The 57,671-nt window shown below is 60.3% G+C and carries 46 protein-coding genes (1 of these 46 running past the window's edge); 24 read left to right on the top strand and 22 right to left on the bottom strand.

The annotated features are described in order from the left end of the window. On the bottom strand, nucleotides 1-1,882 hold the 5' portion of the coding sequence (gene uvrD, locus BI292_RS13165; RefSeq protein WP_092275892.1) for a DNA helicase II. 302 nt of this gene lie to the left of the window's left edge; the window shows 1,882 of its 2,184 coding nt (coding positions 1-1,882); its start codon is at nucleotides 1,880-1,882; its stop codon lies off the left edge, out of view. Nucleotides 1,883-2,140: 258 nt separating this feature from the next. Between uvrD and BI292_RS13160 the strand changes: the two genes are divergently transcribed. From BI292_RS13160 to BI292_RS13150, 3 genes are all read left to right on the top strand, one after another. Beyond that, the gene (locus tag BI292_RS13160; protein WP_101208138.1) at nucleotides 2,141-5,014 is read left to right on the top strand and encodes an EAL domain-containing protein; all 2,874 of its coding nucleotides are present in this window, start codon (nucleotides 2,141-2,143) and stop codon (nucleotides 5,012-5,014) included. A gap of 177 nt (nucleotides 5,015-5,191) precedes the next feature. Continuing rightward, nucleotides 5,192-6,058: a transcriptional regulator HexR gene (gene hexR, locus BI292_RS13155; RefSeq protein ID WP_008027445.1), complete on the top strand. Its 867-nt coding sequence runs from the start codon at nucleotides 5,192-5,194 to the stop codon at nucleotides 6,056-6,058. A 195-nt stretch (nucleotides 6,059-6,253) separates the two neighbouring features. After that, nucleotides 6,254-6,466 (top strand): PA3496 family putative envelope integrity protein, encoded by a 213-nt coding sequence (locus BI292_RS13150; RefSeq protein ID WP_092275898.1) that lies wholly within the window; start codon nucleotides 6,254-6,256, stop codon nucleotides 6,464-6,466. Here BI292_RS13150 and BI292_RS13145 read toward each other — a convergent pair. Then, nucleotides 6,408-7,370, bottom strand: a complete 963-nt coding sequence (locus BI292_RS13145; RefSeq protein ID WP_101208137.1) for a LysR family transcriptional regulator — start codon at nucleotides 7,368-7,370, stop codon at nucleotides 6,408-6,410. The two genes, BI292_RS13150 and BI292_RS13145, sit on opposite strands and share 59 nt — an antisense overlap. A gap of 190 nt (nucleotides 7,371-7,560) precedes the next feature. Here BI292_RS13145 and BI292_RS13140 point away from each other — a divergent pair, with 190 nt between their 5' ends. Further along, a complete protein-coding gene (locus tag BI292_RS13140) occupies nucleotides 7,561-8,976 on the top strand; it encodes an acetyl-CoA carboxylase biotin carboxylase subunit (RefSeq protein ID WP_092275904.1) in 1,416 nt (471 codons plus the stop codon). A gap of 11 nt (nucleotides 8,977-8,987) precedes the next feature. Beyond that, a complete protein-coding gene (gene oadA, locus BI292_RS13135) occupies nucleotides 8,988-10,796 on the top strand; it encodes a sodium-extruding oxaloacetate decarboxylase subunit alpha (protein WP_101208136.1) in 1,809 nt (602 codons plus the stop codon). 207 nt (nucleotides 10,797-11,003) lie between these two features. On the opposite strand, the gene BI292_RS13130 is transcribed toward oadA, so the two are convergent. Beyond that, nucleotides 11,004-13,283: an autotransporter domain-containing protein gene (locus BI292_RS13130; RefSeq protein ID WP_256592654.1), complete on the bottom strand. Its 2,280-nt coding sequence runs from the start codon at nucleotides 13,281-13,283 to the stop codon at nucleotides 11,004-11,006. 428 nt (nucleotides 13,284-13,711) lie between these two features. Between BI292_RS13130 and BI292_RS13125 the strand changes: the two genes are divergently transcribed. Continuing rightward, complete coding sequence (locus BI292_RS13125; protein WP_101208134.1) at nucleotides 13,712-15,037, top strand: HipA domain-containing protein; 1,326 nt, start codon at nucleotides 13,712-13,714, stop codon at nucleotides 15,035-15,037. Next, nucleotides 15,034-15,312 carry a helix-turn-helix transcriptional regulator gene (locus tag BI292_RS13120; RefSeq protein WP_101208133.1) on the top strand — a complete coding sequence of 93 codons (279 nt, stop codon included), beginning with the start codon at nucleotides 15,034-15,036 and terminating at the stop codon, nucleotides 15,310-15,312. Before BI292_RS13125 ends, BI292_RS13120 begins: the two co-directional genes overlap by 4 nt. A gap of 15 nt (nucleotides 15,313-15,327) precedes the next feature. On the opposite strand, the gene BI292_RS13115 is transcribed toward BI292_RS13120, so the two are convergent. Next, a complete protein-coding gene (locus BI292_RS13115) occupies nucleotides 15,328-16,182 on the bottom strand; it encodes an amino acid ABC transporter permease (protein ID WP_101208132.1) in 855 nt (284 codons plus the stop codon). Further along, nucleotides 16,179-17,000 carry an ABC transporter substrate-binding protein gene (locus BI292_RS13110; RefSeq protein WP_092275916.1) on the bottom strand — a complete coding sequence of 274 codons (822 nt, stop codon included), beginning with the start codon at nucleotides 16,998-17,000 and terminating at the stop codon, nucleotides 16,179-16,181. Before BI292_RS13110 ends, BI292_RS13115 begins: the two co-directional genes overlap by 4 nt. A gap of 112 nt (nucleotides 17,001-17,112) precedes the next feature. On the opposite strand from BI292_RS13110, the gene BI292_RS13105 reads away from it, so the two are divergent. Beyond that, nucleotides 17,113-18,012, top strand: coding sequence for a homocysteine S-methyltransferase family protein (locus tag BI292_RS13105; RefSeq protein WP_101208131.1), 900 nt, complete (start codon nucleotides 17,113-17,115; stop codon nucleotides 18,010-18,012). A gap of 120 nt (nucleotides 18,013-18,132) precedes the next feature. On the opposite strand, the gene BI292_RS13100 is transcribed toward BI292_RS13105, so the two are convergent. The 3 genes from BI292_RS13100 to BI292_RS13090 are packed head-to-tail and all read right to left on the bottom strand — an operon-like array spanning nucleotide 18,133 to nucleotide 19,903. Next, complete coding sequence (locus BI292_RS13100) at nucleotides 18,133-18,804, bottom strand: GNAT family N-acetyltransferase (protein WP_101208130.1); 672 nt, start codon at nucleotides 18,802-18,804, stop codon at nucleotides 18,133-18,135. A gap of 19 nt (nucleotides 18,805-18,823) precedes the next feature. After that, nucleotides 18,824-19,270: a GNAT family N-acetyltransferase gene (locus tag BI292_RS13095; RefSeq protein ID WP_101208129.1), complete on the bottom strand. Its 447-nt coding sequence runs from the start codon at nucleotides 19,268-19,270 to the stop codon at nucleotides 18,824-18,826. Between the two features lie 9 nt (nucleotides 19,271-19,279). Beyond that, nucleotides 19,280-19,903 (bottom strand): FMN-binding negative transcriptional regulator, encoded by a 624-nt coding sequence (locus BI292_RS13090; protein WP_101208128.1) that lies wholly within the window; start codon nucleotides 19,901-19,903, stop codon nucleotides 19,280-19,282. 102 nt (nucleotides 19,904-20,005) lie between these two features. Between BI292_RS13090 and BI292_RS13085 the strand changes: the two genes are divergently transcribed. After that, a complete protein-coding gene (locus BI292_RS13085; protein WP_101208127.1) occupies nucleotides 20,006-21,559 on the top strand; it encodes a PLP-dependent aminotransferase family protein in 1,554 nt (517 codons plus the stop codon). 166 nt (nucleotides 21,560-21,725) lie between these two features. Here BI292_RS13085 and BI292_RS13080 read toward each other — a convergent pair whose 3' ends face one another. From BI292_RS13080 to BI292_RS13065, 4 genes are all read right to left on the bottom strand, one after another. Further along, nucleotides 21,726-26,309 carry a dermonecrotic toxin domain-containing protein gene (locus tag BI292_RS13080; RefSeq protein WP_101208126.1) on the bottom strand — a complete coding sequence of 1,528 codons (4,584 nt, stop codon included), beginning with the start codon at nucleotides 26,307-26,309 and terminating at the stop codon, nucleotides 21,726-21,728. A 132-nt stretch (nucleotides 26,310-26,441) separates the two neighbouring features. After that, nucleotides 26,442-27,557, bottom strand: a complete 1,116-nt coding sequence (locus BI292_RS13075) for a polyamine ABC transporter substrate-binding protein (RefSeq protein ID WP_101208125.1) — start codon at nucleotides 27,555-27,557, stop codon at nucleotides 26,442-26,444. Between the two features lie 12 nt (nucleotides 27,558-27,569). Beyond that, on the bottom strand, nucleotides 27,570-28,601 hold the full coding sequence (locus BI292_RS13070) for a histone deacetylase family protein (RefSeq protein ID WP_101208140.1): 1,032 nt from the start codon (nucleotides 28,599-28,601) through the stop codon (nucleotides 27,570-27,572). 260 nt (nucleotides 28,602-28,861) lie between these two features. After that, a complete protein-coding gene (locus tag BI292_RS13065) occupies nucleotides 28,862-29,854 on the bottom strand; it encodes an AraC family transcriptional regulator (RefSeq protein WP_101208124.1) in 993 nt (330 codons plus the stop codon). Nucleotides 29,855-30,000: 146 nt separating this feature from the next. Here BI292_RS13065 and BI292_RS13060 point away from each other — a divergent pair, with 146 nt between their 5' ends. Continuing rightward, on the top strand, nucleotides 30,001-30,546 hold the full coding sequence (locus BI292_RS13060) for a hypothetical protein (protein ID WP_101208123.1): 546 nt from the start codon (nucleotides 30,001-30,003) through the stop codon (nucleotides 30,544-30,546). A 55-nt stretch (nucleotides 30,547-30,601) separates the two neighbouring features. Here the strand turns inward: BI292_RS13060 and BI292_RS13055 are convergent, their stop codons facing one another. The 3 genes from BI292_RS13055 to aspA all read right to left on the bottom strand — a co-directional run bounded on the left by BI292_RS13055 (nucleotide 30,602) and on the right by aspA (nucleotide 35,135). Then, nucleotides 30,602-31,606 carry an asparaginase gene (locus tag BI292_RS13055; protein WP_101208122.1) on the bottom strand — a complete coding sequence of 335 codons (1,005 nt, stop codon included), beginning with the start codon at nucleotides 31,604-31,606 and terminating at the stop codon, nucleotides 30,602-30,604. A gap of 142 nt (nucleotides 31,607-31,748) precedes the next feature. After that, nucleotides 31,749-33,212, bottom strand: a complete 1,464-nt coding sequence (locus BI292_RS13050) for a sodium:alanine symporter family protein (protein ID WP_092275946.1) — start codon at nucleotides 33,210-33,212, stop codon at nucleotides 31,749-31,751. 498 nt (nucleotides 33,213-33,710) lie between these two features. Beyond that, nucleotides 33,711-35,135 carry an aspartate ammonia-lyase gene (gene aspA / locus BI292_RS13045; protein WP_008150027.1) on the bottom strand — a complete coding sequence of 475 codons (1,425 nt, stop codon included), beginning with the start codon at nucleotides 35,133-35,135 and terminating at the stop codon, nucleotides 33,711-33,713. Between the two features lie 180 nt (nucleotides 35,136-35,315). Between aspA and BI292_RS13040 the strand changes: the two genes are divergently transcribed. The 5 genes from BI292_RS13040 (at nucleotide 35,316) to BI292_RS13015 (ending at nucleotide 39,118) form a co-directional block, all read left to right on the top strand. After that, nucleotides 35,316-36,224 carry a LysR substrate-binding domain-containing protein gene (locus BI292_RS13040; RefSeq protein WP_092275949.1) on the top strand — a complete coding sequence of 303 codons (909 nt, stop codon included), beginning with the start codon at nucleotides 35,316-35,318 and terminating at the stop codon, nucleotides 36,222-36,224. A 332-nt stretch (nucleotides 36,225-36,556) separates the two neighbouring features. Continuing rightward, entirely contained in the window at nucleotides 36,557-37,048 is a 492-nt protein-coding gene (gene purE, locus BI292_RS13030; RefSeq protein ID WP_101208121.1) for a 5-(carboxyamino)imidazole ribonucleotide mutase, read from the top strand. 11 nt (nucleotides 37,049-37,059) lie between these two features. Continuing rightward, entirely contained in the window at nucleotides 37,060-38,142 is a 1,083-nt protein-coding gene (locus BI292_RS13025; protein ID WP_101208120.1) for a 5-(carboxyamino)imidazole ribonucleotide synthase, read from the top strand. 106 nt (nucleotides 38,143-38,248) lie between these two features. Further along, complete coding sequence (locus BI292_RS13020; protein ID WP_008030708.1) at nucleotides 38,249-38,494, top strand: GlsB/YeaQ/YmgE family stress response membrane protein; 246 nt, start codon at nucleotides 38,249-38,251, stop codon at nucleotides 38,492-38,494. Between the two features lie 87 nt (nucleotides 38,495-38,581). Further along, complete coding sequence (locus tag BI292_RS13015) at nucleotides 38,582-39,118, top strand: DUF3299 domain-containing protein (RefSeq protein WP_101208119.1); 537 nt, start codon at nucleotides 38,582-38,584, stop codon at nucleotides 39,116-39,118. A 110-nt stretch (nucleotides 39,119-39,228) separates the two neighbouring features. Here the strand turns inward: BI292_RS13015 and BI292_RS13010 are convergent, their stop codons facing one another. Both BI292_RS13010 and BI292_RS13005 read right to left on the bottom strand, forming a co-directional pair. Next, entirely contained in the window at nucleotides 39,229-40,128 is a 900-nt protein-coding gene (locus BI292_RS13010; protein WP_101208118.1) for a D-hexose-6-phosphate mutarotase, read from the bottom strand. Nucleotides 40,129-40,198: 70 nt separating this feature from the next. Next, entirely contained in the window at nucleotides 40,199-40,603 is a 405-nt protein-coding gene (locus BI292_RS13005; RefSeq protein ID WP_003176975.1) for an acyl-CoA thioesterase, read from the bottom strand. A 364-nt stretch (nucleotides 40,604-40,967) separates the two neighbouring features. On the opposite strand from BI292_RS13005, the gene BI292_RS13000 reads away from it, so the two are divergent. From BI292_RS13000 to BI292_RS12965, 8 genes are all read left to right on the top strand, one after another. Next, the gene (locus BI292_RS13000; protein ID WP_101208117.1) at nucleotides 40,968-42,266 is read left to right on the top strand and encodes an MFS transporter; all 1,299 of its coding nucleotides are present in this window, start codon (nucleotides 40,968-40,970) and stop codon (nucleotides 42,264-42,266) included. Nucleotides 42,267-42,497: 231 nt separating this feature from the next. Further along, nucleotides 42,498-43,499 (top strand): phosphate ABC transporter substrate-binding protein PstS, encoded by a 1,002-nt coding sequence (locus tag BI292_RS12995; protein ID WP_092275964.1) that lies wholly within the window; start codon nucleotides 42,498-42,500, stop codon nucleotides 43,497-43,499. A 238-nt stretch (nucleotides 43,500-43,737) separates the two neighbouring features. Next, complete coding sequence (locus BI292_RS12990) at nucleotides 43,738-46,020, top strand: ABC transporter permease subunit (protein WP_092275967.1); 2,283 nt, start codon at nucleotides 43,738-43,740, stop codon at nucleotides 46,018-46,020. Between the two features lie 16 nt (nucleotides 46,021-46,036). After that, nucleotides 46,037-47,707 carry a phosphate ABC transporter permease PstA gene (gene pstA / locus BI292_RS12985; protein WP_101208116.1) on the top strand — a complete coding sequence of 557 codons (1,671 nt, stop codon included), beginning with the start codon at nucleotides 46,037-46,039 and terminating at the stop codon, nucleotides 47,705-47,707. A gap of 158 nt (nucleotides 47,708-47,865) precedes the next feature. After that, entirely contained in the window at nucleotides 47,866-48,699 is an 834-nt protein-coding gene (pstB, locus tag BI292_RS12980) for a phosphate ABC transporter ATP-binding protein PstB (RefSeq protein ID WP_092275973.1), read from the top strand. A gap of 120 nt (nucleotides 48,700-48,819) precedes the next feature. Further along, complete coding sequence (phoU, locus tag BI292_RS12975; protein ID WP_092275976.1) at nucleotides 48,820-49,581, top strand: phosphate signaling complex protein PhoU; 762 nt, start codon at nucleotides 48,820-48,822, stop codon at nucleotides 49,579-49,581. A gap of 167 nt (nucleotides 49,582-49,748) precedes the next feature. Further along, complete coding sequence (locus BI292_RS12970; RefSeq protein WP_092275979.1) at nucleotides 49,749-50,696, top strand: response regulator; 948 nt, start codon at nucleotides 49,749-49,751, stop codon at nucleotides 50,694-50,696. A gap of 236 nt (nucleotides 50,697-50,932) precedes the next feature. Then, nucleotides 50,933-51,829 carry a peptidoglycan DD-metalloendopeptidase family protein gene (locus BI292_RS12965; RefSeq protein ID WP_101208115.1) on the top strand — a complete coding sequence of 299 codons (897 nt, stop codon included), beginning with the start codon at nucleotides 50,933-50,935 and terminating at the stop codon, nucleotides 51,827-51,829. A 169-nt stretch (nucleotides 51,830-51,998) separates the two neighbouring features. Here BI292_RS12965 and BI292_RS12960 read toward each other — a convergent pair whose 3' ends face one another. From BI292_RS12960 to phoB, 3 genes are all read right to left on the bottom strand, one after another. Then, entirely contained in the window at nucleotides 51,999-53,339 is a 1,341-nt protein-coding gene (locus BI292_RS12960; protein WP_092275986.1) for a hemolysin family protein, read from the bottom strand. A 123-nt stretch (nucleotides 53,340-53,462) separates the two neighbouring features. After that, nucleotides 53,463-54,785 (bottom strand): phosphate regulon sensor histidine kinase PhoR, encoded by a 1,323-nt coding sequence (gene phoR / locus BI292_RS12955; RefSeq protein ID WP_101208114.1) that lies wholly within the window; start codon nucleotides 54,783-54,785, stop codon nucleotides 53,463-53,465. A 45-nt stretch (nucleotides 54,786-54,830) separates the two neighbouring features. After that, nucleotides 54,831-55,520, bottom strand: a complete 690-nt coding sequence (gene phoB / locus BI292_RS12950; protein ID WP_008150066.1) for a phosphate regulon transcriptional regulator PhoB — start codon at nucleotides 55,518-55,520, stop codon at nucleotides 54,831-54,833. A gap of 151 nt (nucleotides 55,521-55,671) precedes the next feature. Between phoB and BI292_RS12945 the strand changes: the two genes are divergently transcribed. Further along, nucleotides 55,672-56,049 (top strand): hypothetical protein, encoded by a 378-nt coding sequence (locus BI292_RS12945; protein WP_092275992.1) that lies wholly within the window; start codon nucleotides 55,672-55,674, stop codon nucleotides 56,047-56,049. 159 nt (nucleotides 56,050-56,208) lie between these two features. Here BI292_RS12945 and ubiA read toward each other — a convergent pair whose 3' ends face one another. Beyond that, on the bottom strand, nucleotides 56,209-57,099 hold the full coding sequence (ubiA, locus tag BI292_RS12940; RefSeq protein WP_101208113.1) for a 4-hydroxybenzoate octaprenyltransferase: 891 nt from the start codon (nucleotides 57,097-57,099) through the stop codon (nucleotides 56,209-56,211). After that, a complete protein-coding gene (locus BI292_RS12935) occupies nucleotides 57,099-57,638 on the bottom strand; it encodes a chorismate lyase (RefSeq protein WP_101208112.1) in 540 nt (179 codons plus the stop codon). Before BI292_RS12935 ends, ubiA begins: the two co-directional genes overlap by 1 nt. Nucleotides 57,639-57,671 lie beyond the last annotated feature (33 nt).

Here is a 57,671-nt window from a genome sequence, read left to right as displayed (position 1 = left end):
AGGTTTCGCTGCCGTACAGGCGTCGGGTTTCAGCGTAAGTCATCACCAGATTCTGCATTGCCCGCGTAATCCCCACGTAGGCCAGACGCCGTTCCTCTTCGAGACGGCCGGGTTCTTCCAGGCTCATCTTGTGCGGGAACAGGCCTTCTTCCATGCCGACGAGGAACACGTAAGGGAATTCCAGGCCTTTGGCGCTGTGCAGGGTCATCAACTGAATGCTGTCTTCATGCTCGTCGGCCTGAGTGTCCCCGGCCTCCAGCGACGCATGCCCGAGGAACGCCGCCAGTGGCGTCAGGTCTTCCTCGTCCTCGGCGTTCTCGAACGCGCGCGCGGCGCTGACCAGTTCTTCAAGGTTTTCTACCCGTGCCTGGCCTTTCTCGCCTTTTTCCGCTTCGTGATATGCAATCAGCCCCGACTGCTCGATGACGGTCTGGGTCATCAGGTGCAGCGGCATTTCCATGCACTTGGCGGCGAGGTTTTCGATCAGCTCGATAAACCCGCCGAGCGCGCCGGCAGCACGCCCGGTCAGGCCTTTATTGGCCACGAGCAGGCGCATGGCTTCCCACATCGACACATCGCTGTGGCGGGCGTGATCGCGGATCGCTTCGACAGTTTTCTCGCCGATGCCACGGGCCGGAACGTTGATCACCCGTTCCAGCGCGGCATCGTTGCCACGACCTTCAAGCAAACGCAGGTAGGCCATGGCGTTTTTGATTTCCGCACGTTCGAAGAAGCGCTGGCCGCCATAGATGCGATATGGAATGCGCTCGCGCAGCAAAGCTTCTTCAAGAACGCGCGATTGGGCGTTGGAGCGGTACAAAATCGCGATATCGCTGCGGGCCAAGCCGGTTTTAAGCGCGCTTTCGATGGTTTCCACCACATAGCGTGCTTCATCGTGCTCGTTGAACGCGGCGTACAGGTTGATCGCCTCGCCTTCGCCGCCATCGGTCCACAGCTCTTTGCCCATGCGCCCGGTATTGTTGGCGATCAGCGCGTTGGCAGCCTTGAGGATGCCGGCGGTGGAGCGGTAATTCTGTTCCAGGCGAATGGTTTCAGCGTCCGGGAAGTCATCGGAATACTGGTAGATGTTCTCGATTTTCGCCCCGCGCCAGCCGTAGATCGACTGGTCGTCGTCGCCGACCACCATCAGGCTGTCGCCGCCCTTGGCCAGCAGGCGCAACCAGGCGTACTGCACGGCGTTGGTGTCCTGAAACTCGTCCACCAGAATGTGCCGGAAGCGCTTCTGATAATGCTCGAGCAAGCCTGGGTTATCGCGCCACAGGTCGAGGGCGCGCAGCAGCAGTTCGGAGAAGTCGATGACGCCGGCGCGCAGGCACGCGGCCTCGTAGGCTTCGTAAATGCTGCGCATGGTCGCGAGGAACAAATCGCCGCTGGCCTGAATGTGGTGCGGGCGCAGACCTTCATCTTTCTGCCCGTTGATGAACCACTGAGCCTGCCGGGCCGGCCAGCGTTGCTCGTCCAGGCCCAACTCGCGGATCACCCGCTTGACCAGACGTTGCTGGTCGTCGCTGTCGAGAATCTGGAAGGTCTGGCTCAGCTTGGCTTCCTGCCAGTGCGCCCGCAGCAAGCGGTGCGCCAGGCCGTGGAAGGTGCCGACCCACATGCCGGCCGGGTTGATACCCATCAGCTGCTCGATGCGATGACGCATCTCGGCAGCGGCCTTGTTGGTAAAGGTCACCGACAGGATGGAGTGGGGCGAGGCGTTTTCGACCTGGATCAACCAGGCGATACGGTGCACCAGCACTCGGGTTTTACCGGAACCAGCACCGGCCAGGACCAACTGACGACCCACGGCGGCAGCTACGGCCTGACGTTGGGCATCGTTGAGGGAGTTCAGCAGAAGGGAGAGATCATCGCGCATCGGGGCATTCTAGGGGGCGGCGTCACACCGGGCAAACCCCGCTTTGATTTAGCCGATGAAAGATCCATGCAGGACGACCGGTCGGTCACTGCCTGCAAGCGGCGGCGGGGCTCGCTTGAGCGCTTTTGGGCGTCCGTCAGGCGCTGATACTTTTGTCTGTTTTCTGACTTTGGGCAGTTTGGTCAACGGCGCTGCTTGTGTATGCTCCGTGCACGATTCGGGCTCACCACGCTCATTATAAGAACAAGAAAATTGCCTATGACCCTCAGTTCCGACCTGGCGGGCCCTTCAGTGGAGCCGCGGGTTATCCGCAAACAGTACGCCATGCAAATGGCCGTCGAGCGTACGCGCCTGCTGTACCAGGGCTCGCTGTTGCCGACGCTGTTCATGCTGATCAACGGTCTGGTGTGCGCCGGGTTGCTGTGGAGCCCGCAACGCTACTTTCTGGTCAGCGTCTGGCTGATCTGGTTGCTGTCGCTGGTGGCGCTGCGGGTGATTCAAGTGGCGGCCTTCGATTCAGCGATTCCCAATCGCCAGGCTCACCCGATCTGGATTCGCATGTTTTTGCTCGGCTCGGCCATGACCGGGCTGACCCTCGCGGGCGCCGGCATTGCCCTGGTCCCCGCCGACACTTTCATTCAGCAAGCCTGGGTATTCGGCCTGATCGGCGCCGCCGCACTCTCGGCGAGCGTCGCGTATGCGGTCAGCCTGCCGGCGTTCCTCTCGTTCACGCTGCCCTGTCTGTTGCCGGCGATTGCCTACATGTTTTGGGGCGGCGATGAGCAGCAGCAAGGTTGGGGCTGGTTCGGGCTGATCCTGCTAGGCGCGTTGAGCGTGGTCGCGTGGCAGGTCAATCGGCTGATTGATCGTGGTTTGTTGCGGCGCTTCCAGAATCAGGCGTTGATCGAACATCTGCAGCAGGCACAAGCGCAGAGCGATCAGCTCAATTACGAGCTCGCCAGCGAAATCGATCAGCGCCGCAGCGCCGAAGAAGAGCTGCGCGAAGCCCAGGTCGAACTGGAAAACCGCGTGGCCGAACGCAGCCAGGAGCTCAGTGCGGCGACTCAGGCCCTGGGCAAAAGTGAAGCGCGTCTGGCGTTGGCGCTGAAGGCCAGCGAACTGGGCTTGTGGGACTGGAACCTGCAAACCGACGAGGTCCATCACACGCAGATTCAGGAGCTGTTCGGCCTCGCGCCGGAATACGTCACCGCGATGCTCAGCCACCTGCGCCCGCGCCTGCACCCCGACGACGTGCCGGCGCTCAAACGCGCGCTGGTCGAGCACTTGAAGGGCCGCAGCGAGGATTACCAGATCGAATACCGCGTGCGCCATGGCGACGGCCATTGGGTCTGGATCGAGGACCGTGGCCGCGCAGTCGAGCGCAGTGACAGCGGGCGGGTGATCCGCATGGTCGGCACGCGCCGCGACATCAGCGCCAGCAAAGGCCTGGAAGAACAGCGGCAACTCGCGGCCACCGTGTTCGAAGCGGCCAGCGAAGGCATCGTCATCCTTGATCCGCATTACACGCTGATCGCCATCAACCAGGCGTTCAGCCGCGTCACCGGCTACGACATCGGCGACATGCTCGGCCACAACGTGGTCGATTTGCCGTGCAGCCGCGACGCCCGGCGCCACTACAACGTCATCCACCAAGCGCTGGAGCAACACGGCAGTTGGCAGGGCGAACTGGTGGAAACGCGCAAGAATGGCGAGCTCTATCCGCAATGGCTGCAATTGAACACGGTGCGCGATAGTCGCGGAAAGGTCAGCCATATTGTCGGCTTCTTCGCCGATCTATCGGCGCGGCGCGAATCCGAAGAGCGCATGCGATTCCTCACTCATTACGACGAATTGACGGGGCTGGCCAACCGTTCGCTGTTCCGCGAGCGATTGGGCGAGGCTCATCAGCGGGTACGTCAGGGCGGTCGCCGCAGTTTGGCCTTGCTGCATATCAACCTCGATCGTTTCAAGCTGCTCAACGACAGCCTCGGCCATGAAATCGCCGATCAACTGCTGCAGAAAATGGCCCGGCGGCTGATCAATGCGTTGCCCGAGGCCGACACCATTGCGCGGCTGTCCGGCGATGAGTTTGCGGTGCTGTTCGACGCCTACGGCAACCTGTCGAGCCTGGCCCGCGTGGCCACCCGGTTGTCGGCCAAGCTGCGTTTACCGGTGACGGTCGACGGGCATGAGTTGGTGGTCAGTGCGTCGATGGGCATCAGTATGTTGCCGGACAATGCGCGAGAGATTTCCGCGCTGGTCAGCCAGTCGAACATGGCCATGCAGCACGCCAAACACTTGGGCGGGAACAATTTCCAGTTCTACACCGAGAGCCTGCAAGCGAGCACGCTGGAACGCCTGCAACTGGAAAACCACCTGCGCAAAGCCATCGAAGAAAAGCAGCTCAAAGTGTTTTATCAACCGAAGCTGTGCCTCGCCACGGGCCGCTTGAACGCTGCCGAAGCCTTGGTGCGCTGGGAGCATCCGACCATGGGCCACGTGCCGCCCAATGAATTCATTGGGCTGGCCGAAGAGACCGGGCTGATTGGCCCGATCGGCGAGTTCGTGTTGCGCCAGGCCTGCTGGCAAGCCTGTGAATGGCAGCGTCAGGGCCTGCCGCCGATTCGAGTATCGGTGAATTTGTCCGTGCATCAATTGCGTCAGGGCAAACTGGTCAGCCTCGTGCGTCAGGTGCTGGAAGAGACCGGGCTGGCCCCGCAGTTCCTCGAACTGGAACTGACTGAAAGCCAGTTGCTGGACAGCGTCGAACACATCATCGCGACCTTCCAGCAGTTGCGCGACTTGGGCGTGAAACTGGCGATCGACGATTTTGGTACGGGTTATTCGTCGCTGAGCTATCTCAAGCGCATTCCGGTGGATTACGTGAAGATCGATCAGGCGTTTATTCGTGGACTCGGCGAGGGCAGCGAGGACGCGGCGATCACTCGGGCGATCATTGCGATGGCGCACGGCTTGTCGCTGAAAGTCGTGGCGGAAGGCGTTGAGCGCGCGGAGCAGTTGGCGTTCCTGGAGGCCGAGCGCTGCGATGAAGTGCAGGGTTATTTGATCAGTCGTCCGGTGGAAGCCGCTGATCTCGCTGAGCTGCTGCGAAAGGACGCCAATTCTTTGTAGCAGCCGGACGCAGCCTTCGGCAGCTGCTACAAAGGCCCAAAGGTGCTACATGGAGCGCATGAGGCGTGGAATCGGGACATCGAGTTACGCATTGGGCAGGCAAAAAGCCGATTCATGTAGTATAACTACAAGCTTGCTACATCCCCGGCGCCTGCCAATAACAAAGAGTCCAGCCCCTTGAATCTGCTGCAACATATCGCCCAGTCCCGCCACCTGTTACGCAAGTCGGAGCTCAAGGTCGCCGATCATGTGCTGCTTGATCCTGCGGCGGTGATGCACAGTTCCATGGCCGACCTGGCCCACAGCGTGGGCATCAGCGAGCCGACCATCGTGCGCTTTTGCCGCGCGATCGGCTGTTCCGGTTTCCAGGATCTGAAACTGAAACTGGCGCAGAGTCTGGCCGCCGGTGCGAGCTTCGGGCAGTTCGCGATTCATGAAGACGATTCGGTCGCTGACTACAGTCTGAAAATCTTCGACACCACGTTGCACACGTTGATGGAGGTTCGCGAGAAGCTCGATCCAGTGGAATTGCAGCGCGCGGTGTCGCTGATGTCGCAAGCGCAGCGGGTCGAGTTTTATGGCTTTGGCGCCTCCGGCGCGGTCGCGGCAGACGCGCAGCATAAGTTCTTCCGGTTGCTGCTGACGGCAGCGGCGTATTCCGATCCGCACATGCAGGCGATGTCGGCGGTGACGTTGAAGCCGACCGATGTGGCGATCTGTATTTCCCAGTCCGGCCGCTCCAAGGATTTGTTGATCACGGCGAATCTGGTGCGCGAAAGCGGCGCCTCGCTGATCACCTTGTGCCCGAGTCAGACGCCGTTGGCCGAGCTGTCGACCGTCAATTTGGCGATCGATGTGCACGAAGACACTGAGATCTACACACCGCTGACCTCACGCATCGCCCATCTGGTGGTGATCGACGTGTTGGCGATGGGCGTAGCGATGGCGCGCGGGCCGAGCCTGGTCAACCACCTCAAGAGCGTCAAGCGCAGCCTGCGCAGCTTGCGGTTGTCGCCTAAATCAGTGAAAGCGCTGGACGACTGATTCCTTATTTGTCTTGAGGGTCTCTTCGCGGGCAAGCCTCGCTCCTACAGGTATGCGATATCTGTAGGAGCGCGGCTTGCCCGCGAAGGCGTCTCTGGAAACAACAACTTTCATCTGTCTGTAATCAACCCGCCGCCAAATCGTCATCCGCGACGCTCATCGTGTAACTCCCGTAATCGCCTTGGGAGAACCGAAATGGCCCAGCCCTACGAAGAACGCAACAGCGCCCTGAAAACCCGTCGTCAGCAGGAAGACCAGCGCCGCATGGAGTTTCGTCGTGCCATCGAAGATCGCTGCGAACGCCGCCAGCTGCTGGCCGAGATTGGCGATTACCCTGACGAGCTCGAACTCAACTACTGGCAGGCAGCCCCGGCAACTTCCCGTCGAAGCGCTCAACCAACGCGCTGATTTGCACCCGCTCGCTGCGGATAAACGCCAGGAAGGCGTGCGCTACCGGTGACAGGCGTTTGGCTTTGGCCTGCACCAGGCACCAGCTGCGATACAGCGGCAGCTCGTCGACCGGCAACTCGATCAGTGCGCCGGTCGCCAACTCAAGGTTCAGGGCGTGGCGCGTCAACAGCGCCAGGCCCAGACCCGCCGACACGCATTCACGCTGAGCCTCGGCCGAGGCGACTTCCTGAGTCTGGGTGAAGTGCACGCGTTTCTCTTTGAAATACTCTTCGCAGGCCATTCGCGTCCCGGAGCCCGGCTCGCGCATCAGCAGCGTGTACGGTTCCAGATCCTGCAAACGCAGCGGGCCCATGTGGCACAGCGGATGATCCGGCGGCGCCACGGCGACAATCGGGTTGTTCAAAAAGGGCAGGAATTCCAGGCCCATGTCCTGCGGGACCATCGACATGATCACCAAGTCATCGCGGTTATCCGACAGCCGCCGAATCACTTGGCCACGGTTGACCACGGTCAGGTGCAGATTCACCTCGGGATGCTGGCGTTTGAACGCGGCAAACAGGTGCGGCACGAAGTATTTGGCGCTGGATTCCACCGCCAGTTTCAGTTGCCCCTGCAGCGAACCCTGCATGTCCGACAACTGCATATCCAGGTTTTCCAGGCGTCCGAAAATATCCCGACTGGCGCGCTGAAGCGCTTCAGCCGCTTCGGTCATGTAGAGTTTTTTGCCGACGTAATCGAACAGAGGTTGGCCGATCAGCTCCTCAAGTTGACGAATCTGCAGGCTGACGGCAGGTTGTGTCAGAGACATTTCATCCGCCGCGCGGCTGTAAGAGCGCAAATCACAAACCTCATTGAAGATCTGCAATTGACGCAATGTCATACGCATCAATGACTTACGCATTTTATAAACACTCTCACCAGCGGCTGATCGGGCAACTATAAGTCTTTACTTATGGCTGACCCAATTATTAATCATTTTTGTTAATCCCTCGCGAGGGCTAGTGTGGGGCTGCGACTAAATTGAAACATTTAGTCACGCGCCGACCTGGTCTAGCAGGTCGTGGGTACCACCGGCTCAAGGGAAACTCCAAGTGATAACAAAGATCCTGATCGCCAACCGTGGTGAGATTGCCGTACGAATCGTGCGTGCCTGCGCCGAAATGGGCATTCGCTCGGTCGCGGTCTATTCCGACGCCGACCGCCATGCCTTGCATGTAAAACGTGCGGACGAAGCCCACAGCATCGGTGCCGACCCACTGGCCGGTTATCTGAACCCGCGCAAGCTGGTCAATCTGGCGGTGGAAACCGGTTGCGATGCGCTGCATCCCGGTTACGGTTTCCTCTCGGAAAACGCCGAACTCGCGGACATCTGCGCTGAACGCGGGATCAAATTCATCGGGCCATCGGCCGAAGTGATTCGCCGCATGGGCGACAAGACCGAAGCGCGCCGCAGCATGATCAAGGCTGGCGTACCGGTCACTCCCGGCACCGAAGGCAACGTCGCCGACATCGCCGAAGCGCTGACAGAAGGCGATCGCATCGGTTACCCGGTGATGCTCAAGGCCACTTCCGGTGGTGGCGGTCGCGGCATTCGTCGCTGCAACAGCCGTGAAGAACTTGAACAAGCCTTCCCCCGGGTGATTTCCGAAGCGACCAAGGCATTTGGTTCGGCGGAAGTGTTCCTGGAAAAATGCATCGTCAATCCCAAGCACATCGAAGCGCAGATCCTCGGTGACAGCTTCGGCAATGTGGTGCACTTGTTCGAGCGCGACTGCTCGATCCAGCGCCGCAACCAGAAGCTCATCGAGATTGCCCCGAGCCCGCAACTGACCCCGGAACAGCGCGCCTACATCGGCGACCTGTCGGTGCGCGCGGCCAAAGCCGTGGGCTACGAGAACGCCGGCACCGTGGAGTTCCTGCTCGCCGAGGGCGAGGTGTACTTCATGGAGATGAACACGCGGGTGCAGGTGGAACACACCATCACCGAAGAAATCACCGGCATCGACATCGTCCGTGAGCAGATTCGCATCGCCTCCGGCCTGCCGCTTTCGGTGAAACAGGAAGACATCCAGCACCGCGGTTTCGCGCTGCAATTTCGCATCAACGCCGAAGACCCGAAGAACAACTTCCTGCCGAGCTTCGGCAAGATCACCCGTTATTACGCACCCGGCGGTCCCGGCGTGCGCACCGACACGGCGATCTATACCGGCTACACCATTCCGCCGTTCTACGACTCCATGTGCCTGAAACTGGTGGTGTGGGCGTTGACCTGGGAAGAGGCCATGGACCGTGGCTTGCGCGCCCTCGACGACATGCGTCTGCAAGGGGTCAAGACTACCGCCGCGTATTACCAGGAAATCCTGCGCAACCCGGAATTCCGTAGCGGCCAGTTCAATACCAGCTTCGTTGAAGCCCACCCTGAACTGACCAACTACTCGATCAAGCGCAAACCCGAAGAGCTGGCCCTGGCCATCGCCGCCGCCATCGCCGCCCACGCAGGCCTGTGAGGAATAACAAAATGTCCAAGAAAATCCATGTAACCGACACAATCCTGCGCGACGCCCACCAATCGCTGCTCGCCACTCGCATGCGCACCGAAGACATGCTGCCGATCTGCGACAAGCTCGACAAAGTCGGCTACTGGTCGCTGGAATGCTGGGGCGGCGCGACGTTTGATGCCTGTGTTCGTTTTCTCAAAGAAGACCCGTGGGAGCGTCTGCGCCAACTGCGCGCGGCGTTGCCTAACACGCGCCTGCAAATGCTCCTGCGGGGCCAGAACCTGCTGGGCTATCGCCACTACAGCGACGATGTTGTGAAAGCCTTCGTGGCCAAAGCCGCGGTCAACGGCATTGACGTGTTCCGCATCTTCGACGCGATGAACGACGTGCGTAACCTGCGCGTGGCTATCGAAGCAGTGAAAGCGGCGGGCAAACATGCCCAAGGCACCATCGCCTACACCACCAGCCCGGTGCACACGATTGACGCGTTTGTCGCGCAAGCCAAGCAAATGGAAGCCATGGGTTGCGACTCCGTGGCGATCAAGGACATGGCCGGCCTGCTGACGCCGTACGCCACTGGCGAACTGGTCAAGGCATTGAAATCCGAGCAGTCGTTGCCGGTGTTCATTCACTCGCACGACACCGCTGGCCTGGCGACCATGTGCCAACTCAAAGCGATCGAAAACGGCGCCGATCACATCGACACCGCGATCTCCAGTTTCGCTTCGGGCACCAGCCACCCTGGCACCGAATCGATGGTTGCGGCCCTCAAGGGCAGCGAGTTCGATACCGGCCTGAACCTCGAACTGCTGCAAGAGATCGGGCTGTACTTCTACGCCGTGCGCAAAAAATATCACCAGTTCGAAAGCGAGTTCACCGCGGTCGATACGCGGGTTCAAGTCAACCAGGTACCGGGCGGGATGATTTCCAACCTGGCCAACCAGTTGAAAGAGCAGGGCGCCCTGAACCGCATGGCCGAAGTGCTGGCAGAAATCCCGCGCGTTCGTGAAGACCTCGGCTTCCCGCCGCTGGTGACCCCGACCTCGCAAATCGTCGGCACCCAGGCGTTCTTCAACGTGCTGGCCGGCGAGCGCTACAAAACCATCACCAACGAAGTGAAGCTTTACCTGCAGGGCGGCTACGGCAAGGCGCCGGGCACGGTGAACGAGAAACTGCGTCGTCAGGCAATCGGTAGCGAAGACGTGATCGACGTGCGTCCGGCTGATCTGCTGAAACCGGAAATGACCAAGCTGCGTGGCGAAATCGGCGCCGTCGCCAAGTCCGAAGAGGACGTGCTGACCTATGCGATGTTCCCGGACATCGGCCGCAAGTTCCTCGAAGAACGCAACGCCGGCACCCTGACACCGGAAGTGCTGCTGCCGATCCCTGAAGCCGGCAGCGTGACCTCGGCCAGTGGCGAAGGCGTGCCGACCGAGTTCGTCATTGACGTCCACGGCGAAACCTACCGCGTCGACATCACCGGTGTCGGCGTCAAGGCTGAAGGCAAACGTCACTTCTACCTGTCCATCGACGGCATGCCGGAAGAAGTGGTGTTCGAACCGCTCAACGAATTCGTCAGCGGCGGCAGCAGCAAACGCAAGCAAGCCACCGCGCCGGGCCACGTCAGCACCACCATGCCGGGCAACATCGTCGATGTGCTGGTCAAGGAAGGCGACTCGGTGAAAGCCGGGCAATCGGTACTCATCACCGAAGCGATGAAAATGGAAACCGAAGTCCAGGCTGCCATCGCCGGCAAGGTCACCGCGATTCATGTGGCCAAGGGCGACCGGGTCAATCCGGGTGAAATCCTGATCGAGATCGAAGGCTGAGATAACAGCCGCGATACACCGCTTTAAACCTCGGGGGGGCATGTGCTCCCCTTTTTTTTGCCTGAATATTGGGCTCACAACGCTCCCTTGTAGGAGCGAGGCTTGCCCGCGAAAGCGTTGTGTCAGTCAGTTTTGATATCGACTGATCTGCCGCCATCGCGAGCAGGCTCACTCCTACAGGGTTATTGGTGTGTCATTGATTGCTGATCAGAACGCCATTCGCCACTGGCCCATCACGCCGTGGCTGCGGCTGTCGTTGCCCAGCTCTGCGTTGTAGCCGACGCCGAGCGTATGCCGGGGCGAAACGGCGAGGTCCAGTCCGGCATCGAGCATCAGGCTGTCACGGTCCAGCGCCGCGCCTTCAACGGTGTAAGTCTTGCCGCCGGTGACCAGTCGTTGCCGGGTTTTGCTGTCGACATCGCCGTAGGTGTGTTTCCAGCCAGCGCTGAAGCGCGGCGTGACTTGCATACCGTTATCCAGCGTATTGAGCTGCGCCAGGCGCAGGCCGAAAGTGCCGCTGAAATTGTCGCGGGTTTGCCCATGAACTTGCAGCTTCGCCGCGCCACCCTTTTCGGTGTAGCTGTCGCGGTGATAGCGCTGGTAACCGAGATTGGCGAAGGGCTCGGCGCTGATCATGCCGTTACCGAGGTTGTAACCGAACTCGGCGAATGCCTGTTGAGTGTTGGCGTCGTAGCGACCCTTCAGACGATCGCTGAAACCATTGAACGCGATCTGGCGTTTGGTGCTGCCCGCATGCTTGCCATGACTTGCCCCCAGACGTATCGCCAACGGCCCACTTTGACGCAGCGCATAGGCGCCGAGGTGCCAACTGTCGAGGTCGCCGTCCAGCCGGCTACCGTCCAGTCGCGTCTGCGATTTCGCACCGATGACACCGAGGCTCCATTGCTTGTCGAGTGCCCAATCGGCGCCCATTACCAAACCTTTGGTGGAGTGTTGCAGCGCGCTGCTGACATGCCCGCGATCCACCGTGCCGCCACTGCCGAGCGCCTGGAACCACACTCTGCCATCCGCATCGCCGCCCGCCGCCAGACTCGGCGCCGAGTTTTGCGCATTGAAATTGCCACGATCCATCTGCCGCATGGCGGAGAGCATGCTGCCGTTCACCGGGTCGATACTGCGCAGGGTAGCGTTCGCCAGATTGGCATTGATCCCCGCAGCTAATTGCTCGATGGCAATGGCAGCGGTGGCTTTGTCGGAACCGAGCAGGGCGGCGATTGCGGCGTTGGTTGGCAAGTCAGGTTTTGCCGGCGCTGCAGCAGGTTGGGTGGCTGGGGATGATCCCTGGAGGATTGCTGCTTCTGGAGGGGGAGGCTCAATCACTTGGGCAATAGAAGTTTCAGGTGCTTCCACCACGTTCTGTATTGGCGCAGATAAGTCCGTCTCGGAGACGGAAGCTTCAGCAGACGCGGGATCCGGCATTTCGATGACCAGCTTTGGCGTCGAAGCGACTTCAAGCGGCTCCGGCATCGGAGGTAACGTTGACTCTACGAGCGATGTCTCGGGGGCGGGGGTAGAAGGCACGTGGATAGGCGTTTCATTAGTCGCCACTGTTGTTGTCGCAGGAGGCTTGGAAACTTGCTCCTCACTGACACTTTTACCAAGCGCGCGTCCGTTGTCGTCGGTCGCGAGTTTATCCAAAGGCACATCATTGCGGGTGAACGTCAGGCCGACACTCTTTGCTTCGTAAGTCGCAGCAGGTGTGAAGAAGGCCAGATCACTAATCAACTTGCCGAACACGCCGTCGACCTTACTCGCCGTCATCACTACGTATTGGCTAATTAATGGATACTCACCCGTCACGGCGACAACCTTCAGCGTGGCGTTTCCAAGTTGAGCGCCACCATCGACCTGAATAGTTTGGCTATGGCCATCGGCGTTCACCTCATAAGCCAACTCTGCCGTGTCTTGCAGTTCCAGATTGCCTCGCACATGCGGCGCTCCGTGCAACGCATTCACTTCCAGCCGACCCGCAACCTGCAAGTGGTGGACCGAGCCTTTGCCGCGAAAGGTCGCGCCCTTATCAACCGATACCTGCCCGCCGATACGTCCCAGGTTGGTCAACGTTGCCTTGTCGGCGACCATCGCGCCTTCATGGAAATCGTTTTCTCCCGTTCGTGTCCAAAAACCTCGTTTGATGAACAGTTGGTTGAAATTCTTGCTCTCTCCCAATGCACCACCATTGAGCGTATCAAGTTGCAAAATGTTGAGGCCGCCGCCGCCATCAACGATTCCGTTAAAGCGGCCGCGACGGCTGACCATCACCAGATCGTCGTCATCGCCCAGTTTCAACGCGATACCGTCAGGGCCAGAGGCTCTAGCTGTGACTTCTGTTTTAAATGTTTCCGGACGGTTGATAAAAGTTTCGATCGCCGTCAGATGCGCCGCCGGCAATGGCAACGAAGGAGCGGGTTCTTGAGCATGCGCAGAACCGGCATGGCCCAGCGCGATAGAGATCGCCAGGGCCATGCAATGCGGTCGAAAAGTGTGCCTGATGGACATCGGGTTCAGCCTCTTTTGGGGTGAGGCCAAACTGTAAAAGTCGATCCGTTTTGAGTCTGTCAGCCAACTCCTGACGCCTCGAAAGGCATGGCGACGGCGCCTGTAGCCGAATCCATTGCAGACTTCGGCTGCTGAGCATTTCACCCACGGATCAGACGCTTTTCCCTACAACCATCGCAGACGCTTCCATTGGCGAAATGTTGGAAACTCAACTTCAAATGAACAGTCGATCGCCGAGAATATGCCGTCGTGCATCTAATTGCATTTTTTCCACCATCAATGCCTGAGTAATGCATTTAATTGCGTATTTTTATATTTACCAAGCGTCGATCTGCACTATATTGCATCATGCACGCGTAGCCTCAACGCTGTGCGTATCAACTTTCGGGTGGTCCATGTACACACTGACACTGCAACTCTACGCATCAGGCGAGTGGTCAGACGCAATGACTCTCAAGTTTTCCGAGCCCTCAAAGGGTTTCGAGAGTCCTTGCCGATTGGGCTATATCACTGGTTACGTATCGAACAATGTCGATGACATCGATTCACCGTTTTCCAAAGCTGTCAGCGCCAGGTTGCCTTTAGTTTGGGATAACGCATCGCTGAAGAAGGCGCCGGCCTTCCTTTTCGATATAGCCCCGGCCGGCGCTGCAAAACGCTTCCTTATGGGACGAGTCGGTCAGGACAAACCTGATGGCATCAGCGCCGATTTATTCTTGCTGGCGCACAGTACTCCTGCGCCTATAGGACACTTGAGGATCAAGGAATCGGCGGAACTCGCAGATGGAAGACCCGCCGTAGGTTTCCCTCGTGAAGAAGTCATCGCTCGCGACAATACTTTTTTGGAATACGCCTATGAGCAAGGCGCAGCTATTGGGGGAGCCACCGGGGCGGGTGGTGAAGCGCCGAAACTTTTGATGTCGCAAGGACGTGACGGACTTCTATATCCGGATGCGGTGCTAAATGACGAACAAGTGGCCCGGCACTGGTTTATAAAATTTGCCCGTAACAGAGCGACCCTCACGGATCAGATCATTCTCAAAAGCGAATTTCATTACTACAAGGCGTTGCATAGTCTGGGCATTGAGACGATAGCGCAGGATGGGCTGGCGCTAGAGGAGGCCACTAAACCCAGTCTCTGGATGAAGCGTTTTGATCGTGAGGTTTCCAAACATGGGGTTGAGCGATTCGCCGTCGAATCCATCTATTCGCTCGCGGGCGTGACAGTTCCCGGCAGCTACATGAACCACTTGGAAGTGATTCAGCTACTCGCGCGACTATGGATACAAGCCGGACAGATTGATCAGGTACCTGCCCTGGTGTCTGATTATTTGCGGCGTGATCTGCTGAACAAGATTCTAGGCAACTCTGACAACCATGGCCGCAACATATCCATCATTCGCGGTACAAACTCTTTTCGCCTTGCCCCAATCTACGATCTTGCGCCGATGGTGATGGACGACGAAGGTGTCACGCGCACGACTAAATGGCCTAGAGATCTGGAGGTAGCGGGAGAAGTGAAATGGCGAGAAGTGTGTAACGCGTTAAAAGTTATCGCAGATCCCGAAACACTGTACGAAGCCCTGCGCGAGGACGCTGCCCGGTTGTCGGCTTTACCGGACATTCTCACCGCAAGTGGCCTTCCCGAGACCACGATGAATCATCCGTCCATCGCCCTGAGAAACCTTGAACAGCGGTTCAAGAGTTGGGGGTTGAAATGACCCTCAGCATTGATGCCCGTACTCTGTTAATAGAGAGCATTCAGGTCGGCCTTGCCGACGACACCCTTTCAATCAACGCAGCAGTCCGCCGCTTGCGTGTCGAAGTGACCGGTTTGAACCAAACCCAATTCGCGAGGATGTGCAAAATTTCGGTGCGTACGCTGGTGCATCTTGAGCATGGGGAGGGTAACCCGACGCTGAAGTCGCTGAATGCCGTGTTCCGCCCGTTTGGCTTGAAGATGGGCGTCGTGCGGCTTCGGCGCGATTTCAGCTAAGCCTCCAATTTACGGCTAACCCCGCCCCAAATACGCCTTCCCATAATGCCGCTCCATCCGCGCCTGGATCAGTTCAAGCCCAATCGACATCACCCAGTAAATGATCGCCGCCGTGGTGAGCATTTCGATATAGCGATAGCTAGACCGACCATACGACTGCGCCAAAAACATCACTTCCCAGACGCCCATCACCGAGATCAGCGACGAGTCTTTGAGCATCGAGATGAATTGGTTGGTGGTCGGCGGGATGATGGTGCGCATGGCTTGGGGCAGGGTGACGCGCCAGAAGATCACGCTTTCGCGCATGCCCAGGGCCAGCGAGGCTTCGCGTTGGCCGTGGGGGACGCCGAGGATGCCGGCGCGGAAAATTTCGCTGAGGTAAGCGCCGTAGTTCAGTGACAGCGCGATGATCCCGGCGGCGATGGCGCCCGGGACAATGCCCAGTTGCGGTAGACCGAGGTAGATCAGCAGGATCTGGATCAGCAGCGGCGTGCCGCGAAAGAATGAGGCGTAGAAACTGGCGATGCCGAACGCCACGGCGCTTTTCGACAAGCGCGCCAGCGCGGTAATGAAGCCCAGCAGTGACGAGGCGACGATCGAGCACACGCAGAGAAACAGCGTCAGTGCCGCGCCTTGCAGAAAGCCATTGGGCGCCAGGTGCAGGCCGACGAGGTTCGGCAGTTTGTCGAGAATGATCGAGAACTTCAGGTCGAAGCTCAGGAAGAAACTGGCGAACAATCCGAACATCGCCGCCCACGTCAGGTACAACCGCGTGCGGAAACCGAACACGCGTTGCAGAGGTGACTCAGCGACGGGTTGCGGTACTTGTGGCAACTGCGGCGGCTGTGGAGGTTGGTGAAAAGAAGTCATTTGCTGATGTCAGCGCCGATCCATTTTTGCGACAGCTTGCTCAAGGTGCCGTCCTGTTTCAGTTGCGCGAAGACCTCACGCACCTTGCCGTCCCACTGTGCGTCGCCCTTTTCGATGGCCACTGAGTTCGGCTCGGAGTACAGCGGGTCGCCCGCCAGTTTGAAGCGCTTGTCCTGATTCAGGCGTGGTTGCGCGGTCACCAGATTGGTGAGGATCGCGTCGAGGCGCACCCCGGCGCCGAGTCCCAGATCCTGGAAGGCGACGTTGTCGGTGTCGTACGGCGCGATCTGCACATCCTCGAACGGGTACTGCAATTGCGTGTCTTCGGCGCCTTCGATGACCAGGTTTTTGTTCAGGTAGCTTTCGTAGCTGGAAGCGCTGGTGAGGCCGACTTTTTTCCCGCTCAGGTCCTTGGCGTTGTGGATGCGCTCATCCTTGGCGTTGACCACGATCACGGCGGGCGAGGCGTAATACTCGACCGGAAAATCGAAGACTTCGGCGCGCGCCTTGCTCGGGGTCATCGAGCAGATGCAGATGTCGTAGCGACCGCTCCAGCGGCCGGCGGCGATCACGTCCCAGGACGGCGTTTCGAGGCGCAGTTTGACCCCGAGTTTCTCAGCCACGGCTTTGGCCACGTCGACGTCAAAACCGTCGAGCTGGTTCTGGTCGTTGAGGAATGAAAACGGTGGGTAGCTTTCCATTAATACGCCGACCAGCTCTTTGTTTTGCTCGACGCGGTCCAGCGTGGCGCCGCCGAAAGCCTGGGTAGAGGCGGCCAGAATGGTCAGGCCCAAGGCCAATAGCGGTTGAAATTTCACAGTTGATCCCTGAAAAAAAAGAGGTTGTTATTAACCGAATGGTGCGTATTAAATAGTTATAAGAACGACTCTGATAGTGAGTTATTTTCATAAGCATATGAGTGAAAAGCATATGAGCGCAGTAAGCACGGTGATTCTGGATGGCGGCATGGGTCGTGAGCTGCAACGTCGAGGGGCGCCGTTCAGACAGCCCGAGTGGTCGGCGTTGGCGCTGAGCGAAGCGCCGCAAGCGGTTGAAGCGGTGCACGCGGCTTATATCGAAAGTGGTGCCAACGTGATCACCAGCAACAGTTACGCGGTGGTGCCGTTTCATATCGGCGAGGCACGTTTTGCCGCAGAAGGTCAGGCGTTGGCGGCACTGGCCGGTGAATTGGCCCGGCGCGCGGTGCAAGCTTCGGGCAAAGCAGTGCGCGTTGCCGGTTCATTGCCGCCGCTGTTTGGTTCTTATCGTCCGGACCTGTTTGATGCGGCGCGGGTGACTGAATTGCTCTCGCCGCTGGTCAAGGGACTCGCGCCGCACGTTGATCTGTGGCTGGCGGAAACCCAGAGTTCGATCGTCGAGGCGCGGGCGATTCACGCCGGTTTGCCGCAGGACGGCAAGCCGTTCTGGTTGTCGTTTACCTTGAAGGACGAAGACACCGACGAAGTCCCGCGTTTGCGCTCCGGCGAACCGGTGGCCGAGGCGGCAGCGGTCGCGGCGGAGTTGGGCGTCGAGACGTTGCTGTTCAATTGCAGCCAACCGGAAGTGATCGGTGCGGCGATTGATGTCGCACGTGAGACGTTCGAGCGCTTGGGCGTGAAGATTCAGCTAGGCGCGTACGCCAATGCCTTCCCGCCGCAACCGAAAGAAGCGACGGCCAACGATGGTTTGGACCCGTTGCGCGACGATCTCGACCCGCCGGGTTACTTGCAGTGGGCGGCGGACTGGCAGACGCGTGGTGCCAGTCACTTGGGCGGCTGCTGCGGGATTGGGCCGGAGCATATTGCGGTGCTGGCTCAAAAACTCGTGTGAAGCCCATCGCGAGCAAGCTCGCTCCCACAGGGTTTTGGGTTGACCACAAAATTGTGATCACCCGCTATCCAATGTGGGAGCGAGCTTGCTCGCGATAGCGTCCTTCCAGGCATTAAAGATTTACCCGCGGCACTCAGCCAGGGTTTTCACCTGCCCCGAATCCGTCTGGTTTTCATCCGAAAGCCACTGCTCGAATGCCGCGCCCACCACCGGCCATTCCGAGTCCAGAATCGAATACCACGCGGTGTCGCGGTTCTGTCCTTTCACCACCATGTGCTGGCGGAACACGCCTTCGAAGCTGAAACCCAAACGCTCGGCCGCGTATTTGGAGCGCGCATTGCCGTTGTTGCACTTCCACTCCAGACGCCGATAACCCAAGGCAAACGCTTCCTTGGCGAGCAGATAAACCGCCTCGGTGCTTTTCGGTGAACGTTGCATCGGCGCGCCAAAGGTCACGTGGCCGATTTCGATGCGGCCCTGCGCCGGAACGATCGACATCAGGCTGAGCATGCCTTGCACGTCGCCGCTGGCACGGTCGATCACTGCGAAGAAATACGGGTCGCTGCTGGCCGCGTGGTTGTTCAGCCAATCGTTGAATACGCTGCGTTCTGGAAACGGCCCGTAAGGCAAGTAATCCCAGAGTTTCGGATCGGCGCCGGGGCCTTCCAGCGCCTGGAACAAGCCGTCGGCGTGGCGCGCCGGGTCGAGTTTTTCCAGGCGAATGAAGCGCCCTTCGAGCAGTCGCGTCGTAGGGGCCGGGGCGCCTTTCCAGTCCGCCAGTGAAGTGGCCATTTGTTGTTCTCCTGAAACCTTAAAGGGCTTTGCGAAACTGGATTAAACCGGGACGCTCGGCGATGCGCTCGTAGAGCTGGATCGCGGTCGCATTGGTTTCGTGGGTCAACCAGTGAACCTTGCAGCAACCATCAGCCTTGGCCGTGGCGTAGACGAATTCGATCAACTGCCGACCGACGCCGGTGCCACGCCTCTGCGGCGCCACCAGCAAGTCCTGCAAGTAACAGGAATTCTCGATGCTCCAGTTCGAGCGATGGTAGATGAAATTGACCATGCCCACCGCTTTGCCATCGGCCCAGGCAAGCGCCGAATGGGTCGGCTCGCCGGCATCGATCAGGCGCTGCCAGGTGCTGTGGCTGACGGCGTCGGGCAATTGCGTGTTGTAGAACTGCAAGTACGCTTGCCACAACGGCAGCCACGCGGCGTGGTCGTCGGCGGTGACCGGGCGGATTTCGATCAGGCTCATGGTTATTCCTTAACGCATCAATTGGGCGAGGGTTTGGTCCTGCGCATCGGAGCTGGCGGCCAGCCCTTCGCGCACGCCGGCAACGTCGGCGGCCGCGCGGTTCTGGCTGAGTTTGCGTTTGCCTTGCAGACGCTCGATGGGCAGCGCAAACCCGACGATGGCGCGGAGCATGCCGTCGATGTAGTCGGCGGGCGCGTCGGTGACTTTCCACGGGTCGGCGCGATTCGCTTCGTGGCGATCGGTGAGCGCGCTGACCAACGTGTGCAAGCGCTCGGCGTCAGTGAAAACTTCAGCGCTGCCGTAAGCGTGCACGGCGACGTAGTTCCAGGTCGGCACGACTTTGCCGTGCTCGGCTTTGCTCGGGTAGAAACCGGGGCTGACGTAGGCGTCGGCGCCGGCAAAAATCACCAATGCTTCGGCGCCGTTCTGCAAGTCTTTCCACTGCGGATTGGCCTTGGCCAAATGCCCGTAGAGTGTGCCATTTGCACCTTCTCCGGCCTCCAGCAGCAACGGGATATGGCTGGCCTGCAAGCCTTGCTCACCGTGGGTGACCAGCATGGCAAGGCGCGTGCCGAGGATCTGCTGCTGCAGTTCCGACAAATCTTCGATGGCGAATGAGCTGGGGTTGTACATGAGATTTCCCTTGGCGAATGGCCCCATCCTAGGCAGGCTATTGGTCCGTTGTAAGAGCCATTAGCGGCCAATTTCATAGGTCCATTCAGTGCGAGAACGGCGATGACCAGCGAACCGTTGTCCTTGTCCTTCAACCCGGCCGGCATCGAACTTGATCCGCGCCAAGGGCTGAGCCGGCAGCTCTATCAAGCCTTGCGCGCGCGGGTGCTCGATGGCCGACTGGCCAGCGGCACGCGTTTGCCGGCCACTCGCGATCTGGCGGCGGCGTTGTCGATTTCGCGCAACAGCGTGGTCCGCGCCTACGATCAGTTGTACGCCGAAGGGTTTATCGAAGGCCGGGTCGGCGACGGCACTTATGTCGCGCAATTGCCGCAAACCGCATTGCCGGCAAAAAAACTATCCACAAAACTGTCCACAGGCTTATCAACAGGCTTACCCACAACCTTATCCACAAATTGGCTGGATTTACCTGTGATTCCATCCAGTAAAGTTATCCACAATGTGGCTTTGCAGCGGGTTGAAAACAACCATTTGGCCCTGCCGCCCAGTGGTCCGCCGAAGGCTTTTCGAGTCGGTGTGCCGGCCTTTGATCTGTTCCCGTTCGAGGTGTGGGCCAAGCTCAACGCGGCTTTCTGGCGTAAACCGGATTTACAGCAGTTGTGTTACGGCGACCCGGCGGGCGATGAGCGATTGCGCGGAATGATCGCGGCCTATTTGCGCAGTTCGCGCGGCATGCAGTGCACGGCTGAGCAAATTGTGATCACCAGTGGCGCGCAGCAGGCGATTAGCCTTTGTGCACAGCTGCTAGTGGAGCCCGGCGATGGTGTGGCGATCGAGAATCCGGGCTACCGCGCGGCGGGTCATGCATTCGCCGTGGCCGGTGGCCGATTGCACGGCGTGGCGGTGGACGGCGAGGGGATCAATTGCGCTGAGCTGGAAGGGCTGAGCGATTGCCGCTTGGCTTATGTGACGCCGTCTCATCAATACCCGACCGGGGTGATCATGAGTCTGGCGCGGCGTCTGGAATTGTTGGCGTGGGCCGAGCGCAGTCAAGGCTGGATCGTCGAAGACGACTACGACGGCGAGTATCGCTACAGCGGCGCGCCGCTGGCACCCTTGGCGGCGCTGGATCGCCAGGGGCGCGTGTTGTATGTCGGCACGTTCGGCAAAGTGGCTTTCCCGGCATTGCGCCTCGGTTATCTGGTGTTGCCGCCGGCGCTGGTCGATGCGTTCTCGCGGCGCCGCGCCGTGGACGTGCGGCATTCGGAGGTCAGCACGCAAGCGGTGATGGCCGAGTTCATCGCCGCCGGGCATTTCCAGCGGCACATTCGGCGCATGCGTCGCGCCGCGTTGAGTCGTCGCAATGCGCTGCTGGCCGGTTGGCCGAAGGATATTCCGGGCGTCGGCAGCCTGCCGAATGTCGCGGCAGGCCTGCATTTGACTGTTTCGGTGGAAAGCGTCGCTCGCGAGCGCGAACTGGTGGCGCAAGCGGCGGCGGTCGGCGTTGAGATCAATCCGTTGAGCAGTTATTGGTTGGCCGATTCCACCCTGCCAGCAGATCAGCGCGCCGGGTTGGTGCTGGGTTTCGCCGCTGTGCCGGAGGCCGATATTTACTCGGCGCTGATGCGTTTGCGGGTTGCCTGGGGTTGCGACTGACCCCGCCAAACACCGATCCCCTGTAGCAGCTCCCGAGCCCGCGAGGGTGCGTTCGAGAACGCAATTCTCGCCTTGGGATTTACGCCTGCTACGCAGCCGAACGCAGCCTCGCGGGCTCGGCAGCTGCTACAAACGCCGGACGCAGGCTCCGCAGCTGCTACAGGATTCAACTATTTGTTGCGGCCGGTTTTATTGGTTCGAGGTCGAGAAACAGTGAGCGCGTCAGCGGATCGTTGATTCGGCGCAGCACGTAATCCATCGGTTCAATCAATTCGAGTTGTTGACGCAGTTCCGGCTCCAGCGTTTGCAGATAACTGTCGGCAATTTTCAGGTGCGCCGCGGTCGGTTGGCTGGCCGGGCTGTCGGCTGCCTCGTAGTGAAAGTGCGCGACCCATAGCGGCTGATCGCTACGCGTGGTGTCGAGTATTCGATATTCCTGAAAATAGTCTTTGCGATTTTTGGTTCTGATCCGCCCCAGTTCGTTGCGTACGACGGTGACTTGAGTGTTCTGATGCAACCACTGGAAATACTCCTGACGCGGTTTGCGTTTCTTCAGCATCGACGCTCGCACGTTGATCCCGGCGGTACGCAGTTGCTCGGCGCCGCTGCGCAGTTCGGCACTCAGCGTCGAGACCGGCGGCGGCTGACCGGTTGTGCTGCGGATGTTGGCTGAAGCGATATCGACCGCTGCGGCTTCATCCTCATATTTGAGTGCTTGCTGCTCGAACAGATGCTGCATGTCGGCGGGGATGCGGTTGGCGCGTTCGGCGTCCTTGCGCGTGCGCGTGATGAAACTCTCGACTTCAAGATTGAGCCCCAGCGCGTCGGCAATAACTTCCATGTCCTTTCGAACGGGTTTGGCCGGTTGCTCGCTCTTGGGCATCAAACGCTTGAAATGAGCCGTTTGCGCCGGCAGCTCGGTGTCCGTTGGCGAGTTGCGCGGGCGGGTTTTCGTGACTTTCACCTGCAGGCGCGACGGCCCGGCAACGGCGGGCGTTTCTTCCTGCTCGACGGCCCACTCATCTTCCGGCACAAGCGCCGAGAGCTGCGCCTGGGCAATTGCCTGGAACTCCTTGATCTGGTCATGCAAACGCGCCACTGCTTCGGGATGGGTCATGGCAGGGTATTGCTCGGGCAAGTCTTCGAGCCGTTGCAGTGCATCGGCGAAAGTATCGGTCAGTTGCGACAGCACATTGATGCGTTGCGCGGCGGGCGTTGGCGCCTGCGCGGGTTTCAGCAGATCGTTGAGTTTGTGACTCGCTTCCGAGGCATCGACCACGATGTCCGCCACCGCCGCACGGGCAAGCGGCATCATTTCGCTGGCCTGTTCTTGCACGCATTGCTCGTACGCCATGCCGATCAGGTTGGCCTTGTAATCCAGTTGCGAGTAGCGCGGCATCAGGCTTTTGATGGTGTGCGACGCTTCGCGGGAGGCGCGGCCCAACACTTTCAGGCCGTCCAGAGCTTCCTGCGCCCAGCCGATGCGCTGGATGATTGCGTGCGACACCTCGGTGGCTCGGCCAATCGTCGGCAAGTCGCCGCCCACGGGCACATTGGGGTTGATCGCGCCTTCGCCGGTCATCGGCGCAATGATCGTCGAATACAGAGAGCCCTTCACCGTGAACCACAGCGACAGGTATTTTTCCAGCAAGGTAGTCAGGCGCAGCATGTCGTAGGTGTAACCGATTGTGCCGCCCAGTTGGCGCCACTCGCCGAGTTGCGCGAGCGCTTCGCGGTAGTTGTCGATCACGCTTTCGATGCGGTCGGTATACGCCTTGGCGTGCGCTTCGTAGCCATCGACGGGCGCCAGCAGCATCGCATCCTGCAATGCCTGCACTTCATCTTTTATCGCCGTTTCCTGACGTTTGAACGCCTGGATTTTTTCCTCCAAGGCGTCCTTGCGCTGCTCTTTTTGCAGGCGGATGGCTTTCAAGCGGCTTTTCAAACCGCCGCCGCGCAGGCGCAGGCGCGTGTCGACGTACCAATTGCCGTGCAGGTCATGGATCAACAACGGCCCATTACGCATCGGGCTTTTGCGATTGAAGATTTCCACTTCGTCATCGCCATTGGTCATCACCTCGAACCAGCGTGTGCCGACCCTCGCGTAACGTTTGTCGTCGAGCTGGTACAGGTGCGGCGGAGCGCTTTTGAGGATGGTTACGTCGGCATTGTTCAAGTCCGGCGCGCTGACTTTCAGGGTGTCCAGATAAATACCCAGCGGACCTGGCGCGCGGCGCGGAACCGAGGCGGTTTCTTCCAGCGTGGTAGCGTGTTCCAGCGGCAGTTGGCCGGTCAGCAGGTGGCTGTCGAACGTCATGGTGGTCGCGGCAGTCGCCGGTGCCAGCAAGCGCGGCACCGATTTTTGCTGCAGCGAGCTGCGGCGTTTGCCGGGTCTGCGCTCGACCTCGACGCGATTGCGGCGCTGACTGGCGCGGTGGATCAGGATCATCCCCAGCGTCATCAGCACGTCGCCAAGCGACGTCCATTGCACCAGGCTGTCGCCGCGTTCGCGTGCTTCCAGCCCTTGCTGCAATTGCCCGATGCATTGCCAGACCCACGCGGCGGTGCCCACCGGGCCGGTCAGAAAAGTCGAGGCGATATTGAAAATCGCCCAGCCACTGTCGCGCAGCAGTTCCCAGCGACGCTCGCCGTTCGACAGCGATTGCCGATCCGCTTGTTCGACCAACGTGTTGGCGTTGCTGGTAAACAACGTGGGTAACAGATTTTCGCGAATTTCGTCGGTGCCCAGGCTGATCGGCCCGCTCAAGTCGAGGTTGAACAGCATCTCGATCCCGGTTTGCGTGGTCAGCCACGGTGACGGCAGGCCGACCGGAAACACGTACTGCGAATATTCGAAACTGAGCGCCGGGGTCGGCAGCCAGGCCAGCACCGAGTCGCGCAGTTCGCCAGGCTGGTGGATGGCGTAAATCATGTTTTGCAGCGAGGCGAATTGCAGCAGCGGTTGTTCCAGCGCCGGACGGTAGAGCAGGCACGGACTGTTGTGCGGATGCCGTGGGCCGATGATGAACATGTTCGCCACGGTATCGCCCGTCGACAACAAACGATGGCGCGGCACGAAACTCAATGGGCGGATGACGATGTCCTGCGACTCCTGCGGCGGATGACCCTGTGCCCGGTCCATCAATTCACAGATGTAGCGATAACCCGTCGCGTTGACGCCGCCGTCCTTTTGCAGCTTGCATTCCAGAGCCTTGAGTTTGAGCAGGTCGGGCAACAGGTTGACATACCGTTGCAGTTGATCAAATGCCAGCGTGTCATCGTCGATGAGGTGAGCCTTGAGCAGCGCCGGGTAGTTTTTGCCGACATCGACCTGCTGCGCAATTTTCACCAGGTAAGGCACCGTCAGCCAGGCAGGGCAGGCCTGATTGTTTAGAAATTTCAGCGCCGCTTTGTACGGCGTGTTGTTCTGCAGGGCGAACTGGCCGAGGGTTTCGACGTGGGTTTCCTGCGGGTTGGGCAGGGTGAAGGCGCCGACGCTCAGACTGCTGACGACAACAATGCGCAGGTCCTCAAGGGGCAGCGCAGCAGCGTCATTGGCATGCGCGCTGCGGTCCGCGATGATCGCGTTGCGCATCTGTTGTTCGGCATATTCGCTGATCAACTGGATGTCGTTGAGCCCGGAAGCGTTGCGCAATCGGCCCTGATTGGACAGGTAATGGCCGTAGGCTTGCAGGTCGGACGCGGAGGCGTTGGCCAGCCACGCGGGTATCGCCGCTTCGAGTTGGTCGAAGTGGACCTTTTCTTCGGCGCTGAAATTCCCGGGACCGCTGGAGGCGGGTGAAATGGGCAGCGTGGTTGCATCGGCCGAGGATTGCAGCGAAGAGATCGCCTCCATTTGCCCGGCGATCAGCGCCCACGCGACGTAATCGAACACGTTGCCATCCGGTTCGAACAGCCGCCATTGCCAGGTATGCCCGGTGTCCTCCATGCCCATGCGCGTCGGCAGGGAAGCGCCCAACGCTTGCATGGACGCGAAAGTCTCGTAGCCGCCCTCGATGCTGTGCAGCAGCAGGATCTCGCGGTTGTTATGGGTCGCCTTGAGCACGATTGCGCCGCTGAGTACGACGTGGCGGACGTTGTCCGGCTCGTCGTAATCGATATCGATCAGGCACGCCTGAATGCCCGGGATCGCGGTGTTGGCCGTGGCTCGCTCGGTTTTGTCGGGGTAGGCGGAAACGGCTCGTGCGACTTCGCAGTCATCGGCGGTCCAGCCTTTGATCTGTTGCAGGTTCAAGGCCTTTCTCAGGGTGTCGCTGAGTTCATGCCAGCGCGGTTTGCCGCTGATTGGCGCGTTCCAGTAAGCGAGTTGCTGCTGCTGGAATTCGACAAACAGCAGCGGCGCGTAGTTGTTCAGCAGGTTGGCGATGTCCTCGATGCTGACCGCCAGTTGTACGGGGTATTCGGTGAGCGGCGCGGGGGTCAGGAAGTGCTCGCCTTCAATGAAGTTGGCCGCCCGTGCCGAGCGACTTTGCGCCAGCAACGTGGTGGTCATGGTTTCGATCAGCGGCTCGAAGCTGTTCAGCGATTCACCGGCCGGCTCCCAGTGCGGGGTGACGATCAAGGTGTGATCCGGATCGATGTGCAGGTTCGGGTACAGCTCGTGCAGCGCTTCGCGCAACAGTTTTGCGCCGACTTCCCGCAGGCTGGGGCCGCGGCTGGTCTGGTAGATCAGCGCACTTTTTTCCTGCAGCAGCATGGCGTTGTTGAGGTGTTCGGGCGGGGAGGTCATGGTCGGTTCCTTGTTGATCGGGGCATTACGGAGTGGCTCACGGTAGGAAACGCGATGCTGCTGCGGGTGGTAGCTATTTATCGCAGGCAAAAAAAGACCCGCGCGTGGCGGGTCTGGTGGCTGGGCGGATGATCAGGTGCCGGATTTGATTTTGGTCCACGCTCGCGTGCGTGCGCGTTCGGCATCACGCGGCAGCGGTTGCAAGGTGTAGAGCGTGCTCATCGCCGACTCGGTCGGGTACAGGTTGGGGTTGTTGCGGATCGCCGGATCGACCAGCTCGGTGGCGTCCTTGTTCGGGTTCGGGTAACCGACAAAATCGCTGACCGGCGCAATCACCTGCGGTTGCAGCAGGTAGTTGATGAAGGTGTAGGCGTCTTGCGGGTTCTTCGCGCCTTTGGGAATCGCGAGCATGTCGAACCAGATCGGGGCGCCTTCTTTGGGCAAACGCATGTCGACCACCACACCGTTTTTCGCCTCTTTGGCGCGATTGGCGGCCTGGGAGAAACTGCCGGAATAACCGACCGCGACGCAGATGTCACCGTTGGCGATGTCGGCCATGTATTTAGAGGAATGGAAGTACGTCACGTACGGCCGAATCTTCATCAGCAGCGCTTCAGCCTTTTCGTAATCCGCCGGTTTTGTGCTGTTCGGGTCGAGGCCCAGGTGTTGCAGGGCCAGCGGCAGGATCTCCGACGGCGAGTCGAGCAGGGCGACGCCGCACTGCTTGAGCTTGCTGAGGTTTTCTTCCTTGAAGATCAGGTCCCAACTGTCCACCGGCGCGTTGGCGCCGAGCGCGGCTTTGACTTTGTCCGGGTTGAAGCCGATCAGGATGGTGCCGTACATGTACGGCACGGCGAATTTGTTGCCGGGGTCGTTGGCCTCGATCAGCTTCATCAACTTGGGATCGAGGTGATTCCAGTTCGGCAACTTGCTGCGGTCCAGCGGCTGGAACACCCCGGCTTCAATTTGCTTGGCGAGGAACACGTTGGACGGCACCACCACGTCGTAACCGGAATTGCCGGTGAGCAACTTGGCTTCGAGCGCTTCGTTGGTGTCGAAGATGTCGTAGACCAGTTTGGTCTGGGTGTTCTGTGTCTTGAAGTCTTCCAACGCCTTGGGCGTGATGTAGTCGAACCAGTTGTAGACGCGCAACGTTCGCTCTTCGGCGTGGGCGGCGCCGCTGAGCAACGTCGCGCACAGCATCGTGGGGACGAACGCTGGAGCGATAAAACGCTTGAGTCTGTTCATTGTTTTAATTCCTCAATGGGCGCTTTCAAAACCTTCGAGAACGTTGACGGCGTTGATGCCGATTTCCTCTACCGCGTAGCCACCTTCCATGACAAACAGCGTCGGTTTGCCGAGCTTGCCGATGCGTGCGCCCATGGCCAGGTAATCCGGGCTGTCGAGCTTGAACTGCGAGATCGGATCGTCCTTGAACGTGTCGACGCCCAGCGACACGACGACGATGTCGGCGCCGTACTTTTCGATCTGCTCGCAGGCCTGATCCAGCGCGGCGCTCCAGGTCTCCCAGCCTGAGCCGGCGGGCAGAGGGTAGTTGAAGTTGTAGCCTTCGCCGGCGCCTTCGCCCAGTTCATCGTCGTAGCCGAGGAAGAACGGGAATTCGGCTTCCGGGTGGCCGTGGATCGAGGTGAACAGCACGTCGCTGCGCTCGTAGAAAATCGATTGCGTGCCGTTGCCGTGGTGGTAATCGACGTCGAGGATCGCGACTTTTTTGTGGCCCTGATCGATGAAGGCCTGAGCGGCAATTGCGGCGTTGTTGAGGTAGCAATAACCGCCCATCAAATCGCTGGCGGCGTGGTGTCCCGGCGGACGACACAACGCGAAAGCAGTGCGGGCGCCGCGCTGGATCGCTGCTTGCGCGGTCAACGCCACTTGCGCTGCGCTGTACGCCGCTTGCCAGGTACCCGCGGTGATCGGCGCGCCGCCGTCGAAACTGTAATAACCGAGCTGGCCGTGCAGGCTGGTCGGCATGATTCGCCGCAGTGTGCGCGCCGGCCAGGTGTAGGGCAGCAAGTCGCCGTCGGTATTGAACTCGGTCCAACGGGCCCAGGCGCCTTTGAAGAAATCGAGATAGGCGTGGTCGTGAACTCGCTGGATCGGCCCGAGGCCAAAGTCCTGCGGCACTTCGACCGCGCCGAGTTGGCGATCCTTGACCCGCTGCAGCACATGGTCGGCGCGCGAGGGCATTTCGAAGCAGGGCATCAGTTGCCCGTCCATCAATTCGCAGCGGCCGTGGTGCAGGTGGTGATCGTCCGAGTAAATCGTCAGCATTTTGTTGTTCTCCGCAGGCTGATTCGGTTGCACCCAGTCTTGCCTCGCACGGCGTTTGGGAGAACGGCAGGAGAGGCCAAAAGGGGATCGATATGGCCAAAACCTCTGACCGCAATTCGCCCCTTGTTGGCGCGCGGCTGCCCCCGAATGACGCAGGACCCGTAGGAGCGAGGCTTGCCCGCGAAGGCGTCCTTGCGAACGCTAAAAGCTTCGCGGGCAAGCCTCGCTCCTACAGGAATTTGATTCCTGCGTCGTTGTGCTTAAGGGCGGAACTGACTCGGCGCAACGCCGCTCCAACGCACGAACGCGTGGCGGAAACTGGCGGTTTCGCTGAAGCCCAGCGCCTCGGCGATCTGGTAAATCGGCAGTTGATCGTCGCAGAGCATTTGTTTGGCTTGCTCGAATCGCAGCTCATCGAGCAACTCCTGATAGCTGCAGCCCAAATCCTTGAGGTGTCGGCGCAAAGTGCGCGCCGAACATTTCATCTGCGCCGCCAGCCCCTCAAGTCCCGGCGCCGCGTTCAATTGCGCGCCGAGCAACTGGCGAATCCGCCCCAGCCACGCCTGACGCCCGGTGAACTCGGTGTTCTGCTTGCGGCAACGTTCGGCCATGGCTTGGTGGGTGATGGCGTCGGCCAGCGGCAACTGCTGATCGAGCCACGCGCGGTCGAAGGCGAAGGCGTTGTCCGGCGCATTGAAGTTCAAAGGGCAATTGAAGTGTTCGGCGTAGGTCGCCTGATAATCCGGCGCCGTGTGCTCGAAGCGTGCGCCGAGCAGCGGCAGCGGATGGCCGAGCAGGTCGTCGCAGATGACTTTCAACGACACCAGGCAGAATTCGGCATTGAACACCGCCAGCGCCGGGTTCTCCCGATAATCGGCGGCGACGAACCAGACGCGCTCGCCATCGTCTTCCAGGCTCAGCTCGAAAAGTGTTCCCAACAGCGCCGGATAACGCATCGCCAGGCGCAAAGCGTCACCGAAGGTGGCACTGGTGAGCAGCGCATAACCGAGCATGCCGTAGGACGAAACGTGCATGCGCCGGCCCAGTTCCAGGCCGATATCACGCTTGAGCGCGACCGCATTGGCGCAGACCTGCATCTCTTGATTGGTGGTAATGCGCGTGTCCGCCCGGCTCAGATCCGCCGCGCTGATGCCGCTTCCGGCGAGCAACGCTGCGCTGGACAGGCCCTCGGCCTTGAAGGTGTCGAGCACCAGGGAGACGGCGTTAAGGGTGGTGAGGTGGGAATGGAGCATGGGAGCTTCCGTCCATGAGGTCTGCCGGAAGGGAGCAAGTTGCATGCCGTTATGGCTGGCGACTGCTTGCCGCCGATTGCCGATTGGTGCAACCTGCCTGCCATTCACCCTCGGGTGGCGTGGCACACAACCATAAGGGACTAGGTATGACATTCACTCCATCGCGCTCCATGCTCCTGGCCTCCAGCCTGTTGCTCAGCTCGTTGTGCTTTGCCGAAGGCGAGCCGGCCGACGGCAGCAGCATCAAGGATTCGGCCAAGGCTGCGGTCTCGTCGGCGATTTCGGCTGGCAAGAACCTGTTGGGCGGGGTCAGTGAAGGGGTGCTCGACGGGCGCCAGTCGGCACAGGGCGTTGACGGTGCTTCGATCATTTCCTCTCGCGAGCAAATGAAGGACCGCGTCGATGTGCAGGTGCTGAAGACCGAGGCCGTCGGCGACACGTTCAATGTCACCCTGGGCTTCAAGAACAGCAGCGACAGCCAACTGCGCTTGATCAACCTCAAGCAGACCGGAGCCTTGCTGGCGATCGATCAGGACGGTTACGCCAACGGACTGACCGCCAGCCTGGATAACCCTGATGAGGTCACCGTTCCGCCCAAAGCGGCGATACGGCAGAAATTCACGTTTGAAGGGCCGATCGAGACGTCCACCACGGTGCGTGTGTGGGGCCAGGATTATCAGGTCAAGAAGTAAGCCTCGCGGCTAGCCGGCGCCTGCCAAATCGCAGGCGCCGGCCAGCCGCGATGGATCAGCTCAACTCACCACACAGATCCAGTTCGACCAGGCGTCGCACGTCGGCGTTATCCAGGTCGGCGCCGAGCAGCGCATGGAGCTTGCCGAACGCTGCTTCACGGGTCATACCGCCGCCCGACAACACGCCAGTGCCGCGCAAGCGACTGCCAGCCTCATACACATCCAGCTCGACCCCACCTTCATGGCATTGCGTGACCGCAACCACCGCCACGCCGTTGTCCCGCGCCCGTTCCAGGCTGGCGAGAAACGCAGGGTTGTCGCTTGGCCCGGTGCCGCTGCCGTAGCATTCCAGCACCAGACCCTGAATGCCGCTGTCGAGCAGGCCGTTCAGCACCTCGGCGCCGATGCCGGGGAACAGCGGCAGCACCGCAACGTTCGCGAGGTTTTTCGGCTGGTTATAGGTCAGTTCTGTCGGCAGTGAAGTCGCCTTCACGCCGCCGCCCTGACGTTCCAGGCGCTTGAACGGATGGCGGCCGAAACTGCGCACTTTCGCGCAGCGTGTCGGTTCCAGCAGTTCGCCGTGGAAATACAGGTGAACGCCCGGCGCCAGGCCTTGGCCGAGCGCGACCAGTGCACCGCCGAGGTTTTCCCAGGCATCGCTGTCAGTCACGCCGGCCGGCAGCATCGAGCCGGTAAAACATACGCGCGCGTGCAGGCCGAGCAATTGGAAACTCATCGCCGCCGCGCTGTAGGCGAGGGTGTCAGTGCCGTGCAGGATCAACACGCTGTCGCAGCCCTGCACGTCCACCGCATCGACCACGGCTTCGCGCAGTTGCTGCCAGTAGGCGGGGGTCATGTTGGCGCTGTCGATCAGCGGGCTCATCTCGCGAAAATGCCACTGCGGCACCACGAGTTGCGGTTGGCTGTGCAGGTATTCGCGCATCCGCGCTTCGAAACCGGATGCCGGGGCCAGACCGGCAGCGCTGGCCTGCATGCCGATGGTGCCGCCGGTGTAGAGCACCATGACGTGCTGGGCGGCAGGGTAGGTCGAGGAATTCATGGAGACTCTCCGAAGAACGATGAGGTCCCCTGTAGCAGTGAGCCGGCTCGCGAAAGCGATGTATCAGTCAACGGTGAAGTTGAAGGTTACAACCGCTTCGCGAGCAGGCTCGCTGCTACAAGGTTTTTCGCACTTTAACCGATCAGCGTTGCGCTGCGGCTACGTCTTGAGGCTTGGCTTGCGTCGGGGCTTCAACCTTGCTGGCAGAGGCTGGCGGGTTGGCTGGCCAGGCTTGCAAGTCGAGGTCGAGGTCCGGGAACTTGCTCGAATCGAACACCGGCGTCTTGATCCCGGCAGCGCGCTGGTCGTCGTAGTCACGCAGCACGCGCATGGCGATCTTGAACAGCAGGAACAGCGCGATCAGGTTGACGAACGCGAGCATGGTCATGGTGATGTCGGCAAACGCGAACACCGTGCCGAGGTTTTCGACCGCGCCCCAGTAGATCAACACCAGCACCAGCGCGCGATAAGCCATCAGCGCCAAGCGGTTTTCACCGATCAGGAAACGCAGGTTGCTCTCGCCGAGGTAGTAGTTGTAGAGGATCGAGGTGAACACGAACAACGACAGCGCCACGGAGATGAAGCTGCGGCCCCAGTCACCGACGACAGCGGCCAGCGAGTTCTGGGTCAGGGCAATGCCGTCGCCTTCAAAGCCCGGCGTGTAGAAACCCGACAACAGGATCAGCAACGCGGTGCAGGTGCAGATGATGAAGGTGTCGAGGAAAACGCTGAACGCCTGAACCACACCTTGTGCCACCGGGTGCTCGACCGACGCAACCGCCGCCACGTTGGGCGCACTGCCCAGACCGGCTTCGTTGGCGAACACGCCGCGTTTCACGCCCATGATGATCGCGCTGCCGACCAGGCCGCCGAACGCTTGATCCAGACCAAAAGCGCTTTTGACGATGGTCATCAGCATCGCCGGTACGTGGTCGAATTGCAGCACGATCACGTAGAGGGTCACGCCGATGTACACCAGGGTTTTGACCGGCACCAGCAGGTCAGCGACCTTGGCGATGCGCTTGATCCCGCCGATGAACACCAGACCGAGCAACACCGCCAGCGCGGCGCCGGTGTAAGTCGGGTCGAGTTCGAATGCGTCTTTCAGCGAGTGGGTCACGGCGTGGGATTGCAGGCCGTTGAAGGCAAAACCGAAGGTCACCAACAGCAGGAATGCCATGACCATGCCCAACCAGCGCTTCTGCAAACCGTGCTGAATGTAATAGGACGGGCCGCCGCGATAGGTGCCGTCGGAGTCGCAGCGTTTGTAGAGCTGGCCGAGGGAACATTCGAAGAAGCTGCTGGACATGCCGACCAGCGCGGTCACCCACATCCAGAACACTGCGCCCGGGCCGCCCATGGTCACGGCGATGCCGACACCTGCGATGTTGCCGGCGCCAACGCGACCGGCGAGGCTGAGCATCAGCGCCTGGAACGAGCTGAGCTGACCGGCGCTGCTTTTGAGGCTGTCGCGAAACACCGCGAACATATGGAAGAAATGGCGCAATTGAACGAAACGCGAGCGGATCGTGAAGTAGCCACCGAGCCCGACAATGAGCACGATCAGTACTTTCTCTGAGAGGAAGCCGTTGATGACTTCGAGCATGGAGTATTCCTCGCTGTTTTTTGTTTAAGCAAATGCTGGATTGGCAGAAACATCGCGTTACACCGGTTTGCGCAGGGCAAAACAGGTGAGGCGAATGTGTCGTCCCGGGTTCCATATCGCGGAGTTTGTTATTAGTTCGGGTTTCGCATGGGTTTGGGCCTCGTTACCGACGACCGCTCACGCGAAGAGGGGCGGCACTATACCTATCCGAGTGCCGTCCGTCTGCACGGTAGCGGTGCAAGCGACGAAACGAAGCCCTTTCTCATGTGGGAGCACGGCTTGCCCGCGATGGCGATGTTGAGGGCGCCATCGCGGGCAAGCCTTGCTCCCACAGAAGTCGAGTCAGGCACGAGTTGTACGGTCGGGCCTGTAAACAGTTAAAAAAAGGGCTTGGGGAATAAATCCCCAAGCCCTCAAAAGGTGAGAGGTGTCTAGTCCCTCGACCTGGTGAGCGTGGCTCTCGTGCCCTTGGTTACAAGAGCAAGAACCGGCGTTTGGTCAAGCCTTGAGAGGCACCAGACGCGGAGCAATCATGTTTTCCGGGCGCAGGATGTCGGCGAGCATTTCGTCGTCGAGCAAGCCTTCTTCGCGCACCAGTTCCAGCACGCCGCGGCCGCTTTCAAGGGCGATGCGGGCGATGCGGGTGGCGTTCTCGTAGCCGATGTACGGGTTCAGCGCGGTGACCAGACCGATCGAGTGTTCGACCAGTTCGCGGCAGCGCTCTTCGTTGGCGGTGATGCCGACGATGCAGTGCTCGCGCAGCATGTCCATGGCGCGTTGCAGCAGGCGGATCGAGTCGAAGATCTTGAACGCGATCAGCGGCTCCATCACGTTCAGTTGCAGTTGGCCGCCTTCGGCCGCGATGGTCAGGGCCAGGTCGTTGCCGATGATCTGGAACGCTACCTGGTTGACCGCTTCCGGGATCACCGGGTTGACCTTGCCGGGCATGATCGAACTGCCTGGCTGACGCGCCGGCAAGTTGATTTCGTTGATCCCGGTCCGTGGGCCGCTGGACAGCAGGCGCAGGTCGTTGCAGATTTTCGACAGCTTGACCGCGGTGCGCTTGAGCATGCCGGAGAACAGCACGAAGGCGCCCATGTCGGAAGTCGCTTCGATCAAGTCAGCGGCCGGTACCAGCGGTTGACCGCTGATCAGCGCCAGACGCTCGACGGCGAGGTGCTGGTAACGCGGGTCGGCGTTGATGCCGGTGCCAATCGCGGTGCCGCCCAGGTTGACTTCGGTCAGCAGTTCCGGGGCCAGCGTCTTCAGACGGGCCAGGTCTTCGCCCAGTGTGGTGGCGAATGCACGGAATTCCTGGCCGAGGGTCATCGGCACGGCGTCTTGCAGTTGCGTGCGGCCCATTTTCAGGACGTGAGCGAATTCCTGACCTTTGGCCGCGAATGCCTGAATCAGGCTGTCGAGGCTGGCCAGCAGCGCGTCGTGGCCCAACAGCAGACCCAGGCGAATCGCCGTCGGGTAAGCGTCGTTGGTCGACTGCGCCATGTTCACGTCGTTGTTCGGGTGCAGGTATTGGTATTCGCCCTTCTGGTGGCCCATGGCCTCCAGCGCGATGTTGGCGATGACTTCGTTGGCATTCATGTTGGTCGACGTGCCAGCGCCGCCCTGAATCATGTCGACCACGAACTCTTCGTGGAAGTCGCCGCGGATCAATCGTGCACAGGCTTCGCTGATGGCAGCGTGCTTGGCTTCGCTCAGATGACCCAGCTCGCGGTTGGCGTCAGCGGCGGCCTGTTTGACCATGGCCAGGCCGACAACCAGCTTCGGGTAATGCGAAATCGGAACGCCGGAGAGACGGAAGTTGTTCACCGCTCGCAGGGTCTGGATGCCGTAATACGCTTGAGCGGGTACTTCGAGTACGCCAAGCAGGTCTTTTTCTGTGCGGAATGATGCAGCGGAGGACATGATAGAAATCATCTCAATATGGACCCGGTCTGTGCCGGAACGCTGCAAATGCTAGGCTTGTGAACAATTTTGGGCCAATGCTGTTAAGCGCTGGCCTATGCACATTCGGCATAATGCCGATGTGACGCCGTGTACGCGGCAAACGTGTGAGCTAATTTGGTGCGTGTCCGGGAGGACCTGATGAATCTGGAAAGCAAATGGCTGGAGGACTTTAGCGCCCTGGCCGCCACCCGCAGTTTCTCCCAGGCGGCTGAGCGGCGCTTTGTCACCCAGCCTGCGTTCAGCCGGCGGATCCGCAGTCTGGAAGCCGCGCTGGGCCTGCAACTGGTCAACCGCTCGCGCACGCCGATCGAACTGACGGCGGCGGGGCAGTTGTTTCTGGTGACGGCGCGCACGGTGGTGGAACAGTTGGGCGAAGTGCTGCGCCATCTGCATCACCTTGAGGGCGGGCAGGGCGAAGTGATGCAAGTGGCGGCGGCTCACTCGTTGGCATTGGGCTTCTTCCCGCGCTGGATCGCGCAGTTGCGTAATGAAGGTTTGAACATTGCCACGCGGCTGGTAGCGACCAACGTTGGCGATGCGGTGCACGCGTTGCGCGAGGGCGGTTGCGATTTGATGCTGGCGTTCTACGACCCGGACGCGGCGATGCAAATGGACCCGGAGATTTTCCCATCGCTGCACTTGGGGCAAACCGAGATGTTGCCGGTGTGCGCGGCGGATGCTGACGGCAAACCGTTGTTCGATCTGGAGGGCGACGCCAGTGTGCCGCTGCTGGCCTACAGCGCCGGGGCGTTTCTGGGGCGCTCGGTGAATTTGCTGCTGCGCCAACGCGCGCTGCGCTTTACCACTATCTATGAGACCGCGATGGCCGACAGCCTGAAAAGCATGGCGCTCGAAGGCTTGGGCATTGCCTGGGTGCCGCAACTGAGCGTGCGCGCCGAGCTGGCGCGCGGTGAGCTGGTGGTGTGCGGCGGCCCGCAATGGCACGTGCCGCTGGAGATTCGCCTGTACCGCTGCGCGCTGGTGCGCAAGGCCAACGTGCGATTGCTCTGGCGCAAACTCGAGGGCGGTGCCGCGCAAGGTTCCTGAGTAAACCGACTAACCCCTGTGGGAGCGAGCTTGCTCGCGATGACGGTCTTGCATTCAGGATCAAGGTTGACTGACCGGACGCTATCGCGAGCAAGCTCGCTCCCACAGGTGGATTGCGGGGTATTTGACTGACTCTCAAGTCAATAAAACCGCGACTTTTGGGGTTATGACAGATGGTCGCGCAGGGGGCTGTTTATCTGCTTCATTGAGGTATACTGCGCGGCCTTCGGCCGGCTTGACTGGCCATTTTTCGTACAATCGAGCCACGCATTTTTGCGTGGCTTGTTGTTTTTTGACGCGCCCCCGGGCGCCCAGAGAGAAGAGGCACGACGATGAGCGCACTGGTTGGCGTGATCATGGGCTCCAAGTCCGATTGGTCCACCCTTAGCCACACCGCCGACATGCTGGAAAAGCTCGGCATTCCTTACGAGGTGAAAGTGGTCTCCGCCCACCGCACCCCGGACTTGCTGTTCCAGTACGCCGAAGAAGCTGAGGCGCGAGGCATCGAGGTGATCATCGCCGGTGCCGGTGGCGCGGCGCACTTGCCGGGCATGTGTGCGGCCAAGACCCACCTGCCGGTGCTCGGCGTTCCGGTGCAGTCGTCGATGCTGTCGGGCGTCGATTCGCTGCTCTCGATCGTGCAAATGCCGGCGGGCATTCCGGTTGCCACCCTGGCCATCGGCAAGGCTGGCGCGATCAACGCCGCGCTGCTCTCGGCGAGCATCCTCGGCGGCAAGCACCCGCAGTTCCACGCGGTGCTGAAAACTTTCCGTGCTGAACAGACAGACAGCGTCCTGGACAATCCAGACCCACGCATCGCCTGAGGTTGTTGACGATGAAGATCGGTGTAATCGGTGGCGGCCAATTGGGCCGCATGTTGGCGCTGGCGGGCACTCCGCTCGGCATGAACTTCGCTTTCCTCGACCCGGCGCCGGATGCATGCGCCGCTGCTTTGGGCGAGCACCTGCGGGCCGATTACGGCGATCAGGATCACTTGCGCCAACTGGCCGATGAAGTCGATCTGGTGACCTTCGAGTTCGAAAGCGTCCCGGCCGAAACCGTGGCGTTTCTGTCGCAGTTCGTGCCGGTCTACCCAAGCGCCGAAGCGCTGCGCATCGCCCGTGATCGCTGGTTCGAGAAGAGCATGTTCAAGGACCTGGGGATTCCCACCCCGGCGTTCGCCGACATTCAATCGCAAGCGGATCTGGACGCCGCGGTAGCGTCCATCGGTCTGCCCGCCGTGCTGAAAACCCGCACACTCGGTTACGACGGCAAGGGCCAGAAAGTCCTGCGCACGCCTGAAGATGTGGTCGACACGTTCGCCGAGTTGGGCAGTGTTGCCTGTCTGCTGGAAGGCTTCGTGCCGTTCACCGGCGAAGTGTCGCTGATCGCCGTGCGGGCCCGCGATGGCGAAACGCGCTTCTATCCGCTGGTACACAACACCCACGACAGCGGCATCCTCAAGCTGTCCGTGGCCAGCACCGATCACCCGTTGCAGGCGCTGGCGCAAGACTATTCCAGCCGTGTGCTCAAGCAGTTGAATTACGTCGGCGTGATGGCGTTCGAGTTCTTTGAAGTCGACGGTGGCCTCAAGGCCAACGAAATCGCCCCGCGCGTGCACAACTCCGGGCACTGGACCACTGAAGGCGCCGAATGCAGCCAGTTTGAAAACCATCTGCGCGCCGTTGCCGGTTTGCCGCTGGGTTCGACGGCCAAGGTCGGTGAGAGCGCGATGCTCAACTTCATCGGCAAAGTGCCGGACACCGAGAAGGTCCTGGCCATCGACGATTGCCATCTGCATCACTACGGCAAAGCATTCAAGGTCGGGCGCAAGGTCGGTCACGCCAACTTGCGTTGCGCTGATCGCGAAACCCTGGCCGCGCAGATTCTCAAGGTTGAAGCGCTGATTGCCGAATAGTTTCATTTCGGCGCTGCGGAACCTTAATTGCCAATGGTTCTCTGATTGCAGGATGCCAAAGTCTGACTAGGCTTGGCATATTCAAATCATTCAGAGGAAAAGTGCCATGGGAATTATTGGAACCATCTTTATCGGCTTGATCGTCGGCCTGCTGGCGCGCTTCCTGAAACCGGGTGATGACAGCATGGGTTGGATCATGACCATCTTGCTCGGTATCGGCGGTTCGTTGGCGGCCACTTATGGCGGCCAGGCACTGGGCATCTACCAGGCCGGTCAAGGCGCGGGCTTCATCGGTGCGCTGGTCGGTGCGGTCGTGCTGCTGGTGATCTACGGTTTGATCAAAAAGAACTGATCTGCCGACCAAGCCCTCTCTGCTGCGCAGGCCGAGAGGGCTAGAATGCCCGGCGTTACACCGTCCCTTCCTTTGCCGAGCACCTTCATGCGCCGTCTCCTGCTGACTTTCCTTTTACTGGGCTCGGGCCTCGCCCACGCCGGCGAATTGCCGGAAACCGACTGGCTGGAGCTGATGCCCAAGTCGGACCAGAAAGCCCTCGAAGCCATGCCCGAAATCGACCACGACTCGCCCGAAAGCGACGGCACCTTTACGGCCAAGGGTGGCCTGAAGCAAAGCAAAGGCCTGCCGGCCGTGATGTATTCGAGCAAAACCGTGGCGTCGATGAACGACAAGGATATTCGCATCGGCGGTTATCCGGTGCCGCTGGAGTCCGACGCCAAGGGCCGCAGCACGCTGTTTTTCCTCGTGCCGTACCCCGGCGCCTGCATCCACGTGCCGCCACCGCCGCCCAACCAATTGGTGCTGGTGCGTTATCCGCAAGGCTTGAAGCTGGACGACATCTACACACCGCTGTGGGTGACGGGCAAATTGAAGGTCGAGAAGGTCAGCAATGACCTGGCTGATGCGGCGTATGCGCTGGATGCGGCGAAAGTGCGGGTGGTGGAAGAGGCGGATTTGTAGCGGCTGGAGATCGATTCGCGGGCAAGCCTCGCTCCTACAGGGGCGAGGTCCGACCACGAAAATTGTGGCGGCAACAATCCCTGTAGGAGCGAGGCTTGCCCGCTAAGCTTTTAAAGCGGTTTGCTAGCGATGCTTACGCCCAGCGTATGACTGGCACCCGCCGCCAGATCCACCACGTCATCCATCACATTCGCGGTCTCGATGCACAGCATGCGCTGCCAGCCATCGTCGGCCATGTCGCTGAACGCCGCCGCGCGATCGATCCACGGGTTCCAGATCACCGCTGTGCGTGAACCGCTGCTGGTCAGCTCGACGCGCCGTTCCCAGGTCGGGTCGACAATGCTCAACTGCTGCGGAACGTCCAGATAGATCCGGTCCGTCTCGCCGACAAACGCCAGATCACCGCTCTGAGTGGCGGTGGCCCAGTCCCTGGTCGTGTCGATGTAGCGCAAACCGTCCAGCCCTTCGACGTGCACGTTGCGCACATCGCTGACCGCGAAATAGCTGTGCAGGGCCTGGCTGATCGACACGGTTTGAGTGCCGCGGTTATGGCTGGTGAGGCTGATGTGCAGTTGTTCATCCAGACGAATGCTCAACTTCAAATCCACCTGATGCGGCCATTCGGCGAACCCGCCTTCGGGGCAGGGCAGGATGAACTCGACGTTCAGGCTCTCGCCCTCGGCTTCGATGCCGCCCAATTGCCAGTCCATCGCCCGGACCAGACCGTGGGCATTCGCCGCATCATTGCCGACGCGCATCGCCTGCACGCTTTGCGGATTGCGCGCGAAGACACCAAACCACGGCCAGCACACCGGCACCCCGGCGCGGATGCTTTTGCCGGTCTTGAACACGGCCTCGTCGTTGAGCCAGATCAGCGGCGGTTGGCCGGCCAATTGATAACTGAGGATGTGCGCGCCTTGCTGGGCCACCAGCAATTCGGCCTGACCGTGGCGGATGCGCCAGCAGTTCAGTTCATCGAGTTTCACGGCTTCAACGTTGGGCGTGCTCATGGGGCAACTCTCAATCAGGATCAATGACTGCAATGGACCGCAAAAGCAGCGCCTTGTTTAACCTGCAGGTTTAACGAGCGCGCGACGGCACCGAACGTGTACGACCACTGCCATCGATGGCAACAAACACAAATACCGCTTCTGTCACTTTGCGCCATTCGCTGGACAGCGGATCGTCGCTCCAGACTTCGACCATCATCTGGATCGAGCTGCGGCCGATTTCCAGCGCCTGGGTATAAAAGGAAAGCTGCGCGCCTACCGCCACCGGCACCAGGAATGCCATCCGGTCGATCGCCACAGTCGCGACGCGGCCACCGGCAACTTTGCTGGCCATTGCGGTACCGGCCAAATCCATCTGCGCCACCAGCCAGCCGCCGAAAATATCGCCAAAGCCGTTGGTTTCGCGCGGGAGTGCGGTGATTTGCAGGGCAAGGTCGCCTTGCGGGATTGGATCTTCTTGTTCGAGCTCTATCATGCCGGGGGTGCCTCTGACCCGTGACTCTTCATTAATACTTCAAGGTGATAGCCGTCTCAGAAAAAACGATTCAGCCCCGAACATACTACGTTCGTCACGTTTTTCGTAAGGCGCCTAAAGGGAAACTCTGCGAAATCGCCTGTGAACTCCCGGAGGCGTTTTCGCACAGCAACCCTTTCAAACTGTTACAGGCTTGCGAGTATATCGATCGGTAGACTCCGAGACGACCGTCGGGTTCTCATTTCGACCGTCAATTACGCGCCTCTATGTGCTTTTTCGAACAATTTGCTATCGTGCCGGACCTGCCCAAGCCTCCGCCAGCGTTGTTGGGGTTGCAGATCCGACTATAAGAGAAGCCCTTGCCATGACCACAGCGCCCTCGAGCATCGCGCAGCCGACGCAATCCGCACGTCCCTTGTCCCGCAATGACTACAAGACTTTGTCGCTGTCTGCACTCGGCGGCGCGCTGGAATTCTACGATTTCATCATCTTCGTATTCTTCGCCACCGTGGTCGGCAAGCTGTTCTTCCCGGCCGACATGCCCGAGTGGCTGCGCCTGATGCAGACCTTCGGCATCTTCGCCGCCGGCTACCTAGCGCGGCCGCTGGGCGGCATTGTCATGGCGCATTTCGGCGACCTGCTGGGGCGCAAGAAGATGTTCACCTTGAGCATTTTCATGATGGCCGTGCCGACGCTGATCATGGGTTTGCTGCCGACGTATGCGCAGATCGGCATGTGGGCGCCGATTCTGTTGCTGCTGATGCGGGTGATTCAGGGCGCGGCGATTGGCGGTGAAGTGCCGGGCGCCTGGGTATTCGTTTCCGAACACGTGCCGCAGCGACACATCGGCTACGCCTGCGGCACCCTGACCTGTGGCCTGACCGCCGGCATTCTCCTGGGTTCGCTGGTCGCCACGGCAATCAACAGCATTTACACGCCTATCGAAGTCGCGGATTACGCCTGGCGGATCCCGTTCCTGCTCGGCGGCGTGTTCGGTTTGTTCTCCGTCTACCTGCGCCGCTGGCTGCACGAGACTCCAGTATTCGCCGAGCTGCAACTGCGCAAGGCCCTGGCCGAAGAAGTGCCGCTGCGCGCGGTGCTGCGTGATCATCGCGGGGCGATCCTGATTTCCATGCTGATGACCTGGCTGCTGTCGGCCGGGATCATCGTCGTCATTCTCATGACCCCGACCGTGCTGCAAACCGTCTACCACTTCGCGCCTACCACCGCGCTGCAGGCCAACAGCCTGGCTATCGTGTTCCTCAGCCTCGGCTGCGTAGCGTCCGGCGCACTGGCCGACCGTTTCGGCGCCGGCCGCGTCTTCGTGTTCGGCAGCGCCGCGTTGCTGATCAGTTCGTGGACCTTCTACCACAGCCTGTTCAACCACCCGGACTGGCTGTTCCCGATGTACGCCCTGACCGGCTTGCTGGTCGGCACCATTGGCGCCGTGCCTTACGTCATGGTCAAAGCCTTCCCGGCCGTGGTGCGCTTCAGCGGATTGTCGTTTTCCTACAACCTCGCCTACGCGATCTTCGGCGGCTTGACGCCAATGATCGTCACCTTGCTGCTCAAGCAAAGCCCGATGGGGCCTGCTTACTACGTCGCAATCATTTGCGGGGTGGGGATTCTGGTTGGGGCTTATTTGTGGAAGAAGGGGCGCTGAGCCGGTTTCTTCTATCGACAGGACTGACGCCTTCGCGGGCAAGCCTCGCTCCTACGGATCACTGCGACCTGTAGGAGCGAGGCTTGCCCGCGAAGAACGATTACGCGGTATTACTTCGAAACACCGAATGCTGGCCTTTCATCCAATTGTCATATTTCAGCCATAGAGTGTTCACACGGCCTGCTGATACTTGGCCCCGACTTAACACACCCTATCTGCTAGGAGTAAGGCATGAAACTGAAGCGTTTGATGGCGGCAATGACTTTTGTCGCTGCTGGCGTTGCGACTGCCAACGCGTTCGCCGCTGTTGACCCTGCTATCCCGAGCTACACCAAGACCACTGGTGTGTCGGGCAACCTGTCCAGTGTCGGCTCCGATACCCTGGCCAACCTCATGACCTTATGGGCCGAGAACTACAAAAAAGAATACCCGAACGTAAACATCCAGATTCAGGCCGCCGGTTCCTCCACCGCGCCACCTGCGTTGACTGAAGGCACCGCCAACCTGGGCCCGATGAGCCGCAAGATGAAGGACAACGAGCTGCAAGCCTTTGAAACCAAGTACGGCTACAAGCCAACCGCCATCCCGGTTGCCGTGGACGCCTTGGCGGTGTTCGTGCACAAGGACAACCCGATCCAGCACATGACCATGGAACAAGTGGACGCGGTCTTCGCCTCGACTCGTCTGTGCGGTGGCAAAGCCGACATTAAAACCTGGGGCGACTTGGGTGTGACCGGCGACCTGGCGAACAAGCCGGTTCAGCTGTTCGGTCGTAACTCGGTATCGGGCACCTACGGCTACTTCAAGGAAGAAGCCCTGTGCAAAGGCGACTTCAAGCCGAACGTCAACGAACAACCAGGTTCGGCTTCGGTCGTGCAGTCGATCAGCTCCTCGCTGAACGGCATCGGTTACTCGGGCATCGGTTACAAAACCGCTAGCGTGAAGACCGTGGCACTGGCCAAGAAAGGCACCACCGAGTTCATCGAAGACACCGAAGAAAACGCCCTGAACGGCAAATACCCGCTGTCGCGTTTCCTCTACGTCTACGTCAACAAAGCCCCGAACAAGCCTCTGGCCCCGCTGGAAGCCGAGTTCGTGAAACTGGTGCTGTCCAAACAGGGCCAGGAAGTTGTGGTGAAAGACGGCTACATCCCGCTGCCAGCCAAGGTTGCTGCAAAAGCACTGGCTGACCTGGGTCTGCAAGAAGGCAGCGCTGAAGTCGCAAAGAAGTAACACCGTAGGTCCGGGGTAAACCCGGACCTGTAGGAGCGAAGCTTGCTCGCGAAAGCGGTGGGTCAGCCAACAGTGATGTTGAATGTGCCGACGCCTTCGCGAGCAAGCTTCGCTCCTACAAATGCCGGTGAACGCCGGCCCCCCAATTTTCGATCCTCTGCCAGTCCCCGCTGGCGGCGGATTTGTTGCGTCACTGCATTGTCATCTTTCTGTCATACAGGATCGCTAGGGTGTGCGCATGAATGATCTGGCCAATTCCACCATGACTACTAATCCTCCCAAGCGCATTGACTTCAATACGCCTGAGCTGCAACGCAAGCGCCGCATCCGCGCGCTCAAGGATCGCCTGACCCGCTGGTACGTCCTCGTCGGCGGTCTCGCTGTGCTTGGCGCGATCACGCTGATCTTCTTCTTCCTCGGCTACGTCGTCGCGCCGCTGTTCCAGGGTGCCGATCTGACCGCCAAGGACGCCATCACCCCGGCCTGGATGCAAGACGCCGGCAAGCCGCTGATGATCTCCCTCGAAGAACAGAACCAGGTTGCCATGCGGATTTCCGACAAGGGCCAGGCGCTGTTCTTTGATATCGACAGCGGCGCCGAACTCAAGCGCGTCGACCTGCCGATTCCGGCCGGCACCACCGTGACGTCCATTGGCGAAGACCAGCCGGGTCAGCCGCTGGTGGCGGTCGGTCTGTCCAACGGTCAGGCGCTGGTGTTCCGTCACACCTACAAAGTCAGCTACCCGGACGGCAAGAAGACCATCTCGCCGGCCATCGAATACCCGTACGGCGAAGCCCCGTTGGCGCTGAACGAGGCGGGCGGGGCGCTGGAGCACGTCAGCCTGAATGCCACCGACGCCACGCTGTTGCTGGTCGGCTCGACCGGTTCGCAGCTCAACGTGTTGTCGCTGACCAGCGAAGAAAACATGATGACCGGCGAAGTCACCAACGAGCAGAAACGCATTGATCTGCCGCAGATGACCGAGCCGGTGAAAAACATCTTCGTCGACCCGCGTCAGCAATGGCTGTACGTGATCAACGGGCGCGCTCAGGCCGACGTCTTCAGCCTGCGCGACAAGAGCCTCAACGGTCGCTACAAACTGCTCGAAAACGGCGAAGCGCAAATCACCGCATCGACCCAGTTGGTCGGCGGCATTTCGCTGATCCTGGGCGATTCCAACGGCGGTCTGGCCCAATGGTTCATGGCCCGCGACCCGGATGGCGAACAACGCCTGAAGCAGATTCGCACGTTCCAGATGGGCACCACGCCGATCGTTGAAATCACTGCCGAAGAACGCCGCAAAGGCTTCGTCGCCCTTGATGCCTCGGGCAAGCTCGGCGTGTTCCACAGCACCGCGCACCGCACCTTGCTGGTCGATCAAGTGGTCGACGGCCAAGGCATTTTCGGCATGTCGCCGCGCGCCAACCGCATCATCGTCGAGGCGGGTGGCAAGCTGCAGCCGCTGCTGCTGGACAATTCCCACCCGGAAGTATCCTGGAGCGCGCTTTGGAGCAAGGTCTGGTACGAGAACTACGACGAGCCTAAATACGTCTGGCAGTCGACCGCCGCCAACACTGATTTCGAACCGAAGATGAGCCTTGCGCCGCTGACGTTCGGCACGCTCAAAGCTGCGTTCTACGCGATGCTGCTGGCCGCGCCATTGGCTGTCGCCGCCGCCATCTACACTGCCTACTTCATGGCTCCGAGCCTGCGCCGCAAGGTCAAACCGGTGATCGAGTTGATGGAAGCGATGCCGACGGTGATCCTCGGTTTCTTCGCCGGCCTGTTCCTTGCGCCGTATGTGGAAGGGCATTTGCCGGGCATCTTCAGCCTGCTGATGCTGTTGCCGATCGGCATTCTGGTCGCCGGTTTCATCTTCAGCCGTTTGCCTGAGTCGATTCGCCTGAAAGTGCCGGACGGCTGGGAAAGCGCAATCCTGATCCCGGTGATTCTGTTTGTGGGCTGGCTCTCGCTGTACATGAGCCCGTACATGGAAACCTGGTTCTTCGGCGGCGACATGCGCATGTGGATCTCCCACGATCTGGGCATCACCTACGACCAGCGCAACGCTCTGGTCGTCGGACTGGCCATGGGTTTCGCGGTGATCCCGAACATTTACTCCATCGCCGAAGATGCCGTGTTCAGCGTGCCGCGTGGCTTGACCCTGGGTTCGCTGGCACTCGGCGCCACGCCTTGGCAGACCATGACGCGCGTGGTGATCCTGACCGCCAGCCCGGGGATTTTCTCGGCGCTGATGATCGGCATGGGCCGCGCGGTCGGGGAAACCATGATCGTGCTGATGGCCACCGGCAACACCCCGGTCATGGAAATGAACCTGTTCGAAGGCCTGCGCACCCTGGCCGCCAACGTCGCGGTGGAAATGCCGGAGTCGGAAGTCGGCGGCAGCCACTACCGCGTGTTGTTCCTCTCGGCGCTGGTGCTGCTGTTGTTCACCTTCGTCATGAACACCCTCGCGGAACTGATTCGTCAGCGTCTGCGCAAGAAATACTCGTCGCTTTAAGCAAAGGTAGAAGTCTGTGAAACAGAACTCCCTGAAAGGATGGTTCAAGAGCGGCGCCCCCGGTGTCTGGATCAGCGGTGGCGCGGTGTCCATCGCGGTCATCATGACCATTGGTCTGCTGGCGGTGATTGCCGTGCGCGGCCTCGGTCACTTCTGGCCGGCGGACTTGATTCACGCCAGTTACGACGTGCCCGGCCAGGCCAATCACCTGGTGGTCGGCGAAGTGGTGCAAAAGGAAGAAGTGCCGCGCGAGCGCCTGAAAAGCGCTGGCCTGCCGGTGCCGGACGTCGGCCCGGAGTTCATGACCCGCGAGCTGATCAAGGTCGGCAACCGTGACTTGAACGGCAACGATTTCACCTGGATCGTCGGCGAGTGGCTGACGGACCAGAAGACGCCGCCGGAGCTGATGGCCATCGAGCGTCGCGAGTGGGGCAACTTCTACGGTTACCTGGTCAACGTCAAACAGGACGGCAAGGTCATCGCTGAAGGCGAGGCGGCCTGGCCTGAGTTGCAGGCGCGCGTCGATCGCGTCAACCAGCTTGCGGCGCAGCTCAAGACCCTGGAGAAATCCGACATTGGCGCGATCAACGCCGGCCTCGAACGCATTCGTCTGCACGGCCGCAAACTGGAACTGGCAGGCAAACTCGACGCCGCTGCGCAAGCCGATATGGACGGCGAACGCGCTGAACTGAACGCGCGTTATCAGGACATCGAAGCGCGCCTGGCGGACCTGCACGCTCAGTTCAACCGCGACAGCCTGACCGCTCGCGATGCCAACGGCAAAGAAGTCGTCATCGACATCGGCAAGGTGGTTCACGCCTACCAGCCGAACGCGATGGGCACGTTGACCAAGATCGGTTTCTACTTCAGCAAGGTCTGGGAATTCCTCAGCGATGACCCGCGCGAAGCCAACACTGAAGGCGGGATTTTCCCGGCCATCTTCGGCACCGTGATGATGACGCTGATCATGGCGATGATCGTGACGCCGTTCGGTGTGCTGGCAGCGGTTTACCTGCGTGAATATGCAAAACAGAACACCATGACGCGGCTGATCCGCATCGCCGTGAACAACCTGGCCGGCGTTCCGGCGATTGTTTACGGCGTGTTCGGCCTCGGCTTCTTTGTGTACGTGCTGGGTGGTTCGGTTGACCGTTTGTTCTTCCCCGAAGCCTTGCCGGCGCCGACTTTCGGTACGCCGGGCCTGCTCTGGGCCTCGCTGACCCTGGCGCTGCTGGCGGTGCCGGTGGTGATTGTGGCGACGGAAGAAGGCCTGGCGCGGATTCCTCGCACCGTGCGCGAGGGCTCGTTGGCCCTCGGCGCGACCAAGGCTGAAACGCTGTGGAAGATTGTCCTGCCGATGGCCAGCCCGGCGATGATGACCGGGATGATCCTCGCGGTGGCGCGTGCCGCTGGTGAAGTGGCGCCGCTGATGCTGGTGGGCGTGGTCAAACTGGCGCCGTCGCTGCCACTGGATGGCAACTATCCATACCTGCATTTGGATCAGAAGATCATGCACCTGGGCTTCCACATCTATGACGTCGGCTTCCAGAGCCCGAACGTCGAAGCGGCGCGACCGCTGGTGTACGCCACGGCGCTGCTGCTGGTGCTGGTGATCGCCACGCTGAACTTGTCGGCGGTGTACATCCGCAACCACCTGCGCGAGAAATACAAAGCGCTGGATAGTTAATTACGCCACTCCCTGTAGGAGCCAGGCTTGCCGGCGAAGGCGATTTCAAGGACGCCTTCGCCGGCAAGCCTGGCTCCTACAGAACGGCAATACTGCTGGTCCATTTTTGTGAGGCCAGTGGGCAACCGAACCGAATTTGTCAGCACAGGGAGCCTCCCATGCAGCACGAAACACATACCCACGGCATCAACATGTCCGCCCTGGGCCGCGACAAGCAGAGCCTGAGCCTGGCGCAGGAAACCGTTGCCATCGAAGTCCCGGGCCTGAGCCTGTACTACGGCGACAAACAAGCGCTGTTCGACGTCAGCATGAACATCCCGAAACAGCGCGTGACCGCGTTCATCGGCCCGTCGGGTTGCGGCAAATCCACGCTGCTGCGCACTTTCAACCGCATGAACGATCTGGTCGACGGCTGCCGTGTCGAAGGCGCGATCAACCTCTACGGCCACAACATCTATCGCAAGGGCGAAGACGTCGCCGAGTTGCGTCGTCGCGTCGGCATGGTGTTCCAGAAGCCCAACCCGTTTCCGAAAACCATCTACGAAAACGTCGTGTATGGCTTGCGCATTCAGGGCATCAACAAAAAACGCGTGCTCGACGAAGCCGTTGAGTGGGCTTTGAAAGGCGCGGCATTGTGGGACGAAGTCAAAGATCGTCTGCATGAATCGGCACTCGGTTTGTCCGGTGGTCAGCAGCAACGTCTGGTGATCGCGCGCACCATCGCCGTGGAGCCGGAAGTGCTGCTGCTCGACGAACCGTGCTCGGCCCTCGACCCGATTTCGACGCTGAAAGTCGAAGAGCTGATCTACGAACTGAAATCCAAGTTCACCATCGTTATCGTGACCCACAACATGCAACAAGCCGCGCGGGTTTCCGACTACACGGCGTTCATGTACATGGGCAAATTGGTGGAATTCGGCGACACCGATACGCTGTTCACCAATCCGGCGAAGAAACAGACCGAAGACTACATCACCGGGCGCTACGGCTAGCCGTAGAGCTGCAAGCCGTAAGCTTCAAGCGGCAAGAGAGAAGCGGTGCGATATCAGGACTTATACATAACTGCTTGAAGCTTGCAGCTTGAAGCTTGCAACTTTCGCGGAGCGAAACAGATGATTAGTAAAGAAGGTTTAACCCATCACATCTCTGCACAGTTCAACGCCGAGCTTGAGGAAGTGCGCAGCCACCTCCTGGCCATGGGCGGGCTGGTGGAAAAGCAGGTCAACGACGCCGTCACCGCACTGATCGAGGCTGACTCCGGTCTGGCCCAGCAAGTGCGTGAGATCGACGACGAGATCAATCAGATGGAACGCAATATCGACGAAGAATGCCTGCGCATTCTCGCGCGTCGTCAGCCGGCAGCGTCGGACTTGCGGTTGATCATCAGCATCTCCAAATCGGTGATCGACCTCGAACGCATCGGCGACGAAGCGACCAAGATTGCCCGCCGCGCCATCCAGTTGTGCGAAGAGGGCGAGGCGCCGCGCGGTTACGTCGAGGTGCGCCACATCGGCGACCAGGTGCGCAACATGGTCCGCGATGCGCTGGACGCGTTTGCCCGTTTCGACGCCGACCTGGCGTTGTCGGTGGCGCAGTACGACAAGATCATCGACCGCGAATACAAGACCGCGCTGCGCGAGTTGGCGACCTACATGATGGAAGACCCGCGCTCTATCTCGCGGGTCTTGAGCATCATTTGGGTGCTGCGTTCGCTGGAACGTATTGGCGACCACGCGCGCAATATCTCCGAACTGGTGATTTACCTGGTGCGCGGCACCGACGTGCGTCACCTTGGCCTCAAGCGCATGAAAGAAGAAGTTGAAGGCACAAGTGGCGAAACCGCTAATGTTCCGGGCAAAGCTGACGATAAGTAGGATTGCCCTGACTAAAACGCCTGGCCATTCGGCCGGGCGTTTTTGCTTGTGGGACCGAATTCGAAAGCAGCACCCGCGAACGAAAAGTCCCGGCGTGACTGAAGGTTTGTGGCGATGTGCCACCAGCAAAGCGGTATGCTTGCCGGGATTTTTTAAAGGGGTTGTGGATGAGTAAGGTCAGTGTGTTGGTCGTGGACGATGCGTCGTTCATTCGTGACCTGGTGAAGAAGTGCCTGCGTAATTACTTCCCGGGCATTCGCATCGAAGATGCCGTCAACGGCAAAAAGGCTCAGGCGATTCTGGCGCGCGAAGCGTTCGACCTGGTGCTGTGCGACTGGGAAATGCCGGAAATGTCCGGCCTCGAACTGCTGACCTGGTGCCGCGAGCAAGACAACCTCAAAAGCATGCCGTTCGTGATGGTGACCAGCCGTGGCGACAAAGAGAACGTGGTCCAGGCGATTCAGGCCGGCGTTTCCGGTTACGTCAGCAAACCGTTCACCAACGAACAACTGCTGACCAAGGTCAAACAGGCGCTGAACAAGGTCGGCAAACTCGACAAATTGATGAACAGTGCGCCGACCAAGATGAACTCGGCGTTCGGCAACGATTCGCTCAGCGCATTGACCGGTGGCAAGACTGAAGTGCTCGGCGCCGCGCCAGTCAATCCATTTGCCAAACCGGTGGCTGCCGCGCCAGCCCCGGCCCCGGCGGCTGCAGCATCGCGTGGTTTGCTCAACAACGCACCGCCCAAGGCCCCTGCGGCGACGGCGGCACCTGCCGGTCGCGGCCAGGGCCAATTGCGTCTGTCGAGCGGCAACCAGCCGTGCGTGATCAAGGCCTTGAGCCTCAAGGAAGCCTTGCTGGTGGTGAAACGCAGCGACACCTTGCCGCAAGTGCTGGAAAGCGCGGTGCTCGACCTGGAGCAGGGCGATAACGCAGAAACCGCGCGCCTCAATGGTTACTTGCACGCCATCGTCGCCCACGAACCGAAGCCTGACAGCGAATGGTTGCAGCTGACCTTCCGCTTCGTCGATCAGGACGCGCAGAAGCTCGACTACATCTCGCGCCTGATCGCCCGTGGTACGGCGCAGAAGCACTTCATCCCCGGCGCGTGATCTTCGTTGCCTGACAGTCCGCCATCGCCAGCGGGCTCGCTCCCACAGTTGATTGGTGTTGCTCACAAAATGTGTGGCCAACCCAAAACCCTGTAGGAGCGAGGCTTGCCCGCGAAGGGTCGATCAAATTCAATACCCCTCGCGCTGACGCGCCCATCTTGAAACATCTGCCGACCACCCAGGTCCATTGCACCTGCTAGGCTCCTCACCAGGCCTTACTCGACAGAATCCTGCCCATGCTCGCGCGCCTGTTGTTTCTCTGTGGTCTGTTGCTCGCTTCCGCCACGGCGGGGGCGATGACCATCTACAAGTCCAAAGACGCCAATGGCGTGGTCTCCTACAGCGACCGCCCCACCAAAGGCTCGCAGGTGTTCGTTTTTCGCGATCGCATGGTCGAGCACCTTGAGCGCCAGGTGTACCTCGACATCAAAAAGCAGAAAGGCGCCGACGCCGTGTTCGTACGCAACGACCTGTATGCGCCGGTGGAAATCGAGCTGAGTTTCGTCGGGTTGAGCAACGTCAAAGGCGCGCCGGGCAAACCGATTCGCCGCGTGTTGCCGGCGCGCAGCAAATCGCGTCTGGCGCTGCTCACGGCGATTTCTCGCGGTAGACCGCTGGTGTATACCCCGAACTTCCAATATTCGATGGGCGACCCGTCAGGCGCCGCTCAGGGCTATCGTTACCCGTTCCCGTGGCGTGGAGGACCGTTTCGTTTGAGCCAGGGCGCCAACGGCCAATACAGCCACTTCGGGGCGAAGAACCGTTATGCCATGGACATCGCCATGCCCGAAGGCACGCCGATCATCGCGGCGCGCGCGGGGATGGTGGTGAAGACCGAGAACCGTCAGACCGGGCGCGGCAATGATCCGTCAGGCAATTTCGTGCGAGTGCTGCACGACGACGGGACCATGGGCGTGTACCTGCATTTGCAGAAAGGTTCGGTGAGCGTGCGCGAAGGGCAGCGGGTGATGGTCGGCAGCGCGTTGGCGTTGTCCGGCAATACCGGCAACAGCAGCGGCCCGCACCTGCACTTTGTGGTGCAGCGCAATACCGGGCTGGGGCTGGTGTCGATTCCGTACCAGTTCAATCAACCGGTGGGCGCGTTGCCCAACTTTGCGTTGGGCAAGCAGTGAGGCAGGTGAAGATCATTTGTGGCGAGGGGGCTTGCCCCCGTTGGACGGCGAAGCCGTCCCAAATCCTCTGAATGCGGTGTGTCAGGGACTATGCGGTTGCGGGATTTAGGGGCCGCTTCGCAGCCCAACGGGGGCAAGCCCCCTCGCCACAAAAGCGCCCAGCCGACTATCAATCGAGCATCAACACCTTGGCCAAAATGATCTTCGGCCCTTTCATCTTTTTGATGATGATCCGCAAGCCTTCGACTTCCAGCACTTCCTCTTCTTCCGGCACCCGTTTCAGGGTTTCGTAGACCAGCCCGGCGAGGGTTTCGGCCTCGATGTGGTCCAGGTCGATACCCAGCAAACGCTCAACCTTGAACAGCGGCGTATCGCCACGAACCAGCAACTTGCCCGGCTGATACGCGAGGATCCCGCGTTCAGCCTTGCGGTGTTCGTCCTGGATATCGCCGACCAGCACTTCCAGCACGTCTTCCATGGTCAGGTAGCCGATGATGTTGCCGTCGGCCTCTTCAACCACGGCGAAGTGCGAGCCGCCCTTGCGGAATTGTTCCAGCAGTTGCGACAGCGGCATGTGCCGCGAAATGCGTTCCAGCGGACGGGTCAGCTCGGCGAGGTTGAACGACTCCGGAATGTGATCCAGCGCCGCCAGTTCCAGCAGCAGATCCTTGATGTGCAGCAGGCCGACGAACTCCTGGCGTTCACTGTCGTACACCGGGTAACGGCTGAATTTATGGCGACGGAACAGCGCGAGGATTTCCTTCAGCGGCGCGTTGAACTCCAGCGTCACCAGGTCTTCGCGGGAGTTGGCCCAATCGACCACTTCCAGCTCGCCCATTTCCACCGCCGAGGCCAAAACACGCATGCCTTGGTCGCTCGGGTCCTGGCCACGGCTGGAGTGCAGAATCAGTTTCAGTTCTTCACGGCTGTAATGGTGCTCGTGGTGCGGGCCGGGTTCGCCCTGGCCGGCGATCCGCAGAATCGCGTTGGCGCTGGCGTTGAGCAGGTAAATCGCCGGGTACATTGCCCAATAGAACAGGTACAGCGGCACCGCCGTCCACAGCGACAGCAGCTCGGGTTTGCGGATGGCCCACGATTTCGGTGCCAACTCGCCGACGACGATGTGCAGGTACGAAATGACGAAGAACGCGGCGAAGAACGACACACCTTTGATCACTTCGGCCGACTGCACGCCGAGCGCTTCCAGCAGCGGTTCGAGGATGTGCGCAAACGCCGGCTCACCGACCCAACCCAGGCCCAGCGAGGCGAGGGTGATACCCAACTGGCACGCCGAGAGGTAGGCATCGAGCTGACTGTGCACGGTGCGCAGAATGTGTCCGCGCCAGCCGTTCTGTTCAGCGATGGCCTCGACGCGGGTCGAGCGCAGTTTGACCATGGCAAATTCCGCCGCAACGAAAAATCCGTTGAGCAAAACCAGGATCAGAGCAAAAAGAATCATGCCGAAATCGGCGAAGAGAGTCGCGAGGGTCAAGCCAGGGGATGGGTCCATGATGGAGTTTTGCGGATTCCGTGTATTCGAAAAAGGAGGAAATGCGGTGCCTGAAGGGCAGGCACAAGTCCGCCAATGTAGCGGCTGACTTGGCGATTGCCTAGTGGCGAGTGCTGGCCGGTATCAATCGGCGGCGCTGAGGGTGCGCGAATTGGCCACTTGCGCCGGGGCAAAATGGCAGGTGAACGTGCTGCCATGGCCCGGCACGCTGCTGATTTCCATGCGCGCACGGTGGCGCAACAGCACGTGTTTGACGATCGCCAGGCCCAGCCCGGTGCCGCCGGTGTCGGAGTTGCGGCTGGAATCGACGCGGTAGAAACGTTCGGTCAGGCGCGGCAGGTGTTTGCTGTCGATGCCGACCCCGGAATCCTGCACGCTCAAGTGCGCGCCTTGATCATCACCCCACCAGCGAATGCGGATACTGCCTTCGGCCGGGGTGTATTTCACCGCGTTGAACACCAGATTGGAGAACGCGCTGCGCAATTCGGCCTCGCTGCCCTTGAGCAGAATCGTCGGGTCGGCCTCCAGGGTGATCTTCTGATTGCGTTGCCCGGACAGTTGCTGCGCGTCGCTTTTGATCGATTTCAGCAAGCCGTCGATCGGCACCGGCTGGTTGTCCGACGGGTAATCGGTGGCTTCCAGTTTCGCCAGCAGCAGCAAGTCGTTGAGCAGCGTTTGCATGCGCCCGCCCTGTTGCTGCATCTGCTGCAAGGCGCGGGTCCAGCGCGGGTTCACTTCCTCGACATTGTCGAGCAGGGTTTCCAGATAACCGCAGATCACCGTCAGCGGCGTGCGCAGTTCGTGGGAAACGTTGGCAATGAAGTCTTTGCGCATCTGTTCCAGTTGATGGATGCGCGTGACGTCGCGCACCAGCATCAGGTGTTCGTTGTTGCCGTAGCGGGTGATGTACAGCTGAATGCGCAGGCGATCATTGATCGGCGAGGGGATTTCCAGCGGCTCGGCGTAAGTGTCTTGCTCGAAATATTCCTTGAAGCGCGGATGGCGCACCAGGTTGGTCACCGGTTGACCACTGTCTTGCGGGGTTTTGAGGCCGAGCAGGGTTTCGGCGGCGCGGTTCCACCATTCGAGGTTGCCGTCGCTGTCGAGCATGATCACCGCGTCTTTCAGCGCGGCGGTGGATTCCTGAACGCGGTCGATCACTGCTTGCAGACGCCCGCGCACGCGTTGGTCGCGGCGTTGCAGGTGATAGATGCTGTCGAACACTTCGCCCCACAAACCATAGCCATCGGGCGGCGGTTCATCGGGTTTGTGCAGGCGCAGCCATTCGTGCAGACGCAGCAATTGCTTGAGGGTCCAGGCCAGGTATAGGCCGATGCCGACCGCCAGGCTCCAGCCGTAATAGCCGGAAATCAGGCCGATCACCAGGCAAGCGGTGACCAGCAGCAGCATGTGGCGAATCAGGGTGCCATGCCAGTTTTGGTTCACGTGAACGCGCGTCCTTGTCAGCTTGTCGGGCGGGGAAGGTCCGGGTCAGGCTTTGGTAGAAAAACGGTAGCCGGTGCCGCGCACGGTTTGTACCAGATTTTCATAGGCATCGCCGAGGGCTTTGCGCAGGCGCCGGATGTGCACGTCAACGGTACGCTCTTCTACGTAGACATTGCCGCCCCAGACTTGATCGAGCAACTGGCCACGGGTGTAGGCGCGTTCCTGGTGAGTCATGAAAAATTGCAGCAGACGGTATTCGGTCGGGCCCATTTCGGCAGGTTTGCCGTCGATGGTCACGCGATGGCTGATCGGGTCTAGCAGCAAGCCGCCGACTTCGATCGGGGTTTCGCCATCGGTCGGGCCAGCGCGGCGCAGCACGGCTTTGAGGCGCGCAACCAGCTCACGCGGGGAAAACGGCTTGGTGATGTAATCGTCGGCGCCGACTTCCAGGCCCTGAATCTTGTTGTCCTCTTCACCCTTGGCCGTGAGCATGATGATCGGGATATCACCGGTCAGCTCATCGCGCTTGAGGCGTCGGGCCAACTCGATGCCGGACGTGCCGGGCAGCATCCAGTCGAGCAGAATCAGGTCCGGCTTGCGGTCGACGATGATGGCGTGGGCCTGCTGCGAGTTCTCGGCCTCCAGGCAGTCATAGCCGGCCATTTCCAACGCAACGGCGATCATTTCGCGAATGGGCGCTTCGTCGTCGACGATCAGAATGCTCCTGCCAACCATGCCTTAATCCTCTTGTCATTTAACTGTCTTGCGCCGCATTAGATAACGGAATTATTGCAGTCGTGTGACAGTATTTTAGTCCGACGGCGATTGTGGGGATCCTGGACTAAGCTCTAATTCCGAATCCTGACAACCACAAGAGAAGGTTTCCATGACTCAATTCACGCAATCCCTCAAGGCCCTGATGTTGGCCGCTGCCCTGGCTCTGCCGTCGATGGCGTTCGCTGCCGACCCCGCGATGATGAAAGACGGGATGATGGTCGACCATAAGGGGATGACGCTTTATACGTTCGACAAGGATGCCGACGGCAAGTCCATGTGCAACGCCGATTGCGCCAAGAACTGGCCGCCGCTGATGGCGCCGGCGGGTGCCAAGGATGACGGCAAATGGACGGTCATCAAGCGTGATGACGGCATGATGCAATATGCCTACGACGGCAAGCCGCTCTACACGTTTGTGAAGGACGAAAAACCTGGAGAAATGAAGGGTGACGGCATGAAGGATGTCTGGCACGTCGTCCACAAGTAGCAGAAAGCAGCGACCTCTAGCAGCTGGCGAAGCCTGCGTTCGGCTGCGCAGCAGTCGTAAATCTGCTTATGCGGTTTATCTGGAATACCGCGCCGGTAGATTTTACGACTGCTTCGCAGCCGAACGCAGCCTCCGGCAGCTGCTACATACACGCGGAAATCAGCGCAGCGCGTAATCCAGCACGATCCCGACGAAAATCGCCAACCCGGCCCAGTGGTTATGCAAAAACGCCTTGAAGCAGCGCATCCGCTCCTTGCTGCGGGTGTACCAGAATTCCCAGACGAAACATCCCGCCGCCGCCAGTAACCCGAGGTGGAACCAGCCACCGAGCTCGAATTTCGAACCGGCCAGCATCAGGCACACCAACGCCAAACCCTGCAACGTCAGAATGATGACCCGGTCAGCATCACCAAACAGAATCGCCGTGGATTTCACCCCGATGCGCAAATCATCGTCGCGATCGGTCATCGCGTAGTACGTGTCGTAGCCCACCGTCCACAACAGGTTGGCGATGTACAGCAACCACGCGGCGGCCGGCAAGTCGCCGGTTTCGGCGGTGAACGCCATCGGCATGCCCCACGAAAACGCCGCGCCCAGCACCACTTGCGGGTAGTAGGTGTAACGCTTCATGAACGGGTAAGTGCACGCCAGCGCCAGCCCGCCCAGCGACAGCCAGATCGTCGTCGCATTGGTGCACAACACCAGCAGGAAACTCACGCCCATCAGCACGGCAAAAAACACCAGCGCTTCCCTGGAGCTGATTTTGCCGCTGACCAATGGCCGTTGCTCGGTGCGTTTCACATGGCCGTCGACTTTACGGTCGGCCCAGTCATTGATCACGCAGCCGCCGGCGCGGGTCAACACCACGCCGAGGACAAAAATCACAATGTTGGCCAGCGACGGCGAGCCCTTGCCGGCAATCCACAGCGCCCACAGCGTTGGCCACAGCAGCAGATAAATGCCGATCGGCTTGTCCATTCGGGTCAGCTGAATGAAATCCCAGGCCCGGGGATTGAAGCGATTCAGCGATTTGAGCAGGCGGGTGTACATCAGCAATTCTCCGGATGTGCGCGCGCGGCGAGCCACAAGGTCGGCAGGAAAATCTCGGCCACCAGCACGCTCAGCGCGCCCCGGTCGAAACGCGAGCGGCGGCCCCACAACTCGGGTGTCCGCGCCTCCAGCGGCAGCCATTCCTGAGGATAGTGACAAACCTCGATGGCCTGACGCTGAAACGCCTGGTCGCAAAACAGCAACTCGCCCAACGAGCGGCTGCCCAGTTCGTCCATGTGCAAGCCGTCGTCCTGCAGCGCGCTGCGCGAGGCGACGCTGCGGGCGAACACCCAGGCCTCGCCATGCCCGCGCAAATACACCTCGCGCACCCAGCCTTCACTGCCCTCGGCAAGTTCCAGCGCCGCGCATTCGTCGGCGCGCAGCATTTGCCAGCCTTCGAACAGCGGCGTGACGCTGAAGCGATCATTCGACAAACGGATCAACCGTCGCGTCAGCGAACCTTGATCGAACAACCAGTCCAGCACAGCGGCGTCGGGGCGGGGCGCCAACTGGCTTTGCGAGAGCCAGGGCCTCGCCATGCCCGCGCAAATACACCTCGCGCACCCAGCCTT

This window comes from Pseudomonas sp. 43NM1 (genome assembly GCF_002836905.1).
GTDB lineage: Bacteria > Pseudomonadota > Gammaproteobacteria > Pseudomonadales > Pseudomonadaceae > Aquipseudomonas > Aquipseudomonas prosekii.
Note: the sequence above shows the minus strand (reverse complement) of the source record. Positions and strands in the feature narration are given on the sequence as shown.

Excerpts from the sequence above, each read along its gene's own strand:
- BI292_RS12945 (WP_092275992.1), top strand. The coding sequence starts at position 55,672 with ATGACTCAATTCACGCAATCCCTCAAGGCCCTGATGTTGGCCGCTGCC.
- BI292_RS13115 (WP_101208132.1), bottom strand. The coding sequence starts at position 16,182 with ATGACTTCTTTTCACCAACCTCCACAGCCGCCGCAGTTGCCACAAGTA.
- oadA (WP_101208136.1), top strand. The coding sequence starts at position 8,988 with ATGTCCAAGAAAATCCATGTAACCGACACAATCCTGCGCGACGCCCAC.
- BI292_RS13080 (WP_101208126.1), bottom strand. The coding sequence starts at position 26,309 with ATGACCTCCCCGCCCGAACACCTCAACAACGCCATGCTGCTGCAGGAA.
- BI292_RS13120 (WP_101208133.1), top strand. The coding sequence starts at position 15,034 with ATGACCCTCAGCATTGATGCCCGTACTCTGTTAATAGAGAGCATTCAG.
- BI292_RS13040 (WP_092275949.1), top strand. The coding sequence starts at position 35,316 with ATGAATCTGGAAAGCAAATGGCTGGAGGACTTTAGCGCCCTGGCCGCC.
- BI292_RS13100 (WP_101208130.1), bottom strand. The coding sequence starts at position 18,804 with ATGGCCACTTCACTGGCGGACTGGAAAGGCGCCCCGGCCCCTACGACG.
- BI292_RS13020 (WP_008030708.1), top strand. The coding sequence starts at position 38,249 with ATGGGAATTATTGGAACCATCTTTATCGGCTTGATCGTCGGCCTGCTG.
- BI292_RS13085 (WP_101208127.1), top strand. The coding sequence starts at position 20,006 with ATGACCAGCGAACCGTTGTCCTTGTCCTTCAACCCGGCCGGCATCGAA.
- BI292_RS12995 (WP_092275964.1), top strand. The coding sequence starts at position 42,498 with ATGAAACTGAAGCGTTTGATGGCGGCAATGACTTTTGTCGCTGCTGGC.
- BI292_RS13130 (WP_256592654.1), bottom strand. The coding sequence starts at position 13,283 with ATGGCCCTGGCGATCTCTATCGCGCTGGGCCATGCCGGTTCTGCGCAT.
- BI292_RS13075 (WP_101208125.1), bottom strand. The coding sequence starts at position 27,557 with ATGAACAGACTCAAGCGTTTTATCGCTCCAGCGTTCGTCCCCACGATG.
- ubiA (WP_101208113.1), bottom strand. The coding sequence starts at position 57,099 with ATGTACACCCGCCTGCTCAAATCGCTGAATCGCTTCAATCCCCGGGCC.
- BI292_RS12960 (WP_092275986.1), bottom strand. The coding sequence starts at position 53,339 with ATGGACCCATCCCCTGGCTTGACCCTCGCGACTCTCTTCGCCGATTTC.
- BI292_RS12990 (WP_092275967.1), top strand. The coding sequence starts at position 43,738 with ATGAATGATCTGGCCAATTCCACCATGACTACTAATCCTCCCAAGCGC.
- BI292_RS13090 (WP_101208128.1), bottom strand. The coding sequence starts at position 19,903 with ATGTACAACCCCAGCTCATTCGCCATCGAAGATTTGTCGGAACTGCAG.
- BI292_RS13070 (WP_101208140.1), bottom strand. The coding sequence starts at position 28,601 with ATGCTGACGATTTACTCGGACGATCACCACCTGCACCACGGCCGCTGC.
- BI292_RS13055 (WP_101208122.1), bottom strand. The coding sequence starts at position 31,606 with ATGAATTCCTCGACCTACCCTGCCGCCCAGCACGTCATGGTGCTCTAC.
- BI292_RS13015 (WP_101208119.1), top strand. The coding sequence starts at position 38,582 with ATGCGCCGTCTCCTGCTGACTTTCCTTTTACTGGGCTCGGGCCTCGCC.
- BI292_RS13095 (WP_101208129.1), bottom strand. The coding sequence starts at position 19,270 with ATGAGCCTGATCGAAATCCGCCCGGTCACCGCCGACGACCACGCCGCG.
- BI292_RS12970 (WP_092275979.1), top strand. The coding sequence starts at position 49,749 with ATGAGTAAGGTCAGTGTGTTGGTCGTGGACGATGCGTCGTTCATTCGT.
- BI292_RS12965 (WP_101208115.1), top strand. The coding sequence starts at position 50,933 with ATGCTCGCGCGCCTGTTGTTTCTCTGTGGTCTGTTGCTCGCTTCCGCC.
- BI292_RS13150 (WP_092275898.1), top strand. The coding sequence starts at position 6,254 with ATGGCCCAGCCCTACGAAGAACGCAACAGCGCCCTGAAAACCCGTCGT.
- phoU (WP_092275976.1), top strand. The coding sequence starts at position 48,820 with ATGATTAGTAAAGAAGGTTTAACCCATCACATCTCTGCACAGTTCAAC.
- BI292_RS12935 (WP_101208112.1), bottom strand. The coding sequence starts at position 57,638 with ATGGCGAGGCCCTGGCTCTCGCAAAGCCAGTTGGCGCCCCGCCCCGAC.
- BI292_RS13160 (WP_101208138.1), top strand. The coding sequence starts at position 2,141 with ATGACCCTCAGTTCCGACCTGGCGGGCCCTTCAGTGGAGCCGCGGGTT.
- phoB (WP_008150066.1), bottom strand. The coding sequence starts at position 55,520 with ATGGTTGGCAGGAGCATTCTGATCGTCGACGACGAAGCGCCCATTCGC.
- BI292_RS13065 (WP_101208124.1), bottom strand. The coding sequence starts at position 29,854 with ATGCTCCATTCCCACCTCACCACCCTTAACGCCGTCTCCCTGGTGCTC.
- BI292_RS13025 (WP_101208120.1), top strand. The coding sequence starts at position 37,060 with ATGAAGATCGGTGTAATCGGTGGCGGCCAATTGGGCCGCATGTTGGCG.
- aspA (WP_008150027.1), bottom strand. The coding sequence starts at position 35,135 with ATGTCCTCCGCTGCATCATTCCGCACAGAAAAAGACCTGCTTGGCGTA.
- BI292_RS13050 (WP_092275946.1), bottom strand. The coding sequence starts at position 33,212 with ATGCTCGAAGTCATCAACGGCTTCCTCTCAGAGAAAGTACTGATCGTG.
- BI292_RS13125 (WP_101208134.1), top strand. The coding sequence starts at position 13,712 with ATGTACACACTGACACTGCAACTCTACGCATCAGGCGAGTGGTCAGAC.
- BI292_RS13145 (WP_101208137.1), bottom strand. The coding sequence starts at position 7,370 with ATGCGTAAGTCATTGATGCGTATGACATTGCGTCAATTGCAGATCTTC.
- pstB (WP_092275973.1), top strand. The coding sequence starts at position 47,866 with ATGCAGCACGAAACACATACCCACGGCATCAACATGTCCGCCCTGGGC.
- BI292_RS13000 (WP_101208117.1), top strand. The coding sequence starts at position 40,968 with ATGACCACAGCGCCCTCGAGCATCGCGCAGCCGACGCAATCCGCACGT.
- BI292_RS13005 (WP_003176975.1), bottom strand. The coding sequence starts at position 40,603 with ATGATAGAGCTCGAACAAGAAGATCCAATCCCGCAAGGCGACCTTGCC.
- BI292_RS13060 (WP_101208123.1), top strand. The coding sequence starts at position 30,001 with ATGACATTCACTCCATCGCGCTCCATGCTCCTGGCCTCCAGCCTGTTG.
- BI292_RS13010 (WP_101208118.1), bottom strand. The coding sequence starts at position 40,128 with ATGAGCACGCCCAACGTTGAAGCCGTGAAACTCGATGAACTGAACTGC.
- BI292_RS13105 (WP_101208131.1), top strand. The coding sequence starts at position 17,113 with ATGAGCGCAGTAAGCACGGTGATTCTGGATGGCGGCATGGGTCGTGAG.
- purE (WP_101208121.1), top strand. The coding sequence starts at position 36,557 with ATGAGCGCACTGGTTGGCGTGATCATGGGCTCCAAGTCCGATTGGTCC.